The organism is Streptomyces cadmiisoli, from assembly GCF_003261055.1.
In the GTDB taxonomy this organism is placed as follows: Bacteria; Actinomycetota; Actinomycetes; order Streptomycetales; family Streptomycetaceae; genus Streptomyces; species Streptomyces cadmiisoli.
Genome location: NZ_CP030073.1, coordinates 4,132,015 through 4,189,685 on the forward strand (window position 1 = coordinate 4,132,015; position 57,671 = coordinate 4,189,685).

The 57,671-nt window shown below is 70.1% G+C and carries 49 protein-coding genes and 3 rRNA genes (2 of these 52 only partly in view); 15 read left to right on the forward strand and 37 right to left on the reverse strand.

Translation table 11 applies throughout. The features are described from left to right. The 5 genes from DN051_RS17690 to DN051_RS17710 form a co-directional block, all read right to left on the reverse strand. A protein-coding gene (locus DN051_RS17690) for a sensor histidine kinase (protein ID WP_053760466.1) crosses the window boundary here: on the reverse strand, nucleotides 1–356 show its start. 1,057 nt of this gene lie to the left of the window's left edge; 356 of the gene's 1,413 nt are visible here — the first part of the coding sequence; its start codon is at nucleotides 354–356; the stop codon falls past the left edge of the window. Next, nucleotides 357–1,163, reverse strand: coding sequence for a response regulator transcription factor (locus DN051_RS17695; protein WP_112439051.1), 807 nt, complete (start codon nucleotides 1,161–1,163; stop codon nucleotides 357–359). Between the two features lie 99 nt (nucleotides 1,164–1,262). Continuing rightward, complete coding sequence (locus tag DN051_RS17700; protein ID WP_053760464.1) at nucleotides 1,263–1,865, reverse strand: FMN reductase; 603 nt, start codon at nucleotides 1,863–1,865, stop codon at nucleotides 1,263–1,265. Then, nucleotides 1,862–2,953: an LLM class flavin-dependent oxidoreductase gene (locus tag DN051_RS17705; RefSeq protein WP_112439052.1), complete on the reverse strand. Its 1,092-nt coding sequence runs from the start codon at nucleotides 2,951–2,953 to the stop codon at nucleotides 1,862–1,864. The genes DN051_RS17700 and DN051_RS17705 overlap by 4 nt, the downstream gene beginning before the upstream one ends. Nucleotides 2,954–3,169: 216 nt before the next feature. Further along, complete coding sequence (locus tag DN051_RS17710; protein ID WP_112442324.1) at nucleotides 3,170–3,643, reverse strand: hypothetical protein; 474 nt, start codon at nucleotides 3,641–3,643, stop codon at nucleotides 3,170–3,172. A 169-nt stretch (nucleotides 3,644–3,812) separates the two neighbouring features. On the opposite strand from DN051_RS17710, the gene DN051_RS17715 reads away from it, so the two are divergent. Together DN051_RS17715 and DN051_RS17720 are read left to right on the forward strand one after the other, a co-directional pair. After that, nucleotides 3,813–4,148, forward strand: a complete 336-nt coding sequence (locus DN051_RS17715) for a YnfA family protein (protein ID WP_053760461.1) — start codon at nucleotides 3,813–3,815, stop codon at nucleotides 4,146–4,148. Nucleotides 4,149–4,436: 288 nt separating this feature from the next. Continuing rightward, the gene (locus DN051_RS17720; RefSeq protein WP_053760460.1) at nucleotides 4,437–5,204 is read left to right on the forward strand and encodes an SDR family NAD(P)-dependent oxidoreductase; all 768 of its coding nucleotides are present in this window, start codon (nucleotides 4,437–4,439) and stop codon (nucleotides 5,202–5,204) included. 371 nt (nucleotides 5,205–5,575) lie between these two features. On the opposite strand, the gene DN051_RS17725 is transcribed toward DN051_RS17720, so the two are convergent. Beyond that, on the reverse strand, nucleotides 5,576–6,769 hold the full coding sequence (locus tag DN051_RS17725) for an RtcB family protein (RefSeq protein WP_053760459.1): 1,194 nt from the start codon (nucleotides 6,767–6,769) through the stop codon (nucleotides 5,576–5,578). 205 nt (nucleotides 6,770–6,974) lie between these two features. Between DN051_RS17725 and DN051_RS17730 the strand changes: the two genes are divergently transcribed. The 3 genes from DN051_RS17730 (at nucleotide 6,975) to DN051_RS17740 (ending at nucleotide 10,281) form a co-directional block, all read left to right on the forward strand. Beyond that, entirely contained in the window at nucleotides 6,975–7,817 is an 843-nt protein-coding gene (locus DN051_RS17730; protein ID WP_053760458.1) for a hypothetical protein, read from the forward strand. Between the two features lie 158 nt (nucleotides 7,818–7,975). Then, nucleotides 7,976–8,848, forward strand: a complete 873-nt coding sequence (locus DN051_RS17735) for a DUF3558 family protein (RefSeq protein WP_420709195.1) — start codon at nucleotides 7,976–7,978, stop codon at nucleotides 8,846–8,848. A gap of 143 nt (nucleotides 8,849–8,991) precedes the next feature. After that, entirely contained in the window at nucleotides 8,992–10,281 is a 1,290-nt protein-coding gene (locus tag DN051_RS17740) for a DUF2637 domain-containing protein (RefSeq protein ID WP_063797335.1), read from the forward strand. A gap of 78 nt (nucleotides 10,282–10,359) precedes the next feature. On the opposite strand, the gene lysS is transcribed toward DN051_RS17740, so the two are convergent. Beyond that, a complete protein-coding gene (lysS, locus tag DN051_RS17745) occupies nucleotides 10,360–12,102 on the reverse strand; it encodes a lysine--tRNA ligase (protein WP_112439053.1) in 1,743 nt (580 codons plus the stop codon). Between the two features lie 452 nt (nucleotides 12,103–12,554). Here lysS and argS point away from each other — a divergent pair, with 452 nt between their 5' ends. After that, on the forward strand, nucleotides 12,555–14,333 hold the full coding sequence (gene argS / locus DN051_RS17750) for an arginine--tRNA ligase (RefSeq protein ID WP_112439054.1): 1,779 nt from the start codon (nucleotides 12,555–12,557) through the stop codon (nucleotides 14,331–14,333). 15 nt (nucleotides 14,334–14,348) lie between these two features. Here the strand turns inward: argS and DN051_RS17755 are convergent, their stop codons facing one another. Next, entirely contained in the window at nucleotides 14,349–14,759 is a 411-nt protein-coding gene (locus DN051_RS17755) for an ATP-binding protein (RefSeq protein ID WP_112439055.1), read from the reverse strand. A 113-nt stretch (nucleotides 14,760–14,872) separates the two neighbouring features. On the opposite strand from DN051_RS17755, the gene DN051_RS17760 reads away from it, so the two are divergent. The 3 genes from DN051_RS17760 to DN051_RS17770 are packed head-to-tail and all read left to right on the forward strand — an operon-like array spanning nucleotide 14,873 to nucleotide 16,813. Then, entirely contained in the window at nucleotides 14,873–15,700 is an 828-nt protein-coding gene (locus DN051_RS17760; RefSeq protein ID WP_112439056.1) for a helix-turn-helix domain-containing protein, read from the forward strand. Beyond that, nucleotides 15,697–15,942, forward strand: a complete 246-nt coding sequence (locus tag DN051_RS17765; RefSeq protein ID WP_053764174.1) for a DUF397 domain-containing protein — start codon at nucleotides 15,697–15,699, stop codon at nucleotides 15,940–15,942. Before DN051_RS17760 ends, DN051_RS17765 begins: the two co-directional genes overlap by 4 nt. A gap of 46 nt (nucleotides 15,943–15,988) precedes the next feature. Next, nucleotides 15,989–16,813, forward strand: a complete 825-nt coding sequence (locus DN051_RS17770; protein ID WP_112439057.1) for a DUF4253 domain-containing protein — start codon at nucleotides 15,989–15,991, stop codon at nucleotides 16,811–16,813. Nucleotides 16,814–16,837: 24 nt separating this feature from the next. Here the strand turns inward: DN051_RS17770 and DN051_RS17775 are convergent, their stop codons facing one another. From DN051_RS17775 to DN051_RS17805, 7 genes are all read right to left on the reverse strand, one after another. Then, a complete protein-coding gene (locus DN051_RS17775; RefSeq protein ID WP_112439058.1) occupies nucleotides 16,838–18,334 on the reverse strand; it encodes a polysaccharide pyruvyl transferase family protein in 1,497 nt (498 codons plus the stop codon). Nucleotides 18,335–18,470: 136 nt separating this feature from the next. Continuing rightward, nucleotides 18,471–19,463 carry a porphobilinogen synthase gene (gene hemB / locus DN051_RS17780; RefSeq protein WP_053764172.1) on the reverse strand — a complete coding sequence of 331 codons (993 nt, stop codon included), beginning with the start codon at nucleotides 19,461–19,463 and terminating at the stop codon, nucleotides 18,471–18,473. Between the two features lie 135 nt (nucleotides 19,464–19,598). Continuing rightward, a complete protein-coding gene (locus DN051_RS17785; protein ID WP_053764171.1) occupies nucleotides 19,599–21,305 on the reverse strand; it encodes a bifunctional uroporphyrinogen-III C-methyltransferase/uroporphyrinogen-III synthase in 1,707 nt (568 codons plus the stop codon). Beyond that, nucleotides 21,302–22,261, reverse strand: coding sequence for a hydroxymethylbilane synthase (gene hemC, locus DN051_RS17790; protein WP_053764170.1), 960 nt, complete (start codon nucleotides 22,259–22,261; stop codon nucleotides 21,302–21,304). Before hemC ends, DN051_RS17785 begins: the two co-directional genes overlap by 4 nt. Then, complete coding sequence (locus tag DN051_RS17795; protein ID WP_112439059.1) at nucleotides 22,258–23,976, reverse strand: glutamyl-tRNA reductase; 1,719 nt, start codon at nucleotides 23,974–23,976, stop codon at nucleotides 22,258–22,260. The genes hemC and DN051_RS17795 overlap by 4 nt, the downstream gene beginning before the upstream one ends. Then, the gene (locus tag DN051_RS17800; protein ID WP_053764168.1) at nucleotides 23,973–24,734 is read right to left on the reverse strand and encodes a redox-sensing transcriptional repressor Rex; all 762 of its coding nucleotides are present in this window, start codon (nucleotides 24,732–24,734) and stop codon (nucleotides 23,973–23,975) included. The genes DN051_RS17795 and DN051_RS17800 overlap by 4 nt, the downstream gene beginning before the upstream one ends. 249 nt (nucleotides 24,735–24,983) lie before the next feature. Further along, nucleotides 24,984–25,262, reverse strand: a complete 279-nt coding sequence (locus DN051_RS17805; RefSeq protein WP_053764167.1) for a glutaredoxin family protein — start codon at nucleotides 25,260–25,262, stop codon at nucleotides 24,984–24,986. A gap of 114 nt (nucleotides 25,263–25,376) precedes the next feature. Between DN051_RS17805 and DN051_RS17810 the strand changes: the two genes are divergently transcribed. The 3 genes from DN051_RS17810 to DN051_RS17820 all read left to right on the forward strand — a co-directional run bounded on the left by DN051_RS17810 (nucleotide 25,377) and on the right by DN051_RS17820 (nucleotide 29,235). Next, the gene (locus tag DN051_RS17810) at nucleotides 25,377–26,288 is read left to right on the forward strand and encodes an HAD family hydrolase (RefSeq protein WP_079002218.1); all 912 of its coding nucleotides are present in this window, start codon (nucleotides 25,377–25,379) and stop codon (nucleotides 26,286–26,288) included. A gap of 668 nt (nucleotides 26,289–26,956) precedes the next feature. Then, a complete protein-coding gene (locus DN051_RS17815) occupies nucleotides 26,957–27,727 on the forward strand; it encodes an ECF subfamily RNA polymerase sigma factor, BldN family (RefSeq protein ID WP_053764165.1) in 771 nt (256 codons plus the stop codon). Nucleotides 27,728–28,005: 278 nt separating this feature from the next. Then, on the forward strand, nucleotides 28,006–29,235 hold the full coding sequence (locus DN051_RS17820) for a DUF5667 domain-containing protein (protein ID WP_053764164.1): 1,230 nt from the start codon (nucleotides 28,006–28,008) through the stop codon (nucleotides 29,233–29,235). A gap of 73 nt (nucleotides 29,236–29,308) precedes the next feature. Here the strand turns inward: DN051_RS17820 and DN051_RS17825 are convergent, their stop codons facing one another. The 11 genes from DN051_RS17825 to DN051_RS17875 form a co-directional block, all read right to left on the reverse strand. After that, nucleotides 29,309–30,484: a lysophospholipid acyltransferase family protein gene (locus DN051_RS17825; RefSeq protein ID WP_112439060.1), complete on the reverse strand. Its 1,176-nt coding sequence runs from the start codon at nucleotides 30,482–30,484 to the stop codon at nucleotides 29,309–29,311. 14 nt (nucleotides 30,485–30,498) lie between these two features. Next, on the reverse strand, nucleotides 30,499–31,560 hold the full coding sequence (locus DN051_RS17830) for an NAD-dependent epimerase/dehydratase family protein (RefSeq protein WP_112439061.1): 1,062 nt from the start codon (nucleotides 31,558–31,560) through the stop codon (nucleotides 30,499–30,501). A 251-nt stretch (nucleotides 31,561–31,811) separates the two neighbouring features. Further along, the gene (locus DN051_RS17835; protein ID WP_003948845.1) at nucleotides 31,812–31,910 is read right to left on the reverse strand and encodes a 30S ribosomal protein bS22; all 99 of its coding nucleotides are present in this window, start codon (nucleotides 31,908–31,910) and stop codon (nucleotides 31,812–31,814) included. 155 nt (nucleotides 31,911–32,065) lie between these two features. Further along, nucleotides 32,066–32,278, reverse strand: coding sequence for a helix-turn-helix domain-containing protein (locus DN051_RS17840; protein WP_004984898.1), 213 nt, complete (start codon nucleotides 32,276–32,278; stop codon nucleotides 32,066–32,068). Between the two features lie 129 nt (nucleotides 32,279–32,407). Further along, entirely contained in the window at nucleotides 32,408–33,223 is an 816-nt protein-coding gene (locus DN051_RS17845) for a phosphatase (protein ID WP_053764178.1), read from the reverse strand. 530 nt (nucleotides 33,224–33,753) lie between these two features. Further along, nucleotides 33,754–34,926 (reverse strand): acetoin utilization protein AcuC, encoded by a 1,173-nt coding sequence (locus tag DN051_RS17850; RefSeq protein WP_112442326.1) that lies wholly within the window; start codon nucleotides 34,924–34,926, stop codon nucleotides 33,754–33,756. Further along, nucleotides 34,877–36,097, reverse strand: coding sequence for an MFS transporter (locus DN051_RS17855; RefSeq protein WP_053758181.1), 1,221 nt, complete (start codon nucleotides 36,095–36,097; stop codon nucleotides 34,877–34,879). The genes DN051_RS17850 and DN051_RS17855 overlap by 50 nt, the downstream gene beginning before the upstream one ends. Nucleotides 36,098–36,191: 94 nt before the next feature. After that, a complete protein-coding gene (locus DN051_RS17860) occupies nucleotides 36,192–36,836 on the reverse strand; it encodes an HAD family hydrolase (protein WP_053758182.1) in 645 nt (214 codons plus the stop codon). Nucleotides 36,837–36,897: 61 nt separating this feature from the next. Further along, nucleotides 36,898–37,014 (reverse strand): 5S ribosomal RNA (rrf, locus tag DN051_RS17865). A gap of 85 nt (nucleotides 37,015–37,099) precedes the next feature. Then, nucleotides 37,100–40,220: ribosomal RNA gene (locus DN051_RS17870) — 23S ribosomal RNA — on the reverse strand. A gap of 305 nt (nucleotides 40,221–40,525) precedes the next feature. Then, nucleotides 40,526–42,048 (reverse strand): 16S ribosomal RNA (locus DN051_RS17875). The 16S, 23S and 5S rRNA genes sit together here, the layout of an rRNA operon. Before the next feature lie 827 nt (nucleotides 42,049–42,875). Here DN051_RS17875 and trpS point away from each other — a divergent pair. Continuing rightward, nucleotides 42,876–43,916, forward strand: a complete 1,041-nt coding sequence (trpS, locus tag DN051_RS17885) for a tryptophan--tRNA ligase (protein ID WP_053762942.1) — start codon at nucleotides 42,876–42,878, stop codon at nucleotides 43,914–43,916. 30 nt (nucleotides 43,917–43,946) lie between these two features. Here trpS and proC read toward each other — a convergent pair whose 3' ends face one another. The 6 genes from proC to DN051_RS17915 form a co-directional block, all read right to left on the reverse strand. After that, on the reverse strand, nucleotides 43,947–44,756 hold the full coding sequence (proC, locus tag DN051_RS17890; RefSeq protein WP_053762916.1) for a pyrroline-5-carboxylate reductase: 810 nt from the start codon (nucleotides 44,754–44,756) through the stop codon (nucleotides 43,947–43,949). Nucleotides 44,757–44,872: 116 nt separating this feature from the next. Then, complete coding sequence (locus DN051_RS17895) at nucleotides 44,873–45,658, reverse strand: ABC transporter permease (RefSeq protein ID WP_112439063.1); 786 nt, start codon at nucleotides 45,656–45,658, stop codon at nucleotides 44,873–44,875. Continuing rightward, a complete protein-coding gene (locus tag DN051_RS17900; RefSeq protein ID WP_112439064.1) occupies nucleotides 45,655–46,479 on the reverse strand; it encodes an ABC transporter ATP-binding protein in 825 nt (274 codons plus the stop codon). The genes DN051_RS17895 and DN051_RS17900 overlap by 4 nt, the downstream gene beginning before the upstream one ends. A gap of 297 nt (nucleotides 46,480–46,776) precedes the next feature. Further along, the gene (locus DN051_RS17905; RefSeq protein ID WP_053762919.1) at nucleotides 46,777–47,571 is read right to left on the reverse strand and encodes a class I SAM-dependent methyltransferase; all 795 of its coding nucleotides are present in this window, start codon (nucleotides 47,569–47,571) and stop codon (nucleotides 46,777–46,779) included. A gap of 551 nt (nucleotides 47,572–48,122) precedes the next feature. Beyond that, nucleotides 48,123–48,617, reverse strand: coding sequence for a hypothetical protein (locus DN051_RS17910; RefSeq protein WP_053762920.1), 495 nt, complete (start codon nucleotides 48,615–48,617; stop codon nucleotides 48,123–48,125). 97 nt (nucleotides 48,618–48,714) lie between these two features. Beyond that, on the reverse strand, nucleotides 48,715–49,068 hold the full coding sequence (locus DN051_RS17915; RefSeq protein WP_112439065.1) for a hypothetical protein: 354 nt from the start codon (nucleotides 49,066–49,068) through the stop codon (nucleotides 48,715–48,717). A gap of 146 nt (nucleotides 49,069–49,214) precedes the next feature. Between DN051_RS17915 and DN051_RS17920 the strand changes: the two genes are divergently transcribed. Further along, nucleotides 49,215–51,536 (forward strand): serine/threonine-protein kinase, encoded by a 2,322-nt coding sequence (locus DN051_RS17920; protein WP_112439066.1) that lies wholly within the window; start codon nucleotides 49,215–49,217, stop codon nucleotides 51,534–51,536. A gap of 164 nt (nucleotides 51,537–51,700) precedes the next feature. On the opposite strand, the gene ilvD is transcribed toward DN051_RS17920, so the two are convergent. The 4 genes from ilvD to DN051_RS17940 form a co-directional block, all read right to left on the reverse strand. Further along, nucleotides 51,701–53,554: a dihydroxy-acid dehydratase gene (ilvD, locus tag DN051_RS17925; protein WP_053762923.1), complete on the reverse strand. Its 1,854-nt coding sequence runs from the start codon at nucleotides 53,552–53,554 to the stop codon at nucleotides 51,701–51,703. Between the two features lie 219 nt (nucleotides 53,555–53,773). Continuing rightward, on the reverse strand, nucleotides 53,774–54,394 hold the full coding sequence (locus DN051_RS17930; protein ID WP_053762924.1) for a TetR/AcrR family transcriptional regulator: 621 nt from the start codon (nucleotides 54,392–54,394) through the stop codon (nucleotides 53,774–53,776). Then, nucleotides 54,391–55,215, reverse strand: coding sequence for a sugar phosphate isomerase/epimerase family protein (locus DN051_RS17935; RefSeq protein WP_079001835.1), 825 nt, complete (start codon nucleotides 55,213–55,215; stop codon nucleotides 54,391–54,393). The genes DN051_RS17930 and DN051_RS17935 overlap by 4 nt, the downstream gene beginning before the upstream one ends. 166 nt (nucleotides 55,216–55,381) lie before the next feature. Further along, a complete protein-coding gene (locus DN051_RS17940; protein ID WP_053762926.1) occupies nucleotides 55,382–56,314 on the reverse strand; it encodes a Ppx/GppA family phosphatase in 933 nt (310 codons plus the stop codon). Between the two features lie 83 nt (nucleotides 56,315–56,397). Here DN051_RS17940 and DN051_RS17945 point away from each other — a divergent pair, with 83 nt between their 5' ends. Beyond that, the gene (locus tag DN051_RS17945; RefSeq protein WP_053762927.1) at nucleotides 56,398–57,255 is read left to right on the forward strand and encodes a DUF3109 family protein; all 858 of its coding nucleotides are present in this window, start codon (nucleotides 56,398–56,400) and stop codon (nucleotides 57,253–57,255) included. 41 nt (nucleotides 57,256–57,296) lie between these two features. On the opposite strand, the gene DN051_RS17950 is transcribed toward DN051_RS17945, so the two are convergent. Next, nucleotides 57,297–57,671, reverse strand: partial view of a BACON domain-containing protein gene (locus tag DN051_RS17950; protein ID WP_199314949.1) — the final stretch only. The gene runs 1,392 nt beyond the window's last position; the window shows 375 of its 1,767 coding nt (coding positions 1,393–1,767); the start codon falls outside the window, past its right edge; the stop codon is at nucleotides 57,297–57,299.

Below are 57,671 nucleotides of genomic sequence, written 5' to 3' on the forward strand. Positions count from 1 at the left end.
CGGTCGGCGCCGGTGACCGGCAGACCCGGGCTGCCCGGGTCGACGACGCTCCCGTCCGGGCCGAGCACCTGCACGTCCGTGCGGGCCGGTCGTACGAAGTCGTGTCCCGGCGCGGAGGAGAAGTCCTCGGGGTCCATGCGCCGCTCCGCGACCTCGCCCCGCAGGTCCTGCACGATCTCGTCGAAGACGGACTGCTGGTCGACCCGGACGAGCCGGGCGGCGGCACCGTAGGACAGGATCCCGACCAGGACCGTGACGGCGGCGGTGATGGCGGCGAAGGACACCGCGAACGTGGTCCGCAGCGACGCGAGCCGCAGCCACCCCCTGCCCGACAGCAGCCGGGGCCGGCGCGTCACTCAGTTCTCCCGCAGGACGTAACCCACCCCGCGGACCGTGTGGATCAGCTGCGGCGCTCCGGGCTCCTCCAGCTTGCGGCGCAGATAGCCGACGTAGACGGCGAGGTTCTTCGAGCCGGGCCCGAAGTCGTAGCCCCAGATGCGGTCGTAGATCGTGGAGTGGTCGAGGACGATTCCCTCGTTGCGCACCAGCAGTTCCAGCAGCTCGAACTCGGTGCGGGTCAGTTCCAGTTCGCGGCTGCCGCGCCAGGCACGGCGGGCCTGCGGGTCCATGCGCAGCCCGGCCGCCGCGATCAGCCGCCCGGCCAGGAGCTGCCGCTCCTTCGCGTCCGCGGCGGGCACACCCCCGTCCGCGCCGGCCGCGGGCACGCCCCCACCGTGCGCGGCTCCGCCCTTCGCGGCGCCACCGTCCCCCACGGCTGCGTTCGCCGCGGCTCCGTTGGCGCTGCGCCGCAGCAGGGCCCGGAGCCGGGCGAAGACCTCCTCGACGTCGAAGGGCTTCACCACGTAGTCGTCGGCGCCCGCGTCGAGCCCGGCGATCCGGTCGGCCGTCTCCACCAGCGCCGTCAGCATCAGGATCGGCGTCCGGTCGCCCTCGGCGCGCAGTACGCGGCAGACCTGGAGGCCGTCGATCCCCGGCATCATCACGTCCAGCACCAGGATGTCCGGCGGGGTGCGGTGGGCGTGCGCCAGGGCCTCCACACCGTCGGCGACCGCCGTGACCCGGTACCCCTCCAGCGTCAGGGCCCGCTCCAGGGCGTGCCGGATGGCGCGGTCGTCTTCGGCGAGCAGGAGAGTCGGGGCCACTCACCCAGTGTGGCAAAACGGTCGAGTGGTACGACCACGGGGGCGAGCCCCGGCCGGGCTTCTTACTGGCCTCTCACCCGGCCGGGCGCGCCCACCGCGTCACGCGTCGGGCCGCAGCGCGGCGAGCTGCTGCTCGAAGGGGATCACCTCGAAGTCCCCGGTGCTCACGACGGGCCGCGGCACCTTCGCCGACAGCCCGCTCATCAGCGCCGCCAACTGCTCCCCGGCCCGCTCGATCCGCTCGTCCAGCCCTTCGGCGCCCCAGTCCTCGGAAGCGGCGTAGACCCCGGTGGGGACGACGACGGCCCGCAGGTAGGAGAAGAGCGGACGCAGCGCGTGGTCGAGGACGAGCGAGTGCCGGGCGGTGCCGCCGGTCGCCGCGATCAGCATCGGCTTCCCGGTGAGCGCGTCCTTGTCCAGTACGTCGAAGAAGGACTTGAACAGGCCGCTGTACGAGGCGCCGAACACCGGCGTCACCACGATCAGCCCGTCGGCCTGCGTGACCGCGTCGAGGGCGGCGCTCAGCTCCCGCCCCGGGAAACCGCTGGTGAAGTTGTGCGCGATCTCCACGGCGAGTTCGCGCAGTTCGACGACCTGCACCTCCGCCGACGTCCGCCCGGCGGTGGCCAGCGCCAGCCGGTCGGCCAGCAGCCGGGTGGAGGACGGGACGCTCAGCCCCGCGGTGACGACGACGAGCTTCATTCGACCTTCACTCCTTCCGAAGCGGCGGCGAGCAGCGACTGGTGGTTCGGCGCGTCCGGCACGTTCGCCGGACGGCCGGCGGCGAACTCCTTGCGCAGCACCGGCACGACCTCCTCGCCGAGCATGTCGAGCTGCTCCAGCACGGTCTTCAGCGGCAGTCCCGCGTGGTCCATCAGGAACAGCTGGCGCTGGTAGTCACCGGCGTACTCGCGGAAGCTCAGCGTCTTCTCGATCACCTGCTGCGGCGAACCGACGGTGAGCGGGGTCTGCTCGGTGAACTCCTCCAGCGTGGGCCCGTGCCCGTAGACCGGCGCGACGTCGAAGTACGGCCGGAACTCGCGCACCGCGTCCTGCGAGTTCTTCCGCATGAACACCTGCCCGCCGAGCCCGAGGATCGCCTGCTCGGGGGTGCCGTGGCCGTAGTGCGCGTACCGGGACCGGTACAGCTCGACCATCCGCTTGGTGTGGTCGGCCGGCCAGAAGATGTTGTTGTGGAAGAAGCCGTCGCCGTAGTACGCGGCCTGCTCGGCGATCTCGGGCGAGCGGATCGAGCCGTGCCAGACGAACGGTGCGACGCCGTCCAGCGGCCGGGGCGTCGAGGTGAAGCCCTGGAGGGGGGTGCGGAACTTGCCCTCCCAGTTCACCACGTCCTCGCGCCACAGCCGGTGCAGCAGGGCGTAGTTCTCGATGGCGAGGTTGATGCCCTGCCGGATGTCCTGCCCGAACCAGGGGTAGACCGGCCCGGTGTTGCCGCGCCCCATCATCAGGTCCACCCGGCCGTCGGCCAGGTGCTGGAGCATCGCGTAGTCCTCGGCGATCTTCACCGGGTCGTTGGTGGTGATCAGCGTGGTCGAGGTGGAGAGGATCAGCCGCTCGGTGCGGGCCGCTATGTAGCCGAGCATGGTCGTCGGCGACGAGGGCACGAACGGCGGGTTGTGGTGCTCGCCGGTGGCGAAGACGTCGAGGCCGACCTCCTCGGCCTTCAGCGCGATCGCGACCATGGCCTTGATCCGCTCACGCTCGGTCGGCGTACGCCCCGTCGTGGGGTCCGGCGTGACGTCGCCGACGCTGAAGATCCCGAACTGCATGGTCGCTCACCCTCCAAGTTGTTGATGATTCAACTATACCCCCAAACGGATCCCACCCTGTCCTTATTCCGACCCCGGATCCGGCCCGATCCGGCCATGTCCCGAACGGGTCGGACGGCATCCACCCGCCCCGGCCCGCCCACGACCCGCGGCCACGACCCGCGGCCGGAACCAGCGGCCGGAACCAGCGGCCGGAACCCCGCGCTCGGGAGCAGCTCAGAAGTAGTACGGATCCCCGGTGTCCAGCACCAGCACACGCTGCGGCTCGCTCGCCCGGTCACCGTCCGCCGCTCCGCCGCGCCACACGGTGTCGACCTCCAGCCACACCTCGCTCGACACCCCGGCCAGCCGGGCCACCAGGCCGATCCCCGCGCCGTCGCCCCCGGCCGGCAGCGCCCCGACGCCGCACAGCACCGTGTCGGCCCCGGAGCGGGTACAGGCGGCGGGCAGCGCCTGCCGGTCCGCCAGCGGCCTGGACCAGCGCATTCGCACCGTCGCGTCCGGCACCGCGGACGGACCGGGATTGCTCGCGGTGAGCCGGACGCCCACCACACCGGAGTGCAGCATCGCGACCCCGTGGTACTCGGGCCCGGCCGCCCCACCGCTGTCGGCCCCGGCGATGGGAGCCGCCCCGCCGACCGCCAGCACGGCGGCACACCACAGCCCCACCACCCGCGACCGCCCCGTCACGACCGCACCCGCCGCGCCCCGCCGCGGCCGTACGAAGGCGTCCGCACCGCGCGCCCGGAGTCCGCGTCCGGCGTCCGCACCGCGACCCCGGCACCCGCGCCCGGCGGCCGGTCCCGGCGCCGGCGCCCGGGCCGCCGACCGTGCCGGACGCTCGTGCCAAGCTGCCCGCATGGTCATCCTCCGATCCGCCGCCCTGTTCGTCGTCGCCGCGTTGTTCGAGATCGGCGGCGCCTGGCTGGTCTGGCAGGGGCTGCGCGAGCATCGCGGCTGGCTCTGGGTCACCGGCGGCGTCCTCGCGCTCGGCGCCTACGGATTCGTCGCCACCTTCCAGCCGGACGCCCACTTCGGCCGCATCCTCGCCGCGTACGGCGGGATCTTCGTGGCCGGTTCGATCGCCTGGGGCGTGGTCGCGGACGGTTACCGGCCCGACCGCTGGGACATCACCGGGGCGCTGATCTGCCTGGCCGGCATGGCCGTGATCATGTGGGCACCCCGCGGCAGCTGATTCGCCCCGGCCCGCCGACGACCCCGGCCCGCCCACGACCGGGCCGGACGCCCACCCACCACGCACGACCGGCCCGGACGCCCACCCACCATCCACATCCACACCCCGGCCGGGCACCCACACACCATCGATGACCAGGCCGGACGCCCGCTCGCCGCCGGGGCGGCGCGAGAAGATCACCCACCCCATTCTCCCACCCGGACGCCCGCCTATCCTGGCGAGGAAGTACCGACCCGTGGCCCCACACCGGCGTGGCGCCCGCCCGCACCGCGCACGAGGAGCAGTCGTATGACGCCGTCCGCCACGTCACGTATCGCCGTCGTCACCGGTGCCAGCAGCGGGATCGGGGCCGCCACGGCCCGCCGGCTCGCGGCCGAGGGCTACCGCGTCGTCGTCACCGCCCGCCGCAAGGACCGTATCGAGGCGCTCGCCGAGGAGATCGAGGCGGCGGGCCACTCGGCCATGGCGTACCAGCTCGACGTCACCGACCGTGCCGCCGTCGACGAGTTCGCCACGGCGTTCAAGACGATCGGCGTCCTGGTGAACAACGCGGGCGGCGCGCTCGGCCTGGACCCGGTGGCCACCGGCGACCCCGCGGACTGGCGTCGGATGTACGAGACGAACGTCATCGGCACGCTGAACCTGACCCAGGCCCTGCTGCCCAAGCTCGTCGCGAGCGGCGACGGCACGGTCGTGGTCGTCTCGTCGACCGCGGGCCACGGCACGTACGAGGGGGGCGGCGGCTATGTCGCCGCCAAGCACGGCTCGCACGTCCTCGCGGAGACGCTCCGCCTGGAGATCGTCGGACAGCCGGTGCGGGTTGTCGAGGTCGCGCCCGGCATGGTCAGGACCGAGGAGTTCGCCCTGACCCGCTTCGGCGGCGACGAGGAACGCGCGGCCAAGGTCTACCAGGGTGTCGCCGAGCCCCTCACGGCCGACGACGTCGCCGACACGATCGCGTGGGCGGTCACCCGCCCCGCCCACGTCAACATCGACCTGCTGGTGGTCCGCCCGCGCGCCCAGGCCTCCAACACGAAGGTCCACCGGGAGCAGTGACGACGACGGAGGCCCCACCGGGAGCCTCCGCACCGTCCCGAAGCCGCACCGTCCCCCGACGCCCGGCCCACCCCCGAAGCCACACCGTCCCCCCGAGCCCGGCCCACCCCCGAAGCCACACCGTCCCCCCGAGCCCGGCCCACCCCCGAAGCCACACCGTCCCCCCGAGCCCGGCCCACCCCCGAAGCCACACCGTCCCCCCGAGCCCGGCCCACCCCCGAAGCCACACCGTCCCCCCGAGCCCGGCCCACCCCCGAAGCCGCACCGTCCCCCGAAGCCGCACCGTCCCCCGACGCCACACCGTCCCCCGAGCCCGGCCCGGCTCCCGAAGCCACCCCCTCACCCGTGCCGACGGGCCCAGCGGCTCAGCCCTAGCCCTTCACGCACACGAACTGCTTCAGCTTCGCCACCACCTCGACCAGATCCCGCTGCTGGTCGATGACCTGGTCGATCGGCTTGTAGGCACTCGGGATCTCGTCCACCACACCGGAGTCCTTGCGGCACTCGACACCGCGTGTCTGCTCCTCCAGGTCCTTCGTCGTGAACCGGCGCTTCGCGGCGTTGCGGCTCATGCGCCGGCCGGCCCCGTGGGACGCCGAGTTGAAGGCCTTCTCGTTGCCGAGGCCCTTCACGATGTACGAGCCGGTGCCCATGGAGCCGGGAATGATCCCGTACTCACCGGAGCCGGCCCGGATCGCGCCCTTGCGGGTCACGAGCAGGTCCATGCCCTCGTACCGCTCCTCGGCCACGTAGTTGTGGTGTGCGCTGATCTCGGGCTCGAAGGCCGGCCTGGCCTTCTTGAACTCCTTGCGGATCACGTCCTTCAGGAGCGCCATCATGATCGAGCGGTTGCGCCGGGCGTACTCCTGCGCCCAGAACAGGTCGTTGCGGTAGGCCGCCATCTGCGGGGTGTCCGCGACGAAGACGGCGAGGTCGCGGTCGACCAGGCCCTGGTTGTGCGGGAGCTTCTGGGCCACGCCGATGTGATGCTCGGCGAGTTCCTTGCCGATGTTGCGGGAGCCGGAGTGCAGCATCAGCCACACCGAGCCCTCGGTGTCGAGGCACAGCTCGATGAAGTGGTTGCCGGAGCCCAGCGTCCCCATCTGCTTGGTCGCCCGCTCCTCGCGGAACCGCACCGCCTCGGCGACGCCGCCGAACCGCCCCCAGAAGTCGTCCCACCCGCCGGTGGGGAACCCGTGCAGCCGCCCGGGGTCCACCGGGTCGCCGTGCATCCCGCGTCCGACCGGGATCGCCTGCTCGACCTTCGACCGCAGCCGGGACAGGTCACCGGGCAGATCGTTGGCGGTCAAGGAAGTCTTCACCGCGGACATCCCGCAGCCGATGTCGACGCCCACCGCGGCGGGGCAGACGGCGCCCTGCATCGCGATGACCGACCCGACCGTCGCGCCCTTTCCGTAGTGCACGTCCGGCATGACGGCCAGGCCCTTGATCCACGGCAGGGTCGCGACGTTCCGCAGCTGCTGGAGCGCCACGTCCTCGACCGTCGCCGGGTCCGTCCACATCCGGATCGGTACCTTCGCCCCCGCGATCTCCACGTACGACATATCGTCCCCATTCCCCCGAAAACCAGACAGAAGTCTTAAAACACAAATCCGGCGCCAAGGTCTACATAAAGGACAACGGACCGGCGTTCACGGCTGTGCGTGCGATACACATTGTCTCCAGTCAGCACCCCCGTGCGGCAACCGAATAACCAGCGGGGACACTGGCAGACCAGGTAAGCGAGCCACCGTGGAGAGGAGCCTGACCGTGCAGCGGAAGGCGTACGTAACGGGCGTCGCCGCACTCCTCGCGGTGCTGCTGGCCGGCTGCACCGGCGGCCCCGCCGACGGTGACGTCACGGACGGCGCCAACCCCGGCTCGGGCACGGCGACCGCGGCGGCCGAACCGGGCCGCTACCGCACCCTCCCCAACGCGTGCGCCGTGGTCCGGCAGGACACGCTCGACACCCTCCTGCCCGGCATAAAGCAGATCGCCGACGAACGCGGGCGCGACACGGCCTACGACGGCGAGCCGACGCTCACCTACGACAACGACCGCAAGGTCGGCTGCCGCTGGAAGGTCGAGTCCACCTCCGCCACCGACCACCTGTCCGTCGACTTCGAGCGCGTGGTCTCCTACGACAACGCCGTCAGCGACGACAGCCAGGCCGAGCAGCTGTTCGCGGCCATGCGGACGGCGGCCGACCTGCCCGAGCCCGCCACGCCGCAGTCGCCGCCGCCGTCGCCGTCTGCGCCGTCGTCCACGCCCCAGGGGGCCGCCGGCGCCACGTCCTCCCCCGGCGCTCCGGACGGCCCGGGGGGCGACGCGTCCACCTCTCCGAGCGGCAGCCCGAGCGTCACCCCGACCGACCTTCAGCCCCGCGTCCTGGACGGCCTGGGCGACGAGGCGTACCTCGACGACGAGCTCGCCAGCTCCGGTTCGACGGCCAAACAGCGCACGGTGACTGTGGCGTTCCGCACGTCCAACGTCATCGTGACCGTCGCCTACGAGGAGCAGCCGACCACCGTCGGTGTCGTCCCGGACAGCAAGGAAATGCAGGACAGGGCCCGGAATCTGGCCTCGCGGCTGGCCGACTCGCTCGCTGAATGAGGCCTCTCCGGACCCGTGTGCAAAGCGGGTGAAGCGGGTTCGCACAGTTCCTTCACCGCGTACCGTGGCCCCTCGGACCCGATCCGGACGCCGGCGCCACCGGCGGCACCGGGACCCATCCGACCTCAGGAACCACGAGCGTGATGAGTGAAGGAACCATGCAGCGACGAGCACAGCGAGCCGACCTGGAGGTACCCGCGACGCCTTCGAGGCAGGGCGGGACCGACCGGCGCGCCCGGCGGACCGGCCGTCTGAACCGCGCCCTTGTCTGCGCGGCGGCCGTACCCACGATGCTGATCGCCGCCGGCTGCTCCTCGGACTCCGGCTCCGGCGACGACGCCAAGAAGGCTTCCGAGAGCGCGTCGAGCGCGACCGCGAGCCCCTCGCCCACCGTGCAGGCCGCGGCGTACTCGAAGTTGCCCGAGGCCTGCCAGGTGCTGTCGAAGAAGACCCTGGGCGAACTCGTACCGAAGGGCTCGAAGTCGGGCAAGGAAGGCAAGTCCGACGATCTGTCGACGCGGGCCAGTTGCTCCTGGGACAGCCTCGACAACAACGGTGTCGACGGCTCCCAGTTCCGCTGGCTGAACGTCTCGATGCTGCGCTTCGAGTCGGACGCCGCCCGCGGCTCCGGCGACGAACTGGCGCGGGAGTACTACGCGAAGCAGGTCAAGGACGCCCAGTCCGCGGCGGGCGCCAAGAACGCCAAGACCGAGTCGCTCGGCGGAACCGGCGACCAGGCGACGGCGGTGCGCTACGACCTGAAGAAGAAGGAAGGCGCCTTCAAGCAGCAGACGGTCGTCGCGCGCGTCGAGAACGTCGTCGTCACCGTCGACTACAACGGCGCGGGGCTGGCCGGCGACAAGACGCCCGACGCCGGCGACCTGATGAAGGTGGCGAAGAAGGCGGCCGGGGAAGCGGTGGGCTCGGTGAGCGAGGCGAACGGCGGGAGTGACTCGGGCGGTTCCTCCGACGCCTCCAAGTCCCCCTCGAAGTCGGCTGGTTCGTCCGAATCGTCCGCCGGCAAGGCCTGACGGACGCCACCGGAAAAGTCACGGAAGGGCCGACGGAACCGATCCGGCCACCCGGCCCCCGCACAGATGTGCCACCCTGTGGGCGCGCAACAAGACGCACTGGGAGGGGAGTACGGGTGGCCGCGCCACTACAGTTGACACGGATGCACCGCATTCTCATCGGCGTGGTCGTCTTCGGCGCCGTGATCATCGCGGGCATCGGCTTCGCGGGTTCGTACGCGGCCGTTCGCACACTGGCCGTCAAGAAGGGCTTCGGGGACTTCAGTTACGTCTTCCCGATCGGCATCGACGCGGGTATCTGCGTCCTGCTGGCCCTGGACCTGCTGCTGACCTGGATCCGCATACCCTTCCCGCTGCTGCGGCAGACAGCCTGGCTGCTGACGGCGGCGACGATCGCCTTCAACGGCGCGGCGGCCTGGCCGGACCCGCTCGGCGTGGGCATGCACGGCGTCATCCCGATCCTCTTCGTGGTGTCGGTCGAGGCCGCCCGCCACGCGATCGGCCGGATCGCCGACATCACCGCGGACAAGCACATGGAGGGCGTCCGCCTCACCCGCTGGCTGCTCTCCCCCGTGCCCACGTTCCTGCTCTGGCGCCGGATGAAGCTGTGGGAGCTGCGCTCCTACGACCAGGTGATCAAGCTGGAGCAGGAACGCCTCGTCTACCAGGCCCGCCTGCGCTCCCGCTACGGCCGCGCCTGGCGCCGCAAGGCCCCCGTCGAGGCCCTGATGCCCCTGCGCCTGGCCAAGTACGGCGTCCCCCTCGCGGAGACGGCCCCCTCGGGCCTGGCCGCCGCGGGTATCGACCCCGTCCTGATCCCCCCGGCGCCCCAGCACGAGCTTCCCGCAGCACCGGCCGGCGTGGACGTCACCGTGCACCGTCCCGCGCCCGAGACGGCACCGGACCGGGCGACGGCCCAGGCGCCGGCCCCGCACGGCGGACCGCGCCGCCAGGGCGACGGCGCCCCCGACATGGAGTTCCCGGACGACGTGGTGGGGCCGGAGCAGAACCCGTGGCTGCACGCCCGGGACCCGCAGACGGTGGAGTACCACGGCGACTACGACCCCGCGTACGACCCCGCCGCCTACGAGCAGTGGTTCGCGGAGCAGCAGCAGGCCGAGCAGTACCAGGACCAGTACCGCCTGGAGCCCTCCCCCGAGGACACCGGCACCTTCCCCATCCCGGTGGGCCCCAACCGCACCAGGGAGCTGGGCGAGGGCGGCGGCACCCCCGAACCGCAGGAGCCGGACGAGGAGGCCTACTACCAGGTCTTCAAGCAGTCGATCAACGGCAGCTACCCGACCCCGCGGGAGTTCGGCGAGAACGTGGAGGCCGAGTTCACCAGGACCCTCCCGCCGGAGGAGGCCAAGCGCCTGGTCACCCGGTTCACCAACCGCTACAACGCGGAACTGGAAGAGGACCACATCGCCTAGCCGCCCGGCGGCGAATACGCAAAAGGCCCTCGTACGCTCCCGTACGAGGGCCTTTTGCGTCGTGCCGGAGCCCGGGGCTCAGGCCCCGAGGAGCCTGCGCACCCGCTCCTGCCCCACCGCGAGCAGCAGCGTGGGCAGCCGGGGCCCGGTGTCCCGGCCCACCAGCAGGTGGTACAGCAGCGCGAAGAACGTCCGCTGGGACGTCTTGATCTCCGGCGGCAGCTCCTTCGGCGTGGCGTCCGCCGGGAACCCGGCCTGCACCTTCGGCACGCCGTAGACGAGGTGCGTCAGCCCGTCGAGCGACCAGTGCTCCGCCAGCCCGTCGAGCAGCAGCCGCAGCGAACCCTGCGCCTGGTCGTCGAGCGACTTCAGCAGCTCGGCGTCGGGCTCGTCACGGACGATGGTGCGCTGGTCGGCCGGCACCTGCGTGTTGATCCACGCCTCGGCCTTGTCGAACCGGGGCCGCACCACGTCGAGCGAGCTGAGCGGCTGCTCCGGGTCGAGCTCGGACAGGATCCGCAGCGCCTGGTCCTCGTGACCGGCCGTGATGTCCGCGACCGAGGCGAGCGTCCGGTACGGCATCGGCCGCGGCGTACGCGGCAGCTCAGCGCCGGCCGTGCCGACGGCCCGCGCGTGCGCCGCGACGTCACCGGGCAGCGCCGAACCGTCGGCGACCTTGGCGTCGAGCTTGTCCCACTCGTCGTACAGCCGCTGGATCTCCTGGTCGAAGGCGATCTTGAACGACTGGTTGGGCCGGCGGCGCGCGTACAGCCAGCGCAGCAGCTGGGGCTCCATGATCTTCAGGGCGTCGGCGGGCGTCGGCACACCGCCGCGCGACGACGACATCTTCGCCATGCCGCTGATGCCCACGAAGGCGTACATCGGGCCGATCGGCTGCTTGCCGCCGAAGATCCCGACGATCTGCCCGCCGACCTGGAAGGACGACCCGGGAGAGGAGTGGTCGACACCGCTCGGCTCGAACACCACGCCCTCGTAGGCCCAGCGCATCGGCCAGTCGACCTTCCAGACCAGCTTGCCGCGGTTGAACTCGTTCAGCCGGACGGTCTCCGAGAAGCCGCACGCCGTGCAGGCGTACGTCAGCTCGGTGGTCGTGTCGTCGTACGCGGTGACGGTCGTCAGGTCCTTCTCGCAGTTGCCGCAGTACGGCTTGTACGGGAAGTAGCCCGCGGAGCCGGAGCTGCCGTCGTCCTCGGCGGCGGCGCCCGAACCCTCCTCGGCCTCCAGCTCGGCCTCGTCGACGGGCTTCTGCCCCTTCTTCGCGCCGCCCTTCGGCTTGGTCCGGTACTGCGCCAGGACCGCGTCGATGTCGCCGCGGTGCTTCATGGCGTGCAGGACCTGCTCCCGGTACACCCCCGAGGTGTACTGCGCGGTCTGGCTGATGCCGTCGAACTCGACGCCCAGCTCCGCCAGCGACTCGACCATGGCCGCCTTGAAGTGCTCGGCCCAGTTCGGGTGGGCGGAGCCCTTGGGCGCCGGCACGGAGGTCAGCGGCTTGCCGATGTGCTCGGCCCAGGACTCGTCGACCCCGGCGACCCCGGCGGGCACCTTCCGGTACCGGTCGTAGTCGTCCCAGGAGATCAGGTGCCGCACCTGGCGGCCGCGCCGGCGGATCTCGTCCGCGACGAGGTGCGGGGTCATGACCTCCCGCAGATTGCCCAGGTGAATCGGACCGGAGGGCGACAGCCCCGACGCGACGACAACGGGTTTGCCCGGGGCCCGGCGCTCCGACTCCTCGATGACCTCATCCGCGAAACGGGAGACCCAGTCGGCGGTCTCGGTGCTCTGACCCACGATCGGCACGTCCTTCTTTCTCCAGATGCAACCGGCACGTCAACGGCTGCCACCCCCATTCTCCCAGCAACCCCGCCAACCAGGAAAACCCCTTTTCACCACCCCCGCAGTGAGCGAGGAACCACACGCCCAGCCCCCACCCACCCGCAGGAAACCCGCACGCCCAACCCCCACCGATCAGGGGCGCGGGGAACCGCGCGCCCAGCCCCCCACGACCCGCACCGAACCCGTGCGCCCACCCCCACCTCTCAGGGGCGCGGGGAACTGCGCAACACCCCCCACCCACCCGCAGGAAACCCGCACGCCCAACCCCCACCGATCAGGGGCGCGGGGAACTGCGCAACACCCCCCACCCACCCGCAGGGAACCCGCACGGAACTCCGCACAAGAAGAACCCCTTCACCCCCCATGGGATACTGACCGTGTCTATCCGCACCCACGAGGAGAACGGCACCCACCCCATGGCCCCGGTCACGTCCCTCACCGCCTCCGTCACCCAGCACCTCACCGACGCCCTCACCTCCGCCCTGCCGGAGGCCCCCGGCGTCGACCCCCTGCTGCGACGAAGCGACCGGGCCGACTTCCAGGCCAACGGAATCCTCGCCCTCGCGAAGAAGGCCAAGGCCAACCCCCGCGAGCTCGCGACCCAGGTCGTCTCCCGGATCGTCACCGGCGACGTGATCAAGGACGTCGAGGTCTCCGGCCCCGGCTTCCTGAACATCACCCTCACCGACCGCGCGATCACCGAGAACCTCGCCGCACGCGCCGCCGACCCGGACGCCCGCCTCGGCGTCCCGCACGCCGAGCACCCCGGCACCACGGTCATCGACTACGCCCAGCCGAACGTGGCGAAGGAGATGCACGTCGGCCACCTGCGCTCCGCGGTGATCGGCGACTCGGTCGTCCAGCTCCTGGAGTTCACCGGCGAGAACGTGGTCCGGCGCCACCACATCGGCGACTGGGGCACCCAGTTCGGCATGCTCATCCAGTACCTGGAGGAGCACCCGCACGAGCTGGACCACAAGTCGGGCGAGGACCTCCAGGAGTCCGGCCAGGCCGCGATGTCGAACCTCGACCGGCTGTACAAGGCCGCCCGCAGGAAGTTCGACGCGGACGACGAGTTCAAGACGCGGGCCCGGCGCCGGGTGGTCGACCTCCAGGCCGGCGACCCGACGACGCTGGCCATGTGGCAGAAGTTCGTCGACGAGTCGAAGATCTACTTCTTCTCGGTCTTCGAGAAGCTGGACATGGAGATCCGGGACCCGGACATCGTCGGCGAGTCGGGCTACAACGACATGCTCGCCGAGACCTGCCGCCTCCTGGAGGAGTCCGGCGTCGCCGTCCGCTCCGAGGGCGCGCTCTGCGTCTTCTTCGACGACATCAAGGGCCCGGACGGCAACCCGGTCCCGCTGATCGTGCAGAAGTCGGACGGCGGCTACGGCTACGCGGCGACCGACCTGTCGGCGATCCGGGACAGGGTCTTCAACCTGAAGGCGAACAGCCTCATCTATGTCGTGGACGCCCGCCAGTCCCTCCACTTCAAGATGGTCTTCGAGACGGCCCGCAAGGCGGGCTGGCTCAACGACGACGTGAAGGCGTACCAGCTGGCCTTCGGCACGGTCCTCGGCAAGGACGGCAAGCCGTTCAAGACCCGTGAGGGCGAGACCGTGCGGCTGGTCGACCTGCTGGACGAGGCGATCGACCGGGCCACGGCGGTGGTGCGGGAGAAGGACACCCAGCGGCAGCTCTCCGAGGAGGAGATCGCCGAGCGCGGCGCCCAGGTGGGCATCGGCGCGGTGAAGTACGCGGACCTGTCGACCTCGGCGAACCGGGACTACAAGTTCGACCTGGACCAGATGGTCTCGCTCAACGGTGACACGTCCGTGTACCTCCAGTACGCGTACGCCCGTATCCAGTCCATCCTGCGCAAGGCCGGCGAGGTCCGCCCGGCCGCGCACCCGGAGCTGGAGCTGCACGAGGCCGAGCGGGCGCTGGGCCTGCACCTGGACGCCTTCGCGGAGACGCTCGCGGAGGCGGCGGCGGAGTACGCCCCGCACAAGCTGGCGGCGTACCTCTACCAGCTGGCCTCGCTGTACACGTCCTTCTACGACAAGTGCCCGGTGCTGAAGGCCGAGACTCCCGCCCAGGTCGAGAACCGCCTCTTCCTCTGCGACATCACGGCCCGGACCCTGCACCAGGGCATGGCCCTGCTGGGCATCCGGACGCCCGAGCGCCTCTGAGCACCGGCACACCGTCTACGGGCGGGCGGGACGCGTGAACTCGCACCACACCACCTTGCCGAGTTCACGCTCCCGCACCCCCCATTTGTCGGACAGCGCGGCGACGAGCAGCAACCCGCGCCCGCCCTCGTCCGCCTCGTCGGCGACGCGCGGGCTGCCCGGCCCGCTGTCGTGCACCTCCACCCGCAGGACGACGCCGTCGTACCGCAGGAACACCAGGAACTGACGGCCCGGCGGTACGCCGTGCAGCAACGCGTTGGTGGCCAGCTCGCTCACGCACAGCAGCACGTCGTCGCCCCGCTCGGAGTCCGCGAGCCCCCAGCCGGTCAGGCTCTCGTGGGCGAACTGCCGTGCGGCGGGCACGGATCGGCGCTCACGCTGGAAGAACCGCTCGCGCAGAGGCGGGAGTTGGGTTGTCTCGTTCACGGGACGAGAGTTGCGGAGAGTCACTACGGTTGATCAGTGCGTGAGGCCGTACAGATTTTTTGTACGGGTTCATACGGGGTCACGTACGGGCACGCGTGGGGAGTTGGACCAGCATGAACTCCAGGAAGTCTCCGCGGAAGAAGAACCTTTCGGCCATGAAGATGCTCGGCGTCCAGCTCGGCACGGCGCGTCGGGCCGCCGGTTACACCCAACGGGCGCTGGCCGAACGGCTGGCCGTCGACGAGGAGACCCTCGCGTCGATCGAGCAGGGCCGACGACCACTCAAACCCGACCTCGCGGAGTTACTGGACCAGGTCCTGGGCCTGAGGGGCGTACTGGCGGCGGGCGTGGACAACCTGCCGGAGATCGACCAGTTCCCGATGTGGGCGGAGCTGTACATGGAACACGAGCGTGAGGCCATCACCCTGTCCTGGTACGACGCCCTGGTGCTCCCCGGCCTGCTCCAGACCGAGGCGTACGCCCGTGCCGTGTTGCGCAATCGCGTTCCCGCGTACGACGAGGACGAGGTGGCGACCCGTACGGCCGCGCGCGTGGCCCGCCAGGAGATCCTGCACCGGAAGTGCCCCCCGACGCTCAGCTTCATCGTCTGGGAGCCTGTGCTGCATCTGGCGATCGGCGGGGCGGAGGTGCAGGGCCGGCAGCTCCGGCATCTCCGCACGATCGCCGAACTCCCCTGCATCGCCTTGCAGTTCCTGCCGCTGTCCAGCCCATACAGCGCCGGGCTCAACGGTCCGTTCACACTTCTCGAAACCCCCGAACACCAGCACCTTGCCTACACCGAGTCCCAGCGCGGCAGCCAGTGGGTGTCTGACCCGGATGAGGTGTCCATCTTGTCGCGCAAGTATGCGATGCTGCGGACCCAGGCCCTGGCCCCCCAGGACTCCATGAGCCTGCTCGACCGCCTACTAGGAGAGCCATGAGCGCCGAAGCACTTCAGTGGTTCAAGTCGACCTACAGTAGCGACGAAGGCGGCGCCTGCCTCGAAGTCGCCTTCACCTGGCGCAAGTCCAGTTATAGCGGCGACGAAGGCGGCCAGTGCCTGGAGATCGCCACCTGCCCCCACACCGTCCACGTCCGCGACTCCAAGAACCCCGAGGACGGCCCCACGCTCCAGGTGGCGCCCGCCACTTGGGCCGCGTTCACGGAGTTCGCCGCGCTCTGAGGTCCCGGTCGTTCGGCTGTCAGTGGCTGGGCCTACAGTCACCGGCATGGCGACTCTCCCCAACGCGCTGCCCAAGCTGGTCTCCGACCCCACCGGCGGCACTCTCGGTCTGGCTCTCCCGCCCGGGAAACTGATCGACACGACGGACGACGGGCCGTGGCCCGAGCCGTTGCTGTGGCACGCGGAGCGGGCCGCCGCCACCGGTGACTGGGCGGGCGTGGAGCCGGCCCGGCGGACGGCCGGGCTGCTTCCGCTGCTGATCGACGTGGGCGGCGGCCAAGGGGGCCCGGAGGGCTGGGAGTTGATGCCCGACGAGGTGTCGTACCCGGGCGATCACGACCCGGAGGACGTCCTCGCGGAGTACTGGGAGGAGTGCGCGGCGGACGAGGCCGAGGGCGGCGAGGAGGGGGCAGGTGCCGAGTGGCCCGGTCTCGCGGCCGTGCCGGTGTCCGGGACCGCGCGGAATCCGAATGCCGACGAACTGGCCGCCGAGATAGCGGACTTCATCGTGACGGACGGGTCGTGGCTCAAGGAGCCGCGCCTCGCGCTCGTCCCGGCCCGCCGCAGCGCGGACATCCCGGCGGCGGTCGGCTGGTCGGGCCCGCTGAACCACGAGAACGACGTGGCCCGGCTCTGCGCGGTCCTCCGCTCGTGGGAGGACCGCTTCGGCATACGGGTCGTCGCGCTCACCTTCGACCAGCTGATCGTCTCGGTCGCGGCACCGCCCACCACCCGGGAGGAGGCGGAGGCGGTGGCCGTCGAGCACTTCGCCTTCTGCCCGGACAACATCCACCAGAGCAGCGAGCCCGGCCTCGGAGCGTACGCCGAGCACCTGATCGACCAGGAGATCTGGTCCTTCTGGTGGGACTGACGCGGGACGGGCGCGGCGGCCGGATCAGTCCTTGCCGGGCCCGCTGGAGATCTTGCGCACCCGCCGCCGCAGGGCGGGACCCAGGCGGACCATCACCCGCTTCTCGATACCGCCGACCCGGCGCTCCAGGACGCCGAGCTGCTTGCGCGTGGCGGCCAGCTCCGCGCGGGCGGCTTCGAGCAGGCGGGCGGTCTCGGCCGCCCGCCTCTCGGCGGCGGCCACCTTGCCGCGCAGTTCCTTGTTCTCCTTGACGCGCGTGTCGATCCGGGCGTTGGCCGCGGCGATCCGCTCGCGCAGCCGGGCGACGCGGTAGCGCATGTGGCCGTCGTCGGAGCCGTCCCACACCGGCATCGAGGCGGGCAGGTCGAGCGCGGCGAGGCGGGCGTCGAAGGCGGCGCCACCGTCGCCGTGGGTGTACGTGTTCTTCAGGTCGTTGCGGTCGAGGAAGGCGACGATCCGGTCGAACCGCTCGCTGTGCCCCTTGAACATCGCGGAGTAGTCGGCGCCCTCGTACAGCTCCCGCGGGTCGGTGTCGGCGGGCAGGCCGGACAGCGGGCGGTGCGGGATGCCGAAGTACCGGCACAGCTCCAGGGTGCGCGAGTCGTGGGTGAGCACGACCGCCGGGGTGCCGGCGAGCAGGGCGGCGATGTTGCCGTGGATGCGGGTGCCGTAGGCGAAGTCGTAGCCGCGCAGTTCGGCGATCCAGGTCGCCGGGTCCAACGGCATGCGCATCTTGTTCTCGCGCAGCAGGTCGTGGGTGAGCTGGAGCGGGAAGGGGTCCTCGACACCGGTCTCGGGGGTGAGGTCGCCCCACAGCAGCAGTTCGGCGTCGACGAGGTTCTGCGCGTAGTAGGTGACGTCCGGGTAGTTCTCCCAGGCGTGCCGGGCGATGCCGGAGATGTCGCCGACCGGGATCGCGTTCGGCGACAGGTTCAGGGCGATACGGGACGCCGAGGTCAGCTCGGCCGTCCGCAGCTCGGGAAACGTGTCACCGTGCAGGAACATCGACGGGCAGCCGATGATGTCGACCCGGTCGGCCGGAACGCCGAGACCGGTGAGGTAGCGGGCGGTCAGCTCGCCGCGGACACCGATCGACGCGGACCGCTCCAGGACCGCGGACGCGAAGCGCTTGACGGAGTCGGCCAGCGGGCCCAGCCGGTCCGTGGCGTAGTCGTCGGTGGTCTGGGCACCGACGCCGAAGACGACCACGGGGATGGTGAGCTGCTCGATCAGCGTGGACAGCCGGTCCAGCGAGGCCTGGAACTGCGGCCGGAAGGCATTGGCGAGCGGGACGACGAAGACGTCGTACTGCTCGTTGATCTCGGCCGCCCGGCGGGCGGACTGGTCGGTGCGGATCCCGTTCGAGGTGACCTCGGTGTCCGGCGCCGACAGCATCTTGTGCGCGGAATCACTGAAAAGCAGATTGCCAGTATTGGTCCCGATCAGGTCCTGCTGAATGAATTCCGTGGGTCCGGCGACCCTGAAAGGGCTCTTTCCGGAACGTATCAAGATGCGCTTCACGCGCTGACCCTACAGAGGGGTAAATGGAGAGTGAAGCCTGCGTCATGAAGATGTGATGAATCCGCGGGCCGCGCCCGTCGAGCCCTCTCGGATCTCCTCCGACCCCCGGACGCGGGCCCACGCCGCAGGTCCCGGACTACGCCAGCTTCCGGGCCACTTCGGTCGCCCAGTAGGTGAGGATGTTCTGCGCCCCGGCCCGCTTGATGCCGGTCAGCGTCTCCAGGATCGCCCGGTCCCGGTCCACCCAGCCCCGCTCCGCGGCGGCCTCGACCATCGAGTACTCCCCGGAGATCTGGTAGGCGGCCACGGGCACGTCCACCGCGTCCGCGACCCGCGCCAGGACGTCGAGGTAGGGACCGGCGGGCTTCACCATCACCATGTCGGCCCCCTCCTCCAGGTCGAGGGCCAGCTCCCGCATCGACTCCCGCACATTGGCGGGGTCCTGCTGGTAGGTCTTGCGGTCGCCCTTGAGGGAGGACCCGACGGCCTCACGGAAGGGACCGTAGAAGGCGGACGAGTACTTGGCGGTGTAGGCGAGGACGGCCACGTCCTCGCGGCCGATCTGGTCCAGCGCGTCGCGGACGACACCGATCTGCCCGTCCATCATGCCGCTCGGCCCGACGACATGGGCGCCGGCGTCGGCCTGCACCTGCGCCATCTCGGCGTAACGCTCCAGCGTGGCGTCGTTGTCGACACGCCCCTGCGCGTCGAGGACGCCGCAGTGGCCGTGGTCGACGGTCTCGTCCAGGCACAGGTCGGACATCACCAGCAGTTCGTCGCCGACCTCGGCGCGCACGTCCCGGAGGGCGACCTGGAGGATCCCGTCCGGGTCCGTACCCGGCGTACCGACCGCGTCCTTCTTGGACTCCTCCGGCACACCGAACAGCATGATCCCGGAGATCCCGGCCTCCACCGCCTCCAGCGCGGCCTTCTTCAGGCTGTCGCGGGTGTGCTGCACGACCCCGGGCATCGCCGCGATCGGCACCGGCTCGCGCACACCCTCCCGCACGAACGCGGGCAGGATGAAGTCGGCCGGATGCAGACGGGTCTCGGCGACCATGCGCCGCATCACGGGAGTGGTGCGCAGCCGCCGGGGACGCGTACCGGGAAAGGATCCGTACTTCGTCATACGCCTACGCTACGCCCGGCCGCACCCCGCCTTTGCCGACGCGGCGTCGGGCCCGCCGGAGCCCGCCGCGGGCGGCGGCGGGCGCGGCCGGCGGCGGGCCGCACGCCCACCCGGGCCCCGTGACAGGCCCGCCGGTCACGTCGTCCGGCGCCTGCGTGCTCCCGGCCGCCGCTCGCTCGGCCGCGTCACCGGGTCCCCGGCCTCCAGCGCCGCGGCGCGCCGCTTCATGCCGAAGTCGGCGAGCGCCTCCGCCAGCTTGTGCACGGACGGCTCGGGAGACATCACGTCCACCCGCAGTCCGTGCTCCTCGGCGGTCTTGGCCGTGGCCGGACCGATACAGGCGATCACGGTCACGTTGTGCGGCTTCCCGGCGATCCCCACCAGGTTCCGCACGGTGGACGACGACGTGAACAGCACCGCGTCGAAACCACCGCCCTTGATCGCCTCCCGGGTCTCCGCCGGCGGCGGCGACGCGCGCACGGTCCGGTAGGCCGTGACGTCGTCGACCTCCCAGCCCAGCTCGATCAGCCCGGCGACCAGCGTCTCCGTGGCGATGTCGGCCCGCGGCAGGAACACCCGGTCGATCGGGTCGAACACCGGGTCGTACGGCGGCCAGTCCTCGAGCAGACCGGCGGCCGACTGCTCCCCGCTCGGCACGAGGTCCGGCTTCACGCCGAAGGCGATCAGCGCCTTGGCCGTCTGCTCACCCACCGCGGCGACCTTGATGCCCGCGAACGCGCGGGCGTCGAGCCCGTACTCCTCGAACTTCTCCCGCACGGCCTTGACGGCGTTGACGGAGGTGAAGGCGATCCACTCGTACCGCCCGGTCACCAGCCCCTTGACCGCCCGCTCCATCTGCTGCGGCGTGCGCGGCGGCTCGACGGCGATCGTCGGCACCTCGTGCGGCACGGCCCCGTAGGACCGCAGCTGGTCGGAGAGCGACACCGCCTGCTCCTTCGTACGCGGCACGAGAACCTTCCAGCCGAACAGCGGCTTGGACTCGAACCACGACAACTGGTCGCGCTGGGCGGCGGCGGAGCGCTCACCGACCACGGCTATCACCGGTCGGCCGCCCTCCGGGGACGGCAGCACCTTCGCCTGCTTCAGCGTCTGCGCGATCGTGCCCAGCGTGGCGCTCCAGGTCCGCTGCCGGGTCGTCGTACCCGCGACGGTCACCGTCAGCGGGGTGTCGGGCTTGCGCCCCGCCGACACCAGCTCCCCGGCGGCGGCGGCCACCGCGTCCAGCGTCGTCGACACGACGACCGTACCGTCCGACGCCCCGACCTCGGTCCAGCACCGGTCGGAGGCCGTCCGGGCGTCCACGAACCGCACGTCCGCGCCCTGCGCGTCGCGCAGCGGCACACCGGCGTACGCGGGCACGCCGACCGCGGCCGCGACACCGGGCACCACCTCGAAGGGAACACCGGCCGCGGCGCAGGCGAGCATTTCGTCGGCCGCGTACGTATCAAGTCCCGGATCCCCGGACACCGCACGGACGACCCGCCTGCCGCCTCGCGCGGCCTCCATGACAAGATGTGCGGCATCCCGCACCGCGGGGACCGCAGCGGTTGTTGACGCGCCGTCAACAACCGTCAGCTGAGGCGCGCCTGTGCCCGGAACGGCGTCCGAGGAAGAACCCGGCTCCGTGTTCACGACGGCGACGCCAGGCCTGGCGTGCGTACGTACGACATCGAGCACATCGTGCTCGGCGACGAGGACGTCCGCGTTCGCCAGCGCCTCGACGGCGCGCAGAGTCAGCAGTCCCGGATCCCCGGGTCCGGCACCGAGGAAGGTGACGTGCCCGTGTTCCGGACCGGCGGCGGGAAGGGTGGTGGGGCTCAATGTGCTCGCTCCCCCATCAGACCGGCCGCGCCCTGGGCGAGCATCTCGGCGGCGAGTTCGCGGCCGAGTGCCACTGCCCGGTCGTGCGACTCGGGCACGGGACCGGTGGTGGACAGCTGCACCAGCGAGGAGCCGTCGGTCGTACCGACGACGCCGCGCAGGCGCATTTCCTTGACAGTCTGCCCGTCGGCCAGCAGGTCGGCCAAAGCACCCACAGGGGCGCTGCAACCGGCCTCCAGGGCGGCGAGCAGTGATCGTTCGGCGGTCACGGCGACCCTGGTGAGAGGGTCGTCGAGCTCACCGAGCGCGGCGATCAGGTCCGCGTCGTCCGCGGTGCACTCGATCGCCAGGGCCCCCTGGCCGGGGGCGGGCAGAACCGTGTCGACCGACAGGAAGTCGGTCACCTCGTCGCCGCGGCCGATCCGGTTCAGTCCGGCGGCGGCCAGCACGACGGCATCGAGCTCGCCGTCACGCACGTATCCGATGCGCGTGTCGACGTTGCCGCGGATCGGCACCGTCTCGATGTCCAGCCCATGGCCGCGCGCGTACGCGTTCAGCTGCGCCATCCGGCGCGGCGACCCCGTGCCGATGCGCGCGCCGCGCGGCAGATCGGTGAACTTCAGCGCGTCCCGCGCGACGATCACGTCCCGCGGGTCCTCGCGCTCGGGCACGGCGGCCAGCGCCAGCTCCGCGGGCTGCGTGGTCGGCAGGTCCTTCAGGGAATGCACCGCGAAGTCCACCTCGCCCCTGAGCAGGGCGTCGCGCAGCGCGGTCACGAACACACCGGTGCCACCGATCTGCGCGAGGTGTTCGCGGGAGACATCGCCGTACGTGGTGATCTCGACGAGCTCCACGGGCCGTCCGGTCACCTGGCTCACGGCATCCGCCACCTGCCCGGACTGGGCCATGGCGAGTTTGCTGCGCCTGGTCCCGAGCCTCAGTGCCTTGTCACTCATTGTGACCCTCGGTTCTTCTCGGTGCTGTCCTCGGCGCGGGAGACGGCGGCCACCGTCTCGGGGTCGAGGTCGAACAGGGTCCGCAGCGCGTCCGCGTACCCGGCGCCGCCGGGTTCGGCCGCGAGCTGCTTGACCCGTACGGTCGGCGCGTGCAGCAGCTTGTCCACCACACGGTGCACGGCCTGCCGGATCTCGCCGCGCTGCTTGTCGTCGAGACCGGGCAGCCGGCCGTCGAGCCGGGCGATCTCACCGGCGACGACGTCGGCGGCCATGGTCCGCAGGGCGACCACGGTCGGCGTGATGTGCGCGGCCCGCAGCGCCGCGCCGAAGGCGGCGACCTCGTCGGAGACGAGGTGGCGGACCTGGTCCACGTCGGCCGCCATCGGGGCGTCCGCGGAGGCCTCGGCCAGCGACTCGATGTCCACCAGGCGCACCCCGGTCAGCCGGTGCGCGGCCGCGTCGATGTCGCGCGGCATGGCCAGGTCGAGCAGATGGAGCACCGGCTCGGGCCGGGGCACCTCGGCGACCGGGTCGGGCCTGCGCAGCTCCGGCACCCGGCCGATGCTCGCCGCGGTCGCGGCCAGCGCGCTGATCAGCCCCGTCTCGGCCTCGGGCGTACGGCGGGCGGCCTCACGCCGGTCGACGGCGCTGCTCCCGGCCCAGGCGGCGTGCTGCTCCAGGGTCGCCGCGTCCATCCCGGCGACGGCGGCCTCACCCAGCACGGGGTAGCCCGGAGCCGTCAGGTCCAGCGGGCAGCCGTCCTCGGTGCCGACACCGGCAGGCGGCAGCGGCGTCTGCCGCGGCTCGGCCTTCGGCGCCGTACCGGGCCCCTCGCGGCCGTCCTCGTCGTCCTCCGGGGCGACGGCCGGGCCGGTGCGGCCCTCGATCGCGGCGGCGATCTCGTCGGCCGTGAGGACGAGCCCCGTCGCGCCGGTGCAGGAGACGGCCACGTCGGCACGTGTCAGCTCGGCCCGTACCGCGTCCATCGGTACCGCCCGGGCGGACACGTTCGTGTCGTCGGCCTGGTTCAGGATCTGCGCGAGACGCTCCGCGCGGTCGAGCGTGCGGTTGGCGATGACGACCTCGGCGACCCCGGCGCGCGCCAGCGTCGCGGCGGCCAGCGACGACATCGAACCCGCGCCGATGACCAGGGCACGCTTGCCGCGGGCCCACTTCTCGACGTCCTCGCCGGCGGCCAGCTGCTCCAGGCCGAAGGTGACCAGGGACTGGCCCGCGCGGTCGATACCGGTCTCGGAGTGGGCGCGCTTGCCGACCCGCAGGGCCTGCTGGAACAGATCGTTCAGCAGCCGGCCCGCGGTGTGCAGGTCCTGCGCGCGGGCGAGCGAGTCCTTTATCTGACCGAGGATCTGTCCCTCGCCCACGACCATCGAGTCGAGCCCGCAGGCCACCGAGAAGAGGTGGTGGACGGCCCGGTCCTCGTAGTGCACGTACAGGTAGGGCGTGAGCTCCTCCAGGCCGACCCCGCTGTGCTGGGCCAGCAGCGTGGACAGCTCGGCGACACCGGCGTGGAACTTGTCCACGTCGGCGTACAGCTCGATCCGGTTGCAGGTGGCCAGGACCGCGGACTCGGCGGCCGGCTCGGCGGCGACCGTGTCCTGGGCCAGCTTGACCTGGCCGTCCGCGGTCAGTGCCGCCCGCTCCAGCACGCTGACCGGAGCGCTGCGGTGGCTCAGCCCGACAACGAGAAGACTCATGCCGGCATCACGGCGGGTACGTCCCCGTCGGGCCCCTTGTCGGCGGACTGCTTGCGCGCGGCGGCGGCCGGGCCGGCCCCGTCGGACGCGGCCTCCTCGCCCGCCTTGCGCTGCTCGTGGAAGGCGAGGATCTGCAGCTCGATGGAGAGGTCGACCTTGCGCACGTCGACGCCGTCCGGCACGGACAGCACGGTCGGCGCGAAGTTCAGGATGGAGGTGACACCGGCACCCACGAGCCGCTCGCACACCTGCTGGGCGACGCCCGGCGGGGTGGTGATGACCCCGATGGAGACGCCGTGCTCCGAGATGATCCGCTCCATCTCGTCACTGTGCTGCACGGTGATCCCGGCGACCTGCTTGCCGGCCATCTCGGGATCGGCGTCGATCAGCGCGGCGACCCGGAAGCCACGGGAGGCGAACCCGCCGTAGTTGGCGAGCGCGGCGCCGAGGTTACCGATACCGACGATCACGACCGGCCAGTCCTGGGTCAGCCCCAGTTCACGGGAGATCTGGTAGACGAGATACTCGACGTCGTACCCCACACCGCGCGTCCCGTAGGAGCCCAGGTAGGAGAAGTCCTTGCGCAGCTTCGCGGAATTGACTCCCGCCGCCGCCGCGAGTTCCTCGGACGAGACCGTGGGAACCGAGCGCTCCGAGAGCGCGGTGAGGGCTCGGAGGTACAGCGGAAGACGGGCGACGGTGGCCTCGGGAATCCCTCGGCTGCGGGTCGCCGGTCGGTGAGTTCGGCCAGTTGCCACGGTGCTCCTGCGGGTAGAGCGGGGCTGTGGGCGGTCAAACGTTCCCGGACCGCCCCGTCGAATGCAGGCTATGTCTTTGTGAACGCGTGCACAAAGATTGTGTCCGATTTGCCCGGCCAACGTGACCGGGGTCACGCGCCCTTTCCTCAGGGTCAACACGGGGGCCAACACCGAACACTCTCCTCAACAGTCCCCGCCCCCCGAGGCCAATCTGCCGTCGATCCTAAGGGACTTCCGGGCCGGTTTGGACTACTCGGTCAGTGCCTTGCGCAACCGTTCCTCGTTCACACGCCAGAACGTGTGCTGCCGGCCGTCCACCAGGACCACGGGGATCTGCTCCCAGTACCTGGCGTGGAGCTCCTCGTCCTGCGTGATGTCCTTCGGCTCCCACGACACGCCGAGGTCGCCGCACACCTTCTCGATCACGATCTGGGCGTCGTCGCACAGATGGCACCCGGGCTTGCGGATGAGCGTGACGAGCCGGTCCTGGGGAGCCGGGGCGGCGTTCCGCCGAAAGATGGGACTCATGTCCGCCATTCTCCCGCCACGCGGACGGTTGTTTAACGACACGGTCGTGGAGAGTTCACAGGCTTCCAACCTCTCGACTCCGGAACCACCGAACAGAATGGCTATGCTCACCGCATGGCCTCTCTCGGATGGCTCACTCCCCGTAGGCGCTCCGCCACGGCACGGAGCGTGTTGGCAGGCGAGGCGTCGGCGGAGGCCGCGCGCAAATCCGCGCAGGACACGCCCGGCGCGGAGCCGGAATTCCCGGTACACGGTGACGACAAGGCCGCCGCGTTCTTCGACCTGGACAACACCGTGATGCAGGGCGCCGCGCTGTTCCACTACGGCCGGGGCCTGTACAAGCGGAAGTTCTTCGAGACCCGCGAGCTCGCCAAGTTCGCCTGGCAGCAGGCGTGGTTCCGGCTGGCCGGCTTCGAGGACCCGGACCACATGCAGGACGTCCGCGAGTCGGCACTGTCCATCGTCAAGGGCCACCGGGTCGCCGAGCTCCAGTCCATCGGCGAGGAGATCTACGACGAGTACATGGCCGAGCGCATCTGGCCGGGCACCCGCGCCCTCGCCCAGGCCCACCTGGACGCCGGCCAGCGGGTGTGGCTGGTCACGGCGGCGCCGGTGGAGATCGCCCAGGTCATCGCCCGCCGCCTGGGCCTGACGGGCGCGCTCGGCACGGTCGCGGAGTCACTGGACGGCGTCTACACGGGCAAGCTCGTCGGCGAGCCCCTGCACGGCCCCGCCAAGGCGGAGGCCGTCCGCGCCCTGGCCGCGGCGGAGGACCTGGACCTGCCCCGCTGCGCCGCCTACAGCGACTCGCACAACGACATCCCGATGCTCTCCCTCGTCGGCCACCCCTACGCGATCAACCCCGACAGCAAACTCCGCAAACACGCCCGGGAGAAGGACTGGCGCCTGCGCGACTACCGCACGGGCCGCAAAGCCGCGAAGGTCGGCATCCCCGCGGCAGCGGGCGTGGGCGCGGTGGCCGGCGGCACGGCGGCCGCCATCGCCCTCCACCGCCGCCGTCGCTGACCCCGACGGGTCCGCCCCCGGCAAGCCACATCACCGGACTCCGCAGGTCACCCCGGCCCCACCCCGCGTGGCTCGGCACAACGCGCCGCGCCCGGCGTCGCAGGCGGCGCCGCCTCACGGGCCGCGCCCGGCCCCGCGGCGAGGCCCGGCCCGCACGCGTCACCCGGCGTGACATGCCGCCCCTTCGCCCGACACGCCCCACACGCTCAGGCGCCCGGCGCCACCACGCCCCGCCCACCGACCCGCGGGGCGGCACAGCGCTGTCCGCTTCCGGTCCCTCTCGGACCGCCCCGCACCCGCGCGCCACGCCCGGCCCACCCCGCACGCCGATCACGCTGATCACGTCTGGCGCGCGAGCAACACGGGCCGATCCAGACCTCCGTACCCACACAACCCCCCAACCAGTCCCGGTGCCCTCACCCGGGCACAACACGCCCCCGACCGACCCGGAAGGCGGGCCGATTCGATCAATAAGTGATCACTCTGCGGCACTTGACCGGCCGTCATTCGGTTACAGAAGCGACGTAATCGATGATTTGAGCAACTGGGCGTAGCGGCGCCTGTACGAAGCGTTATTCTCCTCAGACGCAAACCGGTACCCCTCCGTCGCTACGACGGGTGAAAGGTCCCGCACTGCACGTGATGGAAGCTCTGCCTCTGGGAGTCCCGTGTACCCACACGTCGGGGTTGACGCCTCGGGCCTGGCTACGCTGCGCGCAAGGGTCCAAGACCTGTTGCGCAGCTTCGTCCCCACCGCGTACGCCGTCCCCGCATTCGCCACCGCCGCGCCGCTGGGCCCGTGCTACGCACTGGCCGACGGCAGCGCCGCGGTCGGCAGACGCGGGCGCTCGACCGGAGCGGCCACCGCGCGCCGTCCGGCCGCGGACAGCGACAGCGCCCGGATGATGGACCTCGTGGAGCGCGCCCAGGCCGGCGAGGCCGACGCCTTCGGCCGCCTCTACGACCAGTACAGCGACACCGTCTACCGCTACATCTACTACCGAGTCGGCGGCCGGGCGACCGCCGAGGACCTCACGAGCGAGACCTTTCTGCGCGCCCTGCGCAGAATCGGCACCTTCACCTGGCAGGGCCGCGACTTCGGCGCCTGGCTCGTCACCATCGCCCGCAACCTCGTCGCCGACCACTTCAAGTCGAGCCGTTTCCGTCTCGAAGTGACCACCGGCGAGATGCTCGACGCCAACGAGGTCGAGCGCTCCCCCGAGGACTCCGTCCTGGAGTCCCTCTCCAACGCCGCCCTCCTGGACGCCGTACGGCGACTCAACCCGCAGCAGCAGGAGTGCGTGACACTCCGTTTTCTCCAGGGCCTCTCCGTCGCCGAGACGGCCCGCGTCATGGGCAAGAACGAGGGCGCCATCAAAACCCTCCAGTACCGCGCCGTGCGCACCCTCGCCCGGCTCCTGCCGGACGACGCGCGCTGACGACCCCACGCGCGGCCGCGCCGAACGGCCGCTCGCGCGTACCGAATCCCTACACTCCGCAATCCCCAACTCACCATCAGTGAAGCTCGGTTGACTCTCTCGTCCGGTCGTCCGCTGTCCGTAACCCAAGTGCCGCGCCACTCGTTGTGTGGGATGCAGGCTCCCTGTGGTCACTCCCTGGCCGACTCCGATCCCTCGATCGGGTGGCTGCCGCCAGGGCGTGCAACCCTCAGGACCCCCTGGGGAGTCGACCGTCATGACGAGAGGAGGTGCCGCCAGTGATCGCGAACGTATCGGCGCACCGGCGGGCGAACGCCTTCGCCCAGGCCCTGGAGGAGCAATCCGATCGGGGCACGGCGGCCGAGCAGACCGCGGAATCGGCCCCGGCTGCTGCGGAACGGACCGAGCAGGGCGTCTTGCTGGCCCTCGCGGCCGGTCTCGGCGAGCTGCCCAAGCCGACGCTGGACCCCGAGGTCAAGGCCGTCCAACGGGCACAGCTGGTGGCCCGGTTCGAGGCCATGCTCCAGGAAGGCGGCGAGGGCACCGATCGAGCGGTGCCCGAGCAGCGGTCCCCCCGGGGCCGGGGCGCCCACCGGGCGACCCCGCTGGGCAAGTTCCGCCCCCGCACGCGGCTGGCCAAGGGCCTCACCGCGGGCGGACTCAGCGTCGGCGTCGCAGCGGGCGCCCTCGGAGGCGTGGCCGCCGCCAGCGGTGACGCCCTGCCCGGCGATTCGCTGTACGGCCTGAAACGCGGCATCGAGGACTTCAAGCTCGGCCTCGCCGACGACGACGGCGAACGCGGCCAGATGTACCTGGACCACGCCTCCACCCGGCTGAACGAAGCCCGCCGGCTGATGGAACGCGACCGCGGCGGCCACCTCGACCACGAGTCGCTCGGAGAGGTCCGCCGCGCCCTGTCCGGTATGCGGCACGACGCCTCCGAGGGCCACCGCCTGCTCACCGCGGCGTACCAGCGCGATCCCGAATCGCTGGGTCCCATCCAGGCGCTGTCCGCCTTCTCCCGCTCGCACCGCGACGCCTGGGGCGCCCTGCGCGACCGGCTGCCCGTGCAGCTCGGCGACGTCAGCGAGCAGGTGTCGTCGGTGTTCGACGCCATAGAGCAGGAAGTCGCCCCGCTCCAGTCCCTGCTGCCCCAGCCGCCCGCCCTCAGCGGCGGCGGGGAGGACGGCGACGGGCGCGGCACCGGCTCCGACCGGTCCCCGGGGTCGACCGGCTCCGAGCGGTCCACGACACCGAGCGACGGCAGCGGCTCGGCCGACAGCGGCCACGCCGGCACCAGCGGCCCGAGCCGTTCGGCCGACTCCGGCAGCGAGGACGACGGCCTCCTCGGCGGCAACACCGGCGGCCTGCTCGACCCGCCGAAGCACAGCGGCAGCGCTTCCCCGTCGCAGAGCAATCCGCCGTCCACCCAGCCGGACGTCACCCTGCCGCCGCTGCTCCCGGGGCTGCTGCCCGGCCTGGGCATCGAGGGCGAGGACGCCGACTAGCACCGCCCGGAAAGCACACACGACGGGGCGCCCCCTTCCATCGGGGGCGCCCCGTTCGCGTTGCTCTCGTCGGCTAGAAGAAGACCGAGCGGCGCTGCACCAGCAGTTTGTACAGCGTGTGCTGGATCTGCTCCCTGACCTGGTCGGTCAGGTTGAACATCAGCATCGGGTCCTCGGCCGCCTCCGGCGGATACCCGGCCGTCGGGATCGGCTCACCGAACTGGATCGTCCACTTCGTCGGCAGCGGAATCGCGCCGAGCGGGCCCAGCCACGGGAAGGTCGGCGTCAGCGGGAAGTACGGGAAGCCCAGCACCCGGGCCAGCGTCTTCGAGTTGCCGATCATCGGATAGATCTCCTCGGCCCCGACGATCGAGCACGGAATGATCGGCGTGCCCTGCCTCAGGGCCGTGGAGACGAAGCCGCCCCGCCCGAAGCGCTGGAGCTTGTAGCGCTCGCTGAACGGCTTGCCGATGCCCTTGAACCCCTCCGGCATCACACCGACCAGTTCGCCCTGGCCGAGGAGACGTTCGGCGTCCTCCGCGCACGCCAGGGTGTGGCCGAGCTTGCGGGCGAGCTCGTTGACGACCGGGAGGACGAAGACCAGGTCCGCGGCGAGCAGACGCAGGTGACGGCCGGCCGGATGGTGGTCGTGCACGGCGACCTGCATCATCAGGCCGTCCAGCGGGAGCGTGCCCGAGTGGTTGGCGACGATGAGCGCCCCGCCCTCGGAGGGGATGTTCTCGATGCCCTTCACCTCGACCCGGAAGTACTTCTCGTACACCGGGCGCAGCAGCGACATCAGGACGTTGTCGGTGAGTTCGGCGTCGTAGCCGAAGTCGTCGACCTCGTAGTCACCGGTCAGCCGGCGGCGCAGGAAGGACAGCCCGCCCGCGATACGGCGCTCCAGCCCGCCGTCACCCGACGACTGCCGCGGCGCGTCCGGCACGGCCCGGTCGCGCTGCTCCTCACCGCTGACGCCGTCCTGCCCGTTCCCCCCGTCCTGGCTGTCGTCCCGGTCCTGCCGGTCCTGGGCTTTCTGCGGCCTCGGCCGTTGCTGATGTTCCTTGCGGGGCACGGAGCCATCATCCTGCCCACGGCCCCGCTTGGGCAGGGCCTGCACCTCACCGACCTCGCCCGCGCGCACCTCACCGCCCCGCCGGCTCCCCGCACTCCGGCGCCGCGGCGGCCGAGGCACCGCGCTCCCGCGGGACCGGTCGTCGTCGAACGGAATGACCTTGGCGTCCGCCATCGTTGCTGCGCTCCTCAGTTGGCGCTCTGCGTCGGGAGGTGACCGCCGCCCGCGACGGGCAGCGCGGCGATCCGGTCGACGGCCCCCGCAAGGGACTCCGGCGGCAGCAGTCCGGGTCCTCGGCTGCGCGCGAAGTCCGCAAACGTTTCGGCAGTGGTGTACCTGGGCCGGAATCCGAGTGTGTCGCGCATCTGGGACGTGTCCACCGCGCGGCCGTGGGTCAGCAGACGGATCTGCTCCGGGGAGAAGTCCGTCATGCCCAGCGTACGCACCAGGGAGCCCGCCCAGGTGACGGCGGGCAGCAGCAGCGGCATCGTGGGGCGGCCGAGCCGCCGGGCGCACTGGGAGAGCAGCAGCACCCCGTCACCGGCGATGTTGAAGGTGCCGCTGTTGAGGGTGCCCCGCAGCGGCTCGTGCGAGGCGATCCGCAGCACCTCGACCACGTCGTCCTCGTGCACGAACTGCAGCCGCGGGTCGTAGCCCAGCACCGTCGGCAGCACGGGCAGCGAGAAGTACGAGGCGAGCGGCGAGTCCGCCCCCGGCCCGAGGATGTTGGCGAACCGCAGCACGCACACCGCCACGTCCGGCCGGCGGCGGGCGAAGCCGCGCACGTACCCCTCGACCTCCACCGTGTCCTTGGCGAACCCGCCGCTGGGCAGCGACTTGGCCGGGGTCGTCTCCGTGAACACGGCCGGGTCGCGGGGCGCGGAACCGTAGACGTTGGTGCTGGACTTCACGACCAGCCGCTTGACGGTGGGGGACTTCTGGCAGGCGCCCAGCAGCTGCATCGTGCCGATGACGTTGGTCTCCTTGACCGTGGTCCGGCTGCCGCTGCCGAGCGCGGTCCCGGTGACATCCATGTGGACGACCGTGTCCGCGGCCGTCTCGGCCAGCACGCGCGCGATGGTGGGCTGCCGGATGTCGGCCCGGATGAAGTCGGCGCCTCCCAGATGGTGCTCGGGCGGTACCGCGTCCACGGCGACGACCCGGTCGACCTCCGGGTCGCGCTGGATCCGTCGTACGAAACGGCCCCCCAGGTGACGGGCCACTCCGGTCACGAGCACGACCTTGCCCAAGATCAGCGCCTTCCTTCCAGCCCTCGTCCCTGCCGGGTTCCCCGTGTGCTCGCCAACTTAGCGGTTCGATGTTGCGCTGTGATGACCGCCCGGAGCGACAGGTGACGAGAAAACCCGGTCGTACGACGAGGGCGAGCCATTCGCGCGCAGCCTTGGGCGGCCTGCGCGTTCCGCCGGAATATGCGTGTGGCCCCCCACCGGAACCGGTGGGGGGCCACAGCCACGCTTTCGCGGCGTTGCGGTGCGCCGTATTACTTCTTGTTACGACGCTGAACGCGCGTGCGCTTGAGCAGCTTGCGGTGCTTCTTCTTGGCCATCCGCTTGCGCCGCTTCTTGATAACAGAGCCCACGACTACCCTCGCTCACTTCTCATCACTCGGTGTTTGGGCGCCATGGGCCCACACGACCTACGAGGGGCTAGCCTACCCGCCCGAGCGCTGAGGTCGTAATCGAGGCTTCCGGGGAGATCCGAAAACACCCTGAGCCGGTCTCCCCGGAACACCCGTCAGGCCGTTTCCACCCCCACATAGCTCTCACGGAGGTACTCGTGTACCGCTTGCTCCGGGACTCGGAAGGACCTCCCTACCCGGATCGCGGGCAGATGACCGCTGTGCACCAGCCGGTACACGGTCATCTTCGACACTCGCATCACCGAGGCGACCTCCGCCACGGTAAGGAACTGAACCTCGTTCAGAGGCCTCTCGCCAGCTGCAGCCATGACACACCTGAACCTTCCGCACTCGACGGCCACCGGCTTCCCCTTCCGGTGACTCTTCGTCGTTGCGTGCTCACTCCCCAGACTAGGGGCGGGTGATGCGAGTGGGGAAGAGGTGCACCCATCGGCGGCCTACTGTGACAGACACGCTCGATTGAGTACGTAGCGGGTAAGCGGCCTGTAGTAATCAGACCGCACAGCGTCATCAAGTGGAACGACGACGGACACGCGCCCCTCCGCCTCACCGACGAAGAGGGCGGGGTCGTCCGTATCTGCCAGCCCGATGGCCTCGAACCCCAGCTGACCTGCTCCGCAGACCCACCCGTGGTCCCCGATCACCAGCTCCGGCAGCGGCCCGCCGGCCTCGGCCACCGCGGCCAGAGCGGTACGAACCGGGAGCGGGGAATGCGTGTGTGCGCCGGTCGCACAACCGGAGCCGGAAGCGCCCGGTTCCCGCACCAGCGCGACTCCCCGTACGTAATCAAGGATGTGGGTGCGTAGGCCGAACCGGGTCGTTATGTCGACACAGCGACCCTTCGCCGGGGTGAGTACGGCACATCCCGCCGCCGACAGGGCGTCGGCCAACGCGGCGTAGAAATCGAGCAGTCGGTGCGGATGGCCGGTGCCGATCAGCACCGGTGCCGCACGTCGCGCCGCCGCGGCGAGCCGCTCCGCGAACGCGTCGAGCGCGACCAGGGTCCGCGCCGGATCGATCACATCGTGCCCGGAGACATGTCGAGGATCGGCCGAAACCCCGCACCTGTCCGCCATCAACCCGATCACGTCCCGCTGGCCCCACGACCACTCGGGATCGATCCCGATCAGCACGCGGGGGTCCCGCGCGGCGAACAACCGATAGCTCCGAAGGCTCGTCTCCCGTGAGGTCGCCACGACCCCGGCAAGCCGAGCACCCAGGAGGTGCGCGCGGAGGGCTCCGCTGGTCAGCATGGAGGGATGGTGCCGGATCCACCCCACCCACCACCACGAAAACCTGGAAAACACCGCACAGTTGGCGTAATGGACGCACAATCCCCGGGCATACCCACCCACCACGTGCCCAGCCAGCCCGCGGCTGTCCCACCCCGCCAGCCCGCGGGTATCTCAGCCCGCCAGTCCGCGGGCGGCCCACTCCGCCAACCTGCCGGCAGTCGGCTCCGCCAACCCGCGGGTATCCCACCACTTCAGACCGCGGGCACCCCGCTCCGCCAACCCGCGGGATCCCACCCCGGCAGTCCACCGGCGGCCCGCTCCGCCAGTCCGCTGGCATGCGTACCGCCCGGGGCGGCACGGGTGGGCGCGGGCGGCACCCCGCGACGCGGGACCACCCACCCCACCCCCGCCCAGCCCCGACGCCGACCACCACGTCAGCCCGGCCCAGCCTCGACCCCGCCCAGCCTCAACCGCGCCGCGCCTCACCCCCGCCGCGCCTCACACCATCCCCGCACCCCACACAGCCCCCGGAGGAAAGGAACCCCCCGTCACGCCAACAACCCCCGCAACGGAAACACCGCCCGTCGCACAGCCACCACCGCCTGATCCAACCGGTCCGCGGGGTCGTACCCCGCCTCCCACCCCCGCCACTCCACCGGCCACCGCCCGTCCGTCATCCGCATCGGCGCCAACTCCCGCGTCCGAGCGAACACCTCCTGCCGCCACCCCTCCGGAATCATCGCCTCCGGCTCAATGGGCCGCCCCGCCGCGATCCCCACCAGATGGGTCCAGGACCGCGGTACGACCTCCACCACCGCGTATCCACCCCCGCCGAGCGCCACCCACCGCCCATCGGCGTACTCGTGCGCCAGCTCATGGCAGGCCACCTGCACCGCCCGCTGCGCGTCCAGCGACACCGCCAGATGAGCCAGCGGATCCTCGAAGTGCGTATCGGCCCCGTGCTGGGTCACCAGCACCTGCGGCCGGAACTCGGCGAGCAGCTCCGGCACCACGGAGTGGAACGCCCGCAGCCACCCCGCGTCCCCGGTGCCCGCCGGCAGCGCGATGTTCGCGGCGCTCCCCTCCGCGCTGTCCGCCCCGGTCTCCTCCGGCCACCCGCTCTGCGGGAACAACGTCCGCGGATGCTCGTGCAACGAGATGGTCAGCACCCGCGGGTCCTCCCAGAACGCAGCCTGCACACCGTCCCCGTGATGCACGTCGACGTCCACGTACGCGACCCGCTCCGCCCCCAACTCCAGCAGCCGCGCGATCGCCAGCGACGCGTCGTTGTAGATGCAGAACCCCGAGGCCCCGGCGGGCATCGCATGGTGCAGCCCGCCCGCGAAGTTCACCGCGTGCAGCGCGTCCCCGCGCCACACGGCCTCCGCCGCCCCCACCGACTGCCCCGCGATCAGCGCGGACGCCTCGTGCATCCCGGCGAACGCGGGATCGTCCAACGTCCCCAGCCCGTACGACTGGTCCGCCGCCCGCGGATCCGCCGACGCGGCCTTCACGGCCTCGATGTAGTCCGGACGGTGGACGAGCCGCAGGGTCGACTCACCCGCGGCCTTGGCCGCGACCACGTCCATCTCACGGTCGAGTCCGAACGCGTCGACCAGTCTCCGGGTCAGTGCCAGCCGGACCGGATCCATGGGATGGTCCGGCCCGAAGTCATAGTTCGTTACTGCCTCGTCCCACATCAGCTGTGCGCGACCGCTCATGCCCGCCACCGTATCGGTCCGGTTGAGCGGCGAACGATCGGGCGTACACGAGTGTCACCAGCACCAACACCATCGGCACAAGCATCGCCCCGCGATAACTCCACGCGTCCCCCAGCGCCCCCACCAACGGTGAACCGATCAAGAAGCCCACGTAGTTGAAGATGTTGAGCCGCGCGACCGCCGCATCCGAGGCTCCGGGGAACAGCCGCCCGGCCGCCGCGAACGTCTGCGGCACGATCACGCACAGCCCCAGCCCCAGCAGCGTGAAGCCCGCCATCCCCACCCACGCCCCGGCCGCCCCGGCCACCACGGCGAATCCGACCGCCGCCACGATCGCCCCACCCCGCACCACCGCCACGGCCCCGAACCGCCGCACCCCGAAGTCCCCCACGGCCCGCCCGATCAACGTGGTGACCATGTAGACGTTGTACGGCACCGTCGCGAGCTGCTCCGAGCTCCCGAGCACGTCCTGGAGGTACTTCGCGCTCCAGTTGGAGACCGTCGCGTCCCCGATGTACGCGAAGGTCATCACGAGGCACAGCGGCAACAAGGCCTTGAAGACGATGCCCTCCGCCTTGCCCGCACCCCCCGCTTCCTCAGCGGACCCGGCACCATCCGCGTCGACGTACCACCGGCTCGCCACCAGCGCCGCCGGCAGCAACACCCCGACGACCGGCAGATACGACACCACCAGGGCCAGGTCCCAGTGCGCCCCGGCCCATGCCAGCGAAGCCCCCAGGATCCCACCCAGGCTGTACGCCGCATGGAACCCGAGCATGATGCTGCGCCCGTACGCCCGCTGGAGACTGACGCCCAGCATGTTCATCGACGCGTCGAGCGCCCCCACCGCGAGGCCGAACGCCGCGAGGGCGACCGCCAGCTCGACCATCCGGTCACCGGCGGCCACCCCGAGCAGCGCCAGGAGCACGACCGGCTGCGACCACCGCAGTATTCGGCTGGGAGGTATCCGCTTCACCAGCCGCTCGGTGACCACACTCCCCACACCGGCCAGTACGGGCACCGCGGCGAGAAAGGCCGGCAGCAGCGCGTCGGACACCCCGTACCGATCCTGGATGGCCGGAATCCGCGTCACCAACAGGGCGAACGCCACGCCTTGAGCGAAGAACCCGAACGCCAACGAGGCCCGACCGCGCCGCAGCACACCAGTCATGGCGGCGAGCGTAGGGCCCCGCTGCGCGGCTGGGTATATCCAGCCAAAGATGAATTTCCCTCAGGTTGCCGTGTCAGGCACCCCGGGGTCCGCCTCACACCAGCAGATCGAGCAACTCCCCCATGCCGGCGAACAGCCCGGTCGCCCCTTCGAGCCGCGCCGCCGGTGTCATGGCCGTGAACCCGTACACATCCATCCCCGCCGCGACGGCAGCCCGCACGCCCAACGGACTGTCCTCCACGACGACACACCGCTCCGCCGCGACACCCATCCGCTCGGCCGCGTGCAGAAACAGATCGGGCGCCGGCTTGCCCCGCCCCACATCTTCCGAGCTGAAGATCCGCCCCTCGTCGAACCACCGGTCCAGCCCGGTCGTCCGATGCCCCACCCGAATCCGGGCATGGCTCCCGGACGACGCGACACAGTACGGCACCCCCTCCGCCGCCAGCTTCGCCAACACCTCCTCGGCTCCGGCCACAGCCTTCAACTCCCGTTCGAAGGCGGCGAACACTCGCGCGTGGAAGACATCGTCGAAGTCCGCCGGCAGCCGCTGCCCGGTCCGCTCCTCCACCAGATCGTGCACGCGGTGCATGGCGGAGCCCATGTAGTCCCGCAGGGACTCCTCGTACGACGTCGGATGCCCCAACTCGGTGAGATAAGCGGCCAGGAGCCGATTGGAAATGGGCTCGCTGTCGACGAGTACCCCGTCGTTGTCAAAGATGACCAAGTCGTATCGCATACATCGACCCTAAACGCAGAAAGCCCCCGTGCCGAATGGCACGGGGGCTTTCACAAAAATTGTTCGGCGGCGTCCTACTCTCCCACAGGGTCCCCCCTGCAGTACCATCGGCGCTGTGAGGCTTAGCTTCCGGGTTCGGTATGTAACCGGGCGTTTCCCTCACGCTATAACCACCGAAACACTATGAAACTGACAACCGGACCGCATGTGGCCATACGGGGCTGTTCGTGGTTTCAGAACCAACACAGTGGACGCGAGCAACTGAGGACAAGCCCTCGGCCTATTAGTACCGGTCAACTCCACACGTTACCGTGCTTCCATATCCGGCCTATCAACCCAGTCGTCTACTGGGAGCCTTACCCCATCAAGTGGGTGGGAGCCCTCATCTCGAAGCAGGCTTCCCGCTTAGATGCTTTCAGCGGTTATCCCTCCCGAACGTAGCCAACCAGCCATGCCCTTGGCAGAACAACTGGCACACCAGAGGTTCGTCCGTCCCGGTCCTCTCGTACTAGGGACAGCCCTTCTCAAGACTCCTACGCGCACAGCGGATAGGGACCGAACTGTCTCACGACGTTCTAAACCCAGCTCGCGTACCGCTTTAATGGGCGAACAGCCCAACCCTTGGGACCGACTCCAGCCCCAGGATGCGACGAGCCGACATCGAGGTGCCAAACCATCCCGTCGATATGGACTCTTGGGGAAGATCAGCCTGTTATCCCCGGGGTACCTTTTATCCGTTGAGCGACGGCGCTTCCACAAGCCACCGCCGGATCACTAGTCCCGACTTTCGTCCCTGCTCGACCCGTCGGTCTCACAGTCAAGCTCCCTTGTGCACTTACACTCAACACCTGATTACCAACCAGGCTGAGGGAACCTTTGGGCGCCTCCGTTACTCTTTAGGAGGCAACCGCCCCAGTTAAACTACCCATCAGACACTGTCCCTGATCCGGATCACGGACCCAGGTTAGACATCCAGCACGACCAGACTGGTATTTCAACGACGACTCCACCTGAACTGGCGTCCAAGCTTCAAAGTCTCCCAGCTATCCTACACAAGCCGAACCGAACACCAATATCAAACTGTAGTAAAGGTCCCGGGGTCTTTCCGTCCTGCTGCGCGAAACGAGCATCTTTACTCGTAGTGCAATTTCACCGGGCCTATGGTTGAGACAGTCGAGAAGTCGTTACGCCATTCGTGCAGGTCGGAACTTACCCGACAAGGAATTTCGCTACCTTAGGATGGTTATAGTTACCACCGCCGTTTACTGGCGCTTAAGTTCTCAGCTTCGCCCCACCGAAATGGAGCTAACCGGTCCCCTTAACGTTCCAGCACCGGGCAGGCGTCAGTCCGTATACATCGCCTTACGGCTTCGCACGGACCTGTGTTTTTAGTAAACAGTCGCTTCTCGCTGGTCTCTGCGGCCACCCCCAGCTCGAACAGTAAATGCTCTCACCAGGCGTGGCCCCCCTTCTCCCGAAGTTACGGGGGCATTTTGCCGAGTTCCTTAACCATAGTTCACCCGAACGCCTCGGTATTCTCTACCTGACCACCTGAGTCGGTTTAGGGTACGGGCCGCCATGAAACTCGCTAGAGGCTTTTCTCGACAGCATAGGATCATCCACTTCACCACAATCGGCTCGGCATCAGGTCTCAGCCTCAAGTGCGACGGATTTACCTATCGCACGGCCTACACCCTTACCCCGGGACAACCACCGCCCGGGATGGACTACCTTCCTGCGTCACCCCATCACTCACCTACTAACCGCTTGGTCCGGCGGCTCCACCACTCCCCTCAACTCCGAAGAGATCAGGGCGGCTTCACGGCCTTAGCATCACGATGCTCGATGTTTGACGCTTCACAGCGGGTACCGGAATATCAACCGGTTATCCATCGACTACGCCTGTCGGCCTCGCCTTAGGTCCCGACTTACCCTGGGCAGATCAGCTTGACCCAGGAACCCTTAGTCAATCGGCGCAAACGTTTCTCACGTTTGTATCGCTACTCATGCCTGCATTCTCACTCGTCAACCGTCCACAACTACCTTCCGGTGCTGCTTCACCCGGCAGACGACGCTCCCCTACCCATCACAGCGGGCGTTGGCCCTACATGCTGCAATGACACGACTTCGGCGGTACGCTTGAGCCCCGCTACATTGTCGGCGCGGAATCACTAGACCAGTGAGCTATTACGCACTCTTTCAAGGGTGGCTGCTTCTAAGCCAACCTCCTGGTTGTCTGTGCGACTCCACATCCTTTCCCACTTAGCGTACGCTTAGGGGCCTTAGTCGATGCTCTGGGCTGTTTCCCTCTCGACCATGGAGCTTATCCCCCACAGTCTCACTGCCGCGCTCTCACTTACCGGCATTCGGAGTTTGGCTAAGGTCAGTAACCCGGTAGGGCCCATCGCCTATCCAGTGCTCTACCTCCGGCAAGAAACACACGACGCTGCACCTAAATGCATTTCGGGGAGAACCAGCTATCACGGAGTTTGATTGGCCTTTCACCCCTAACCACAGGTCATCCCCCAGGTTTTCAACCCTGGTGGGTTCGGTCCTCCACGAAGTCTTACCTCCGCTTCAACCTGCCCATGGCTAGATCACTCCGCTTCGGGTCTTGAGCGTGCTACTAAAAACGCCCTGTTCGGACTCGCTTTCGCTACGGCTACCCCACCCGGGTTAACCTCGCAACACACCGCAAACTCGCAGGCTCATTCTTCAAAAGGCACGCAGTCACGAGAATGTGCAAGCACATTCCGACGCTCCCACGGCTTGTAGGCACACGGTTTCAGGTACTATTTCACTCCCCTCCCGGGGTACTTTTCACCATTCCCTCACGGTACTATCCGCTATCGGTCACCAGGGAATATTTAGGCTTAGCGGGTGGTCCCGCCAGATTCACACGGGATTTCTCGGGCCCCGTGCTACTTGGGTGTCTCTCAAACAAGCCGCTGACATTTCGACTACGGGGGTCTTACCCTCTACGCCGGACCTTTCGCATGTCCTTCGTCTACATCAACGGTTTCTGACTCGTCTCACGGCCGGCAGACCGCAAAAGAGAGATCCCACAACCCCGTATACGCAACCCCTGCCGGGTCTCACACGTACACGGTTTGGCCTCATCCAGTTTCGCTCGCCACTACTCCCGGAATCACGGTTGTTTTCTCTTCCTGAGGGTACTGAGATGTTTCACTTCCCCTCGTTCCCTCCACACTGCCTATGTGTTCAGCAGCGGGTGACAGCCCATGACGACTGCCGGGTTTCCCCATTCGGAAACCCCCGGATCAAAGCCTGGTTGACGACTCCCCGGGGACTATCGTGGCCTCCCACGTCCTTCATCGGTTCCTGGTGCCAAGGCATCCACCGTGCGCCCTTAAAAACTTGGCCACAGATGCTCGCGTCCACTGTGCAGTTCTCAAACAACGACCAACCACCCGTCACAGCCCACCGAAGCGGACTTTTACCGGGGCCGGCAGCTGAGGGGAAGTTCATTCCCTCAGACACCCAACAGCGTGCCCGGCCAGCTCCCGTCCGAAGATCATGCGTTCCACGCTCTGACGAGCAGTACTAGCAGCCCCCGACCCAAGACCTGGCCGAATAGTCAACGTTCCACCCATGAGCAACCAGTGCGAGACGTTCGCTCGCATCCTGGCCTCTGAACCAGCCGAAGCTGATTAAGAAGTGCTCCTTAGAAAGGAGGTGATCCAGCCGCACCTTCCGGTACGGCTACCTTGTTACGACTTCGTCCCAATCGCCAGTCCCACCTTCGACAGCTCCCTCCACAAGGGTTGGGCCACCGGCTTCGGGTGTTACCGACTTTCGTGACGTGACGGGCGGTGTGTACAAGGCCCGGGAACGTATTCACCGCAGCAATGCTGATCTGCGATTACTAGCGACTCCGACTTCATGGGGTCGAGTTGCAGACCCCAATCCGAACTGAGACCGGCTTTTTGAGATTCGCTCCACCTCACGGTATCGCAGCTCATTGTACCGGCCATTGTAGCACGTGTGCAGCCCAAGACATAAGGGGCATGATGACTTGACGTCGTCCCCACCTTCCTCCGAGTTGACCCCGGCGGTCTCCCGTGAGTCCCCAGCACCACAAGGGCCTGCTGGCAACACGGGACAAGGGTTGCGCTCGTTGCGGGACTTAACCCAACATCTCACGACACGAGCTGACGACAGCCATGCACCACCTGTACACCGACCACAAGGGGGCGCCTGTCTCCAGACGTTTCCGGTGTATGTCAAGCCTTGGTAAGGTTCTTCGCGTTGCGTCGAATTAAGCCACATGCTCCGCCGCTTGTGCGGGCCCCCGTCAATTCCTTTGAGTTTTAGCCTTGCGGCCGTACTCCCCAGGCGGGGCACTTAATGCGTTAGCTGCGGCACGGACAACGTGGAATGTTGCCCACACCTAGTGCCCACCGTTTACGGCGTGGACTACCAGGGTATCTAATCCTGTTCGCTCCCCACGCTTTCGCTCCTCAGCGTCAGTATCGGCCCAGAGATCCGCCTTCGCCACCGGTGTTCCTCCTGATATCTGCGCATTTCACCGCTACACCAGGAATTCCGATCTCCCCTACCGAACTCTAGCCTGCCCGTATCGACTGCAGACCCGGGGTTAAGCCCCGGGCTTTCACAACCGACGTGACAAGCCGCCTACGAGCTCTTTACGCCCAATAATTCCGGACAACGCTTGCGCCCTACGTATTACCGCGGCTGCTGGCACGTAGTTAGCCGGCGCTTCTTCTGCAGGTACCGTCACTTTCGCTTCTTCCCTGCTGAAAGAGGTTTACAACCCGAAGGCCGTCATCCCTCACGCGGCGTCGCTGCATCAGGCTTTCGCCCATTGTGCAATATTCCCCACTGCTGCCTCCCGTAGGAGTCTGGGCCGTGTCTCAGTCCCAGTGTGGCCGGTCGCCCTCTCAGGCCGGCTACCCGTCGTCGCCTTGGTGAGCCGTTACCTCACCAACAAGCTGATAGGCCGCGGGCTCATCCTGCACCGCCGGAGCTTTACAACCTCAACCATGCGGAAGAGGCTCATATCCGGTATTAGACCCCGTTTCCAGGGCTTGTCCCAGAGTGCAGGGCAGATTGCCCACGTGTTACTCACCCGTTCGCCACTAATCCACCCCGAAGGGCTTCATCGTTCGACTTGCATGTGTTAAGCACGCCGCCAGCGTTCGTCCTGAGCCAGGATCAAACTCTCCGTGAATGCTTCCCCGTGATCGGGGCGAACACCACGAGAGCGGAACGATCGGAGGAATAATCCGACCGTTCACAGCGTCCTCGCTGTGTTATTTCAAAGGAACCTCGCCCCAGCAAATGCTGGAGACGGGGTATCAACATATCTGGCGTTGACTTTTGGCACGCTGTTGAGTTCTCAAGGAACGGACGCTTCCTTCGTACTCACCCTCTCGGGCTTTCCTCCGGGCGCTTCCCTTCGGTGTTTCCGACTCTATCAGATCTTTTCTCGATCCGATTTCCTCGGTGCTTTCCAGGTCTTCGCTTTCGCGCTTTCCTTTCCGGCGGTTCCGACTCTATCAGATCTTTTCTCGACCTGACCCCCAGTCAGCGGGGTTTGCCTTCCCGGCCGTTGGGCCGTTCCGACGGGTGAGACTTTAGCGGATTCCTGACTCCCGAGCTAATCGGGGGCTGCGTCCTTTCGAACGCGGATTCCTCATTTCGCAAATAAGCACGCCAATGAAGCGACGACAGACTGATCGACTGTTCGCCGAGTAGTGGCTGTTACTTGCGGAATGGCTGTCCGGGGACCGACCGGAGTCGGCGCTCACGTCGGACAACTCGGAGAACAGTACGCAGCACCCAGGGGCGTGTCAACTTCGGTTCGCGGGGCACTCCGGCGGCGTAGGCTGGAGGACATGACGACGCGTACGTGTACCCATCTGTGGTGGGCCGCCTGACGGCGGCCGTACTCACGTATGCACTCAACGGCCGCCGCCTTCCGGCGGCCGTTCTCGTTTCTCCCCTCTGAGGGTGCGGCCGGTGGCGGTGCGGCGGTCCCTGCTCAGGAGGTGGGAGTTGAAGCGGGTCTTCAGTGGGGTCAAGCCGACCGGGCACCTGACGCTGGGGAACTACATCGGGGCCATGCGGCGGTGGGTCACGGTGGACCAGCACCAGGCGGACGCCCTGTTCTGCATCGTCGATCTGCACGCGCTGACCGTGGAGCACGATCCGGCGCGGGTGTGCAGGCTGAGCCGGCAGGCGGGGACGCTGTTGCTGGCGGCCGGCCTCGATCCGGAGCTGTGCACCGTGTTCGTGCAGAGCCATGTGGACGAGCACGCGCGGCTGTCGTATCTCCTGGAGTGCGTGGCCACCGACGGTGAGATGCGGCGCATGATCCAGTACAGGGAGAAGGCGGCCCTGGAGCGGGGGCGGGGCGGGAGCGTGCGGCTTTCGCTGCTGACGTATCCCGTGCTCATGGCCGCGGACATCCTGGCGTACGGGACGGACGAGGTGCCCGTCGGGGACGACCAGGCTCAGCACGTGGAGCTGACCCGGGATCTGGCGGTGCGCTTCAACCAGCGGTACGGGCATGCGTTCGTGGTGCCTCGGGCGACGCATCCGGAGGTGGGCGCTCGGGTCATGAACCTTCAGGACCCGACGTCGAAGATGGGGAAGAGCGACGACGTCGGGCCGGGCATCGTCTATCTGCTGGACGAGCCGGACGTGGTGCGGAAGAAGGTCATGCGGGCGGTGACCGACAGCGGACAGGACGTCGTGTACGACCGGGAGGCTCGGCCCGGGGTCGCCAATCTGCTGGAGATCCTCGCTGCGTGTACGGGTGGGAACCCGGAAGGCTTGAGCGGTGTATACGAGTCGTACGGCGCCTTGAAGAAGGACACCGCGGAGGCGGTGATCGAGGTCTTGAGGCCTGTGCAGCAGAGGCACAAGGAGTTGTGTACGGATCCCGGCTATGTGGAGGGGGTGCTGCGGGATGGTGCGGAGAGGGCACGGGCGATGGCGCGGCCGACCGTGGATGCGGCTTATCGAGCGATCGGTCTGCTTCCGGCGGCTTCCGCTTCCGATACGGACGGCGTCGTACTGAACGCCGCTCGGTAGACGCGGTCCCCGGAGTAGGGGGCGGCCGGGTCAGCTGTTGCCGGAGGCCAGTTCGCGGCTGCGGTCGCGGGCGGCTTCGAGGGCGGCGATGAGGGCGGCCCGTACGCCGTGGTTCTCCAGTTCGCGGATGGCGTTGATGGTGGTGCCGGCCGGGGAGGTGACGTTCTCTCGGAGCTTCACCGGGTGTTCACCGCTGTCGCGGAGCATCGTGGCGGCGCCGATGGCGGACTGGACGATCAGTTCGTGGGCCTTGTCGCGGGGCAGACCGAGCAGGATGCCCGCATCGGTCATGGCTTCGACCAGGTAGAAGAAGTAGGCCGGGCCGGAGCCGGAGAGGGCCGTGCAGGCGTCCTGCTGGGACTCGGGGACACGGAGGGTCTTGCCGACGGCGCCGAAGATCTCCTCCGCGTGAGCCAGGTTGGCCTCGTTGGCGTGGCTGCCGGCGGAGATGACGGACATGGCCTCGTCGACGAGGGCGGGGGTGTTCGTCATGACACGGACGACAGGGGTGCCGGTGGCGAGGCGCTCCTCGATGAAGGAGGTGGTGATGCCCGCGGCGCCGCTGATGACCAGGCGGTCGGCGGGGACGTGGGGGGCGAGTTCTTCGAGGAGGGTGCCCATGTCCTGCGGTTTGACCGTGAGGATCAGGGTGTCGGCGGTCTTGGCGGCTTCCGCGTTGGTGACCGGGGTGACTCCGTAGCGGGTGCGGAGTTCTTCGGCGCGTTCCTGCCGGCGGGCGGTGACCAGGAGGTCGGCGGGGGTCCAGCCGGCCCGGATCATTCCGCTCAGCAGGGCTTCGCCGATCTTGCCGGTGCCGTGGACTGCGACTTTCTGGGTCATGACAGGCGTGCCCTCCGGGGTGTGCGTCGTCCAGGGCCATCCTCGCACTCGGGGTGGTCGGGCGCGTGGGCTGTCCGGCTGTCGGGACGACACTTGCCTGGTAGGAAGCCCTGCGGTCAGGCGGTGCGGCGCCTGAGTGTCGCCGCGCCCAGGGTCAGGACCAGCAGGGCGCAGCCCGCCACGATCAGGACGTCGCGGACGAAGTTCGCGGTCATGTCCGTGTGCTTGAGGACCTCGTTCATGCCGTCGACTGCGTAGGACATGGGAAGGACGTCGGAGATGGCCTCCAGGACGGGGTGCATGTTGTCGCGTGCGGTGAACAGGCCGCAGAGGAGGAGCTGGGGGAAGATCACTGCAGGCATGAACTGCACCGCCTGGTATTCGGAGGCCGCGAAAGCCGAGACGAAGAGGCCGAGGGCTGTGCCGAGCAGGGCGTCGAGCAGGGCCACGAGCAGCAGCAGCCAGGGGGATCCCGTGACGTCCAGGCCCAGGAACCAGACCGCGAGACCCGTGGCGAGGGCGGACTGGACGATCGCCAGGGCGCCGAAGGCGAGGGCGTAACCCGCGATCACGTCGCCCTTGCCGAGGGGCATGGCGAGGAGGCGTTCGAGGGTGCCGGAGGTGCGTTCGCGCAGGGTGGCGATCGAGGTCACCAGGAACATCGTGATCAGCGGGAAGATGCCGAGGAGGGAGGCGCCGATGTTGTCGAAGGTGCGGGGGCTGCCGTCGAAGACGTAGCGCAGCAGGATCAGCATCAGGCACGGGATGAGGATCAGCAGTGCGATCGTGCGCGGGTCGTGGCGGAGCTGGCTCAGGACGCGGGACGCGGTCGCGAGGGTGCGCGAGACGTTCAGGGCGCTGGTGGGTGCGGGGGTGGTGTTCGCCGCGGTGGTCGTGCTCATGGGGTCGTCTCCTTGTTGCGGCTCTGTGCGGTTGCCTCGTCCACCAGGTGCAGGAACGCCGCTTCCACGGTCTCGGCGCCGGTGCGGGTGCGCAGGGCGTCGGGGGTGTCCTCGGCGAGGATCTCGCCCTCGCGCATGAGGAGGAGGCGGTGGCAGCGCTCGGCCTCGTCCATGACGTGGGAGGAGATGAGGAGGGTGGCGCCGCGACCGGCGGCGATGTCGTGGAAGAGCTGCCACAGGTCCCGGCGCAGGACGGGGTCCAGGCCGACGGTGGGCTCGTCCAGGACGAGAAGTTCGGGGGCGCCGAGGAGTGCGACCGCGAGGGAGACGCGGCTGCGCTGACCGCCGGAGAGGTTGCCGGCCAGGGAACCGGCGTGGCCGGTGAGGGCGACGTCGGCTATGGCACGGGTGACGTGCTCGTGGCGGCGGTCGGCGGCTGAGCGGCCCGGGTCGAGGATCGCGGCGAAGTAGTCCAGGTTCTGGCGCACCGTCAGGTCGTCGTAGACGGACGGCGCCTGGGTGACGTAGCCGATGCGGGTGCGCAGGGAGGCGTGGCCGGCGGGGCTGCCCAGGACGTCGAGGGTGCCGGTGACCTTGGCCTGGGTGCCGACGATGGCGCGCATCAGGGTCGACTTGCCGCATCCGGAGGGGCCGAGCAGCCCGGTGATCCGGCCGCGCGGGACGGCGAAGTCGAGGCCGCGCAGGACCGTTCGGGTGCCGCGGGTGACCGTGAGTCGCTCGGCGTGGATGGCGGGGGTCTGCGCGGCGTGGGAAACGGATCCTCCGCCCGTGCCGGGCGGGCCGGAAGCATAATTCATCATGCGATGAATAATGCTCGCGGCTGTGCCGGGCGTCAAGTGGCATGGCTGTGTGGGTCGTCGAGGGACGTCACGGCTCGTCGAGGACGGGGCCGTGTGGGCCGTCATGTCAGGGAGAAGCGCAACCGGGCGGAAGCCGGAACCGGCGGGGCGGCGCCCGGACGGAGCCGGACAGGGCCCGGCTCCGTCCGGGTCACCGGGGCGGAGCCGGGCGTGGCGGGGCTCGACGCCGTGAGGCTGGAGGGCTCGGGCGGCCCGGGTAGTGGGAGTCAGGGGCGTTGCGAGGGGGGGTGGCTGGGGTCAGGGGGCGACAGTGAGGAGGAGGTCCACGTCGTAGACCTCGTCGACATGGCCGTCGGGGAAGGTGCGCAGGAGGTGGTCTCGCTCCTCGGTGAGGAAGGCGGTGCTGCGTGCGGTGCCGTTGACCAGGAAGATCGAGTGGCTGGCCAAGTTCGCGAGGTGGGTGCCGAGCGGGACTCGACGGCTCCACCGGACGACCCGGCGGGCGTAGTCCGGTGGCGTGGGGGCGTTCGTGGACGGGACGGACATGGACGCCACGGCGTCCTGCTGGACGATGATTCCGTCGCCGTAGTGGCGCTTGATGCGTTCCGCCTGTGCGGCGATCCAGGGGATGTCCGCCGCGTCCCTGTTCCACCACAGAGCCAGCGCCCCGCCCGGCCGCAGTACGCGGAAGGCTTCCGGCAGTGCGCGGGCGGGGTCGGTCCAGTGCCAGGCCTGGGCGTAGGTGACGAAGTCGGCGCACGCGTCGGCGAGCGGGAGGGCGTTGCCGTCGCCCCGGACGAGTGCGATGCCGGGGTGGGCGAGGCGGAAATGGGCGGACATCCCGTCGCCGGGCTCGACCGCCAGGACGTCGGCACCCCGGTCGCGCAGGAGCGTGGTGGCTATGCCCGTGCCGGCGCCGACGTCCACCACGCGGGAGCCGGTGAGCGAGCGGCCGGCCAGGTCCTCGATCGCGGAGAAGAGGGCGGGTGGGTAGGTGGGGCGGTTGGCGGCGTACTGGGCCGCGGCGGCGTTGAAGGAGTGGGCGCGGGCCGCGCTGGTGGACGGGGGCGGCGGGGTCGTCGAGGTGGCCATGGGTCCATGGTCGCCGGGGTGGGGTGTTCGGTGACAGGGGGTGGACGGGCGTCGGTGCTAGGGCCCGGGATCGGGCTCACGCCCGTGCGCATGCCTGTGTCCCAGCCCAGCTCAGCTCAGCTCAGCGTCCGCACCTACGCCCGCGCTCAGCCCAGCGTCCACACCCACGCCCGTGCCCAACCCCGCGTCCACACCTACGCCCGCGCGCCCAGCCCACAACCGCGCCCACGCTCCGGTCCAGCCCCACGCCCGCGCCACACCCGGGTCCACGCACACGCCCGCACCCACGCCCACACCCACGCCCAGCCGCGCGCCCGCGCCGCACCCGGGGGTCCACTCCCCCGCCCGCGCCCAAACTCACGTCCACGCCCAGGCCCAGTCCCGCGCCCAGGCTCGCGCCCCGCACGCACTCACGGCCAAGCCCACACCCACGCCCGGTCCCACACCCACGCCCACGCCCACGCCCGGACCCACGCTCAGGCCCCCAGGCCCGCGCCCCCGCACACTCAGCAGCCCACACCCACGTTCCCGAGCCCGGCACGGCTTCCCGGTCAGGGGCGGCGGCGTTTTTTGGGGTTGCCGGCTCGGCGGGAGGTGCGCTTCTCGTGCTGCCGGAGGGCCGCCTCGTACTCCTCGCGGTGCAGTTTCTCGCCGGGGGCCTCGACCAGGGCGCGGAAGGAGTAGGCGAGCAGGGAGCCGATGAAGCCGATGGTCAGCAGGCCGCGCAGGGAGGCCTGGCGGTCGGGGTCCGGGCGCTTGGAGTAGGCGTCCCAGCTGTGCCGGAAGGCGAGGGCGCTGCACACGGCGAACATCACGACGACCAGGAGCGTGACGAAGCTGCCGGTCTCGGCGAGCTGGAGGCCCTCGTAGGCGAAGCGGAGCACCAGGCAGGAGGCGACGGCCGCGGCGAGGGCGCCGGTGGCCGCGCCGATGCGGCGGATCCGGTAGCCGTCGTCGTGGTTGACCCAGGTCGTGCCGAAGAAACGGATGGGCTCGGGGCTGGGGCCCTTCGCCTCGTCCTGGGTGCCGTTCTGCTTGTCGCTCACGGGTCGATTATGGCTCGCGGTCCCGGGCGGTCCCCGCCCGGTGGGTCCGACGCCGCCCCGGCCGCGTCGGAGGGGAGCGGCGTCGGCCACCGAGTGATCAGGAGCAGCGCGCTGCCACGTAGCCGTCGCTGCCGGTGTTGACGTAGGTGTCGGAGACGAACTGGCCGTTGGCGATGCAGTCCCAGATGTTGGACGTGCCGTAGTAGCCGGTGACGGTGTCCCCGGGGCGCTGGCAGTGGATCTGGACGGTGGCGCCCTCGGGCAGGACGCGGACGACCCGGTGGTGGACGCCGGGGCCGCCGCGGACGTTGAGGCGGATACCGGGCGCGACCGAGTAGGCGCGGGTTCTCGCCTGCGTGGTCGCGCCCGTCGTCGGGTCCGCGTCGTCGGTCGACGCCGGTGCCGTCTCCGGCCCGGCCGTCGCCGGTATCTCGATGTCTTCCGTGGCCATGTCGGCCTCCCCCCGTATGGATGCTTGTGAGTGATTCACGCCAAAATCGTGCGGCGCACCGAGGCTAGCAAGCCCCAGAGGTTTCGCACGAAGGATCGACTAGGCTCAGCGCGTCGCGAGTGCGGCCGGACATCCGGGGGTGAGAGATGCCGCCATCGCCCAGCACCGGTACGGATGCGGAAGCGGAATCTCCGCGGTACGCCGGGCAGTATCTGCTGGAGGGGCAGCTCGGCTCCGGCGGCATGGGTGTGGTCCATCTGGCGCGCTCGGCCTCGGGGTTGCGGCTGGCCGTGAAGGTGGTGCACGCGGAGTTCGCGCAGGACCCGGAGTTCCGGGGGCGGTTCCGGCAGGAGGTGGCCGCCGCCCGGCGGGTGAGCGGAGCGTTCACCGCGCCGGTCGTCGACGCCGACCCCGATGCCGAACGCCCCTGGATGGCGACGCTGTTCATCCCCGGTCCCACCCTCTCCGAGTACGTGAAGCGGAACGGGGCCCTGGCCCCCGCCCGGCTGCGGCGGCTGACGGCGGGACTCGCCGAGGCGCTGCGGGACATCCACCGGGCCGGAGTGGTGCACCGCGACCTCAAGCCGAGCAATGTCCTGCTCGCCGGGGACGGGCCGAAAGTCATCGACTTCGGCATCTCCCGGCCCTCGGACAGCGAACTGCGCACCGAGACGGGCAAGCTGATCGGCACGCCGCCGTTCATGGCTCCGGAGCAGTTCCGCAGGCCGCGGGAGGTCGGACCGGCCGCCGATGTCTTCGCGCTCGGATCGGTCATCGTGCACGCGGCGACCGGCAGCGGACCCTTCGACTCCGACAGCCCCTATCTGGTGGCGTATCAAGTCGTGCACGAGGAACCGGACTTGACCGGGGTGCCGGACGAGCTGCTGCCGCTCGTCGCGCGCTGTCTGGCCAAGGAGCCGGAGGACCGGCCCACTCCGGACGAGCTGATGGCGGGGCTGCGGTCGGTGTCGGCCTCGTACGACACGCAGGCCTTCATACCCGGGCAGCGCACGGGCGACCCCGGGCAGCACACGGACGGACCGGGGCCGCGCACGGATGAACCCGGGTCGTACGCCGACGAATCCGCGTCGTACGCGGAGGAACCCGGGTCGTACGCGGAGGAACCCGCGTCGTACGCGGACGAACCGGGGCAGCACGCAGGCGGACGGGCTGCCCGGCCCGCGCGGACGGCCGGGCGGGCGCCGGAGGAGGAGCCGCCCACCCACCGGCGTGCGGCGCCCGCTGCGGCCGCCGGTCGGTCTCAGGCGCACGGCATGCCGCCGGCCGGCGGCCGGAAGCGGCGCCGGTGGCCGGTCGCCGTCGCCGTGGCCGCCGGGCTCGCGCTCGGGGCCGGAGCCGTCGCCCACGTCGGGTCCGGCGACCCGCGCACCCCGGCGGAGTCGGCACGGCCCGCGCCCTTCCAGCCCTGGGACATCGACCTGAGCGCCCGCGGCGCCGAGGCGAGCGGCCTGCCGCAGTGCGTCCACACACCCGGCACCCTCTACTGCGTGCGTCCCGGTGTCCTCGCCGCCGCCGTCGATCCCGACGACGGAGACGTGCGGTGGGCGCGTGCCGCCGCCGGGGCGCGGGCTGACGGGGACGTCCGGCCTCCCGTGCTGTCGGGCGGGCTGCTGCATGTCTTCAGCGACGGCGGACGCCGGCTCGACGCGCTGGACCCGGCGACCGGCAGGACCCGCTGGAGCCAGGACGTCGCGCGCTACGACGGGCGGATCGCGCACGTGGGCGGGACGGTCCTGCTCACCGGCCGCGACTCGCAGGTCACGGCGCTCGACGCGGCGACCGGCGAGCGCGTGTGGCGGCGCGCCGTCGACGGGGTGACGCAGCCGGTGTTCCAGTCGTACGGCGACCGGATCGCGTACGCGGTGGACGCGGACGGGACCGGGACCCGGGTGACCGCGGTGGACCCGCGGACCGGCGACGCGCACTGGCAGCGGCGGCTGGACGGGGCGCTCGGCCTGGTCGGCGCGCACGACGGCGTGCTCTGGTTCACCTCGACGTCCGTGACGCACTCCGACACGGACGCTGTCGTGCGCTACGACACCGCGGACGGCACGCAGCGCCGGACCGCCCTGCGGTACCCGCTGGCGGGGGCCCAGGCCGTCGTACGGGACGACACGGTGTACCTGCTGAGCGCCGACGGCGCCCTGGTCGCCGTCGACACGCGGACCTCGGCGCAGCTGTGGCAGATCCAGACGTCGGTGAGCTTCCCTTCGGCGCCGGTCGCCGCCGGGCGCCGGGTGTACTTGGGCGGCGCGGACGGGCGGGTGGTCGCCGTGGACGCAGCGAAGGGCGCGCTGCTGGGGCAGACACGGGCGCGGCCCGGTGCGGCGCGTGAGTCGGTGGTGGCCTGGCTGCCGTCGCCGCTGGCGGCCGACGGCAGGGTGTACGCCGCGGCAGGGGACGGGTCGCTGTTCGTGGTGGACGGGACCGATCCGGCGGCCTGGTGACCGTGATGGGGCCGCCCGCTCCGTCGACCACACCGGCCCGCACGACAACAGTGGAGAGGCCGCCGCTCCCCGCATGACGGCTGACGGCAGCGAAGAGGCCGCCGGCGTCGCCGACGGCCCCTGGGTCGCGTCTCCCTTGTGCCGGGTCTCCCCTGTGCCGGGTCTCAGCCCAGTTTGCTGACGTCGCGCACGGCGCCCTTGTCGGCGCTGGTCGCCATGGCGGCGTAGGCGCGCAGCGCGGCCGACACCTTGCGCTCGCGGTCCTTCGGGGCGTACACCCCGTTCAGCGCCTGCTCGCGGCGTGCGAGCTCCGCGTCGTCCACGAGCAGTTCGACGGTGCGGTTGGGGATGTCGATGCGGATACGGTCGCCGTCCTCGACGAGCGCGATCGTGCCGCCGGACGCCGCCTCCGGTGAGGCGTGGCCGATGGACAGGCCGGACGTGCCGCCCGAGAAGCGGCCGTCGGTGATCAGCGCGCAGCTCTTGCCGAGGCCGCGGCCCTTCAGGAACGACGTCGGGTAGAGCATCTCCTGCATGCCGGGGCCGCCCTTGGGGCCCTCGTAGCGGATGACGACCACGTCGCCGTCGGTGACCTGCTTGTTGAGGATCTTCTCGACGGCCTGCTCCTGCGACTCGCAGACCACCGCCGGCCCCTCGAAGGTCCAGATCGACTCGTCGACGCCGGCCGTCTTCACTACGCAGCCGTCGACGGCGAGGTTGCCCTTGAGGACGGCGAGGCCGCCGTCCTTGGAGTACGCGTGCTCGACGGAGCGGATGCAGCCGCCCTCGGCGTCCACGTCCAGGGCCTCCCAGCGCTCGGACTGCGAGAAGGCCTCGGCGGAGCGGACGCAGCCGGGCGCCGCGTGCCACAGCTCCACGGCCTGTGCGGACGGGGAGCCGCCGCGCACGTCCCAGGTCTTGATCCAGTCCGACAGGGACGGGCTGTGGACGGCGTGCACGTCCTCGTTGAGCAGGCCGCCGCGGTGCAGCTCGCCGAGCAGGGCAGGGATGCCGCCGGCCCGGTGCACGTCCTCCATGTAGTACGTGCGGTCCTTGGCGACGTTGGGGGCGACCTTGGCCAGGCACGGCACACGGCGCGAGACGGCGTCGATCTGCTCCAGCCCGAAGGGCACGCCGGCCTCCTGGGCGGCGGCCAGCAGGTGCAGGATCGTGTTGGTGGAGCCGCCCATGGCGATGTCCAGCGCCATGGCGTTCTCGAAGGCCGCGAAGGTGGCGATGTTGCGGGGCAGGACGGTGTCGTCGTCCTGCTCGTAGTACCGGCGGGTGAGGTCCATCACCGTGCGGGCGGCGTCCTCGTAGAGGGCGCGGCGGGCGGTGTGGGTGGCGAGGACGGAGCCGTTGCCCGGCAGGGAGAGGCCGATGGCCTCGGTCAGGCAGTTCATCGAGTTGGCGGTGAACATGCCGGAACAGGATCCGCAGGTCGGACAGGCGTTCTCCTCGATACGACGGATGTCCTCGTCGGAGATCTTGTCGTTCACGGCGTCGGAGATCGCGTCGACCAGGTCGAGCGTGCGGACCGTGCCGTCGACCAGGGTGGCGCGGCCGGACTCCATCGGGCCGCCGGAGACGAAGACCGTCGGGATGTTCAGGCGCAGGGCGGCCATGAGCATGCCGGGCGTGATCTTGTCGCAGTTGGAGATGCAGACCAGGGCGTCGGCGCAGTGCGCCTCGACCATGTACTCCACGCTGTCCGCGATCAGGTCGCGGGACGGCAGGGAGTACAGCATGCCGCCGTGGCCCATCGCGATGCCGTCGTCGACGGCGATCGTGTTGAACTCGCGCGGGATGCCGCCGGCCTCCTTGATCGCCTCGCTGACGATCCGGCCGACGGGCTGGAGGTGGGTGTGCCCCGGCACGAACTCGGTGAAGCTGTTGGCGACCGCGATGATCGGCTTCCGGCCGATGTCCGCACCGGGTACACCGGAGGCGCGCATAAGGGCGCGGGCGCCCGCCATGTTGCGGCCGTGGGTGACTGTGCGGGACCTCAGCTCGGGCATGGTCGCTCGCTCCTTCGGAGAGTTGTGACTGATTCGAGCGTACGCCGGTGCTCCAAGGGACGGACACACTGTCCGAAATGCGGGACAAGTGTCTCAGCAGACAAGTGCTTCGGCGGGAGGCCGCACGGCCGGTGGTCGACATGACCACGGCCTGAGCACGGCCTGCGTGCGGCCTGCGTGCGGCCTGCGCAAGCCGGTCAGGCGCTCCTCGGGCGCTCGTCAGGGGTTCGTCAGGTGCCCCTGCACGACCGGTGCGATCCGCTGCACGATCACTTCGACATCGGCCGACGCCAGCGGCTCCAGCTTGATCACGTACCGCAGCATCGCGACCCCGACGAGCTGCGACGCCGCCAGTTCCGCGCGCAGCTCGGCGTCCGGGAAACCGACCTGGGCGGCGACCCTGCGGAGCAGCTGAGAGGCCACGAGCCGGCGCAGGACGGAGGCCGCCACCTCGTTGTTCACGGCCGACCGCATCACCGCGAGCAGGGGCGTCCGGGTCACCGGGTTCTCCCAGATCCCGAACAGGAACCGCGCGAACCGCTCGCCGATCTCCTCGGGCGCACCTTCGAAGATCACGTCCGGCGCTCTCAGGGCGGGTGCGAAGACGTCCTCCACCGCCTCCTGGAACACCTGCTCCTTGGTGCCGAAGTAGTGGTGCACCAGCGCCGAGTCCACGCCGGCCGCCTTGGCGATACCTCGTACGGAGGTCTTCTCGTAGCCCCGCTCGGAGAACTCCTCGCGGGCCGCGGCGAGGATGCGGTCGCGGGCGGCGGGGGCCGCGGCGGACTCCGCGCGGGGCGGCCGTCCCCGGCGGCGCGGCGCCGGTGTCGTGCCGGTCATCGCCGCCGCGCTTTCATCGCGGAGGCCAGATGGAGCCGTGTGAAGGCCAGGGCCTCGGCGAGGTCGGCCTCGCGCTCGGCGCCGGACATGGCGCGACGGGTGTTGACCTCGATGACGACGTGCCCGTCGAAACCGGACCGCGCCAGACGTTCCAGCAGCTCGGCGCAGGGCTGGGTGCCGCGGCCGGGGACGAGGTGCTCGTCCTTGTTGGACCCGGAGCCGTCCGCGAGATGGACGTGGCCGAGCCGGTCGCCCATCCGGTCGACCATCTGGAGGGCGTCCGTGCGCGCGGTCGCGGCGTGGCTGAGGTCGATCGTGAAGTGGCGGTAGTCGTCCTTCGTCACGTCCCAGTCGGGGGCGTACGCGAGCATCTCGCGGTCGCGGTAGCGCCAGGGGTACATGTTCTCGACGGCGAAACGCACGTCCGTCTCGTCGGCCATGCGCCAGATCCCGGCGACGAAGTCACGCGCGTACTGGCGCTGCCAGCGAAAGGGCGGGTGGACGACGACCGTGCCGGCGCCGAGCTTCTCGGCCGCCGCCCGGGCGCGCTGGAGCTTGCTCCAGGGGTCGGTGGACCAGACGCGCTGCGTGATGAGCAGGCAGGGGGCGTGCACGGCGAGGATCGGGACCTGGTGGAAGTCGCTGAGCCGGTGCAGCGCGTCCAGGTCCTGGCTGACCGGGTCGTTCCAGACCATGACCTCGACGCCGTCGTAACCGAGGCGCGCGGCGATCTCGAAGGCCGTCGCCGTCGACTCCGGGTAGACGGAGGCCGTCGACAGGGCGACCTTCGCATCCGGGATGCGCACGACTGGTTCTGCCACGATGGACAGCGTACGTGGCTCCACGCGGTGGGCCTCGGTCGGAATGCGCCCCGACGGCGGCCCCCCGGGGGCCGTGCGCGGGCCCGGGACGCGGGGCTCCCGCCCGGCTTCACGACCCTCTTCGGGGTCCTGTCCGTCCCCCCGCTTCACACCGCTCCCCGCACCGTCACACCGGTCCCATGTGATCCAGACGCCGCAGGATGATGCCCTCCCGCAGGGCCCACGGGCATATCTCCAGCGTCTCCACGCCGAAGAGGTCCATCGCGGCCTCCGCGACCAGGGCCCCGGCCAGGAGCTGGCCGGCCCTGCCGTCGGAGACACCGGGGAGTTCCTGGCGCTCCTCGGCGGTCATCCCGGCCAGGCGCGGGACCCAGGCCTCCAGGGACTGGCGCTTGAGCTCGCGCTGGACGTAGAGGCCCTCGGCGGAGCGGGCGGCTCCGCCGATGCGGGCGAGCTGCCGGAAGGTCTTGGAGGTGGCCACGACGTGGTCGGGGGCGCCGAACCGGCTGAACTCCCCGACCGTGCGGGCGATCTCGGCCCGCACGTGGCGGCGCAGCGCCCGTACGTCGTCGGAGGCGGGCGGGTCGCCGGGCAGCCAGGCGGAGGTGAGCCGGCCGGCGCCGAGCGGCAGGGACGCGGCCGCGTCGGGCTCCTCGTCGATGCCGTAGGCGATCTCCAGGGAGCCGCCGCCGATGTCCAGCACCAGCAGCTTCCCGGCCGACCAGCCGAACCAGCGGCGGGTGGCGAGGAAGGTGAGCCGGGCCTCCTCGGCGCCGGTGAGGACCTGGAGCCGGACGCCGGTCTCCGTCTGCACGCGCGTGAGGACGTCGTCGGCGTTGCTGGCCTCCCGCACGGCGGAGGTCGCGAACGGCAGCAGTTCCTCGACACCCTTGTCCTCGGCGGCCTGGAGCGCGTCGTGGACGACGGCGATCAGCCGGTCGACGCCGTCGGGGCCGATGGCACCGTCCCCGTCCAGGAGTTCAGCGAGGCGCAGTTCCGCCTTGTGCGAGTGCGCGGGCAGCGGGCGAGCGCCGGGGTGTGCATCCACCACCAGCAGATGCACCGTGTTCGATCCCACGTCGAGGACACCGAGTCTCATGTACGGAACGCTACTGCCAGTGGCGCCGTGCGCCGTCCCCGAGGCGGTCCCGGCAAGGGCCGCGGGCGACATACCCTGGACGCGTGCCAAAGACGAAAAAGGCGAAGGCCGAAAAGGCAGACAAGAAGGCCAAATCAGCCAAGGGTTCTTCGCCGGTGAACGCACCGGAGAAGTCTCGGCAAGCCCTGGCGGACGACGAGCAGGGCCTCGATTTCGCGCGCGCGTGGGTGGAGTTCCCCGATCCGGCGGACGACGAGCAGGTCTTCCGGTGTGATCTGACATGGCTGACCTCTCGCTGGAACTGCATCTTCGGGAGCGGCTGCCAGGGCATCCAGGCGGGCCGCGCGGACGACGGCTGCTGCACGCTGGGCGCCCACTTCTCCGACGAGGACGACGAGAAGCGGGTGGCCGCGCATGTGGCGAGGCTCACGCCGGAGATCTGGCAGAACCACGCCGAGGGCACCCGGCGCGGCTGGGTCTCCGAGGACGACGAGGGCTCCCGCCAGACCCGCCCCCACCAGGGCTCGTGCATCTTCCAGAACCGGCCCGGCTTCGCGGGCGGCGCGGGCTGCTCGCTGCACATCCTCGCCCTGAAGGAGGGCCGCGAACCGCTGGAGACCAAGCCGGACGTGTGCTGGCAGCTGCCGGTCCGCCGGACCTACGAGTGGATCGACCGGCCCGACGACACGCGCGTGCTCCAGGTCTCGATCGGTGAGTACGACCGCCGGGGCTGGGGTCCGGGCGGCCACGACCTGCACTGGTGGTGCACGTCGGCGACCTCCGCGCACGGCGCGGGCGACCCGGTGTACGTCTCGTACCGCGCCGAGCTGACCGAGATGATGGGCAAGGCCGGCTACGACCGCCTGGTCGAGCTGTGCGAGCAGCGCCTGAACTCCCAGCTGCCCCTGCTGGCGCCGCATCCGGCGGATCCGGCCCGCTGACGCCCTCGCGCCCCGGCCGGTGCCGGGGGCGCCCGCCCGTGTCACGACGTGGTCGGGTCCGGGTCCCCGGTGTCGCCGGGGGGCGGGGTCGAGTCACCCGGGTCGGACGGGGTGGAGTCGTCGGGAGTGGGCTCCGGATCGGGCGGCGTCGTCGGCGGGTCGCTCGGCGGGGGATCGGTGGGGGTCGTCGGCGGCGTCGAGGGAGGCGTCGACGGCGGTGTGGTCGGTGTCGACGGCGTCGGGTCCGGATGGGACGGGGGCGGTCCCGTGGGAGTACTGGGCGCGGGGTCCGGGTCGGACGGGGTGGGCACGCTGCCGTAGCCCCCGATGGTGACGACGGCGCCGGCCGGTGAGACGGCCACGCGGGCGGTCCAGTGGCCGGAGGGCTCCCGCAGTTGGTCGACGTACACCTTGAC

Coding starts and splice junctions, on each gene's coding strand:
- DN051_RS17860 (WP_053758182.1), bottom strand. CDS start 36,836: ATGCGATACGACTTGGTCATCTTTGACAACGACGGGGTACTCGTCGAC.
- DN051_RS17850 (WP_112442326.1), bottom strand. CDS start 34,926: ATGAGCGGTCGCGCACAGCTGATGTGGGACGAGGCAGTAACGAACTAT.
- DN051_RS17770 (WP_112439057.1), top strand. CDS start 15,989: ATGGCGACTCTCCCCAACGCGCTGCCCAAGCTGGTCTCCGACCCCACC.
- DN051_RS17915 (WP_112439065.1), bottom strand. CDS start 49,068: ATGGCCACGGAAGACATCGAGATACCGGCGACGGCCGGGCCGGAGACG.
- ilvD (WP_053762923.1), bottom strand. CDS start 53,554: ATGCCCGAGCTGAGGTCCCGCACAGTCACCCACGGCCGCAACATGGCG.
- DN051_RS17760 (WP_112439056.1), top strand. CDS start 14,873: ATGAACTCCAGGAAGTCTCCGCGGAAGAAGAACCTTTCGGCCATGAAG.
- DN051_RS17855 (WP_053758181.1), bottom strand. CDS start 36,097: ATGACTGGTGTGCTGCGGCGCGGTCGGGCCTCGTTGGCGTTCGGGTTC.
- DN051_RS17700 (WP_053760464.1), bottom strand. CDS start 1,865: ATGAAGCTCGTCGTCGTCACCGCGGGGCTGAGCGTCCCGTCCTCCACC.
- hemC (WP_053764170.1), bottom strand. CDS start 22,261: ATGAGTGACAAGGCACTGAGGCTCGGGACCAGGCGCAGCAAACTCGCC.
- DN051_RS17795 (WP_112439059.1), bottom strand. CDS start 23,976: ATGAGTCTTCTCGTTGTCGGGCTGAGCCACCGCAGCGCTCCGGTCAGC.
- DN051_RS17930 (WP_053762924.1), bottom strand. CDS start 54,394: ATGACCGGCACGACACCGGCGCCGCGCCGCCGGGGACGGCCGCCCCGC.
- DN051_RS17725 (WP_053760459.1), bottom strand. CDS start 6,769: ATGTCGTACGTGGAGATCGCGGGGGCGAAGGTACCGATCCGGATGTGG.
- DN051_RS17940 (WP_053762926.1), bottom strand. CDS start 56,314: ATGAGACTCGGTGTCCTCGACGTGGGATCGAACACGGTGCATCTGCTG.
- DN051_RS17905 (WP_053762919.1), bottom strand. CDS start 47,571: ATGGCCACCTCGACGACCCCGCCGCCCCCGTCCACCAGCGCGGCCCGC.
- DN051_RS17810 (WP_079002218.1), top strand. CDS start 25,377: ATGGCCTCTCTCGGATGGCTCACTCCCCGTAGGCGCTCCGCCACGGCA.
- DN051_RS17900 (WP_112439064.1), bottom strand. CDS start 46,479: ATGATGAATTATGCTTCCGGCCCGCCCGGCACGGGCGGAGGATCCGTT.
- DN051_RS17715 (WP_053760461.1), top strand. CDS start 3,813: ATGGTCATCCTCCGATCCGCCGCCCTGTTCGTCGTCGCCGCGTTGTTC.
- hemB (WP_053764172.1), bottom strand. CDS start 19,463: ATGACGAAGTACGGATCCTTTCCCGGTACGCGTCCCCGGCGGCTGCGC.
- DN051_RS17895 (WP_112439063.1), bottom strand. CDS start 45,658: ATGAGCACGACCACCGCGGCGAACACCACCCCCGCACCCACCAGCGCC.
- DN051_RS17740 (WP_063797335.1), top strand. CDS start 8,992: ATGCACCGCATTCTCATCGGCGTGGTCGTCTTCGGCGCCGTGATCATC.
- DN051_RS17840 (WP_004984898.1), bottom strand. CDS start 32,278: ATGGCTGCAGCTGGCGAGAGGCCTCTGAACGAGGTTCAGTTCCTTACC.
- proC (WP_053762916.1), bottom strand. CDS start 44,756: ATGACCCAGAAAGTCGCAGTCCACGGCACCGGCAAGATCGGCGAAGCC.
- DN051_RS17825 (WP_112439060.1), bottom strand. CDS start 30,484: ATGGCGGACGCCAAGGTCATTCCGTTCGACGACGACCGGTCCCGCGGG.
- DN051_RS17735 (WP_420709195.1), top strand. CDS start 7,976: ATGCAGCGACGAGCACAGCGAGCCGACCTGGAGGTACCCGCGACGCCT.
- DN051_RS17805 (WP_053764167.1), bottom strand. CDS start 25,262: ATGAGTCCCATCTTTCGGCGGAACGCCGCCCCGGCTCCCCAGGACCGG.
- DN051_RS17845 (WP_053764178.1), bottom strand. CDS start 33,223: ATGCTGACCAGCGGAGCCCTCCGCGCGCACCTCCTGGGTGCTCGGCTT.
- DN051_RS17920 (WP_112439066.1), top strand. CDS start 49,215: ATGCCGCCATCGCCCAGCACCGGTACGGATGCGGAAGCGGAATCTCCG.
- DN051_RS17705 (WP_112439052.1), bottom strand. CDS start 2,953: ATGCAGTTCGGGATCTTCAGCGTCGGCGACGTCACGCCGGACCCCACG.
- DN051_RS17720 (WP_053760460.1), top strand. CDS start 4,437: ATGACGCCGTCCGCCACGTCACGTATCGCCGTCGTCACCGGTGCCAGC.
- DN051_RS17765 (WP_053764174.1), top strand. CDS start 15,697: ATGAGCGCCGAAGCACTTCAGTGGTTCAAGTCGACCTACAGTAGCGAC.
- argS (WP_112439054.1), top strand. CDS start 12,555: ATGGCCCCGGTCACGTCCCTCACCGCCTCCGTCACCCAGCACCTCACC.